Annotated in this window: 51 protein-coding genes and 3 pseudogenes (1 of these 54 cut by a window edge); 27 read left to right on the forward strand and 27 right to left on the reverse strand. The window is 73.2% G+C overall.

The annotated features are described in order from the left end of the window. Window positions 1-439 precede the first annotated feature (439 nt). The 3 genes from ABZ117_RS27075 to ABZ117_RS27085 all read left to right on the forward strand — a co-directional run bounded on the left by ABZ117_RS27075 (window position 440) and on the right by ABZ117_RS27085 (window position 3395). Window positions 440-1225 (forward strand): FAD binding domain-containing protein, encoded by a 786-nt coding sequence (locus tag ABZ117_RS27075; protein ID WP_356824406.1) that lies wholly within the window; start codon window positions 440-442, stop codon window positions 1223-1225. 198 nt (window positions 1226-1423) lie between these two features. Continuing rightward, entirely contained in the window at window positions 1424-2863 is a 1440-nt protein-coding gene (locus tag ABZ117_RS27080; protein ID WP_356824407.1) for an MFS transporter, read from the forward strand. A 67-nt stretch (window positions 2864-2930) separates the two neighbouring features. Continuing rightward, entirely contained in the window at window positions 2931-3395 is a 465-nt protein-coding gene (locus tag ABZ117_RS27085; protein ID WP_356824408.1) for an AAA family ATPase, read from the forward strand. Window positions 3396-3514: 119 nt separating this feature from the next. Here the strand turns inward: ABZ117_RS27085 and ABZ117_RS27090 are convergent, their stop codons facing one another. From ABZ117_RS27090 to ABZ117_RS27100, 3 genes are all read right to left on the reverse strand, one after another. Next, on the reverse strand, window positions 3515-5458 hold the full coding sequence (locus ABZ117_RS27090; RefSeq protein ID WP_356824409.1) for a cellulase family glycosylhydrolase: 1944 nt from the start codon (window positions 5456-5458) through the stop codon (window positions 3515-3517). Window positions 5459-5645: 187 nt separating this feature from the next. Next, window positions 5646-6719, reverse strand: coding sequence for a glycoside hydrolase family 19 protein (locus ABZ117_RS27095; RefSeq protein ID WP_356824513.1), 1074 nt, complete (start codon window positions 6717-6719; stop codon window positions 5646-5648). Window positions 6720-6849: 130 nt separating this feature from the next. After that, a complete protein-coding gene (locus ABZ117_RS27100; RefSeq protein ID WP_356824411.1) occupies window positions 6850-7293 on the reverse strand; it encodes a septal ring lytic transglycosylase RlpA family protein in 444 nt (147 codons plus the stop codon). Window positions 7294-7658: 365 nt separating this feature from the next. On the opposite strand from ABZ117_RS27100, the pseudogene ABZ117_RS27105 reads away from it, so the two are divergent. Continuing rightward, window positions 7659-7986, forward strand: a pseudogene (locus ABZ117_RS27105) (sodium-independent anion transporter); the annotation flags it as partial. Window positions 7987-8058: 72 nt separating this feature from the next. Here the strand turns inward: ABZ117_RS27105 and helR are convergent. Beyond that, window positions 8059-10206, reverse strand: a complete 2148-nt coding sequence (gene helR, locus ABZ117_RS27110) for an RNA polymerase recycling motor ATPase HelR (RefSeq protein ID WP_356824412.1) — start codon at window positions 10204-10206, stop codon at window positions 8059-8061. Between the two features lie 459 nt (window positions 10207-10665). Between helR and ABZ117_RS27115 the strand changes: the two genes are divergently transcribed. The 5 genes from ABZ117_RS27115 to ABZ117_RS27135 all read left to right on the forward strand — a co-directional run bounded on the left by ABZ117_RS27115 (window position 10666) and on the right by ABZ117_RS27135 (window position 14014). Next, entirely contained in the window at window positions 10666-11118 is a 453-nt protein-coding gene (locus ABZ117_RS27115; RefSeq protein ID WP_356824413.1) for an SRPBCC family protein, read from the forward strand. Between the two features lie 155 nt (window positions 11119-11273). Next, window positions 11274-11558, forward strand: coding sequence for a hypothetical protein (locus tag ABZ117_RS27120; RefSeq protein WP_356824414.1), 285 nt, complete (start codon window positions 11274-11276; stop codon window positions 11556-11558). Window positions 11559-11720: 162 nt separating this feature from the next. Beyond that, window positions 11721-12149, forward strand: a complete 429-nt coding sequence (locus ABZ117_RS27125; RefSeq protein WP_356824415.1) for a phage holin family protein — start codon at window positions 11721-11723, stop codon at window positions 12147-12149. Next, window positions 12146-12628: a DUF3618 domain-containing protein gene (locus tag ABZ117_RS27130; RefSeq protein ID WP_356824416.1), complete on the forward strand. Its 483-nt coding sequence runs from the start codon at window positions 12146-12148 to the stop codon at window positions 12626-12628. The genes ABZ117_RS27125 and ABZ117_RS27130 overlap by 4 nt, the downstream gene beginning before the upstream one ends. A 525-nt stretch (window positions 12629-13153) precedes the next feature. Then, entirely contained in the window at window positions 13154-14014 is an 861-nt protein-coding gene (locus ABZ117_RS27135; protein ID WP_356824417.1) for an oxygenase MpaB family protein, read from the forward strand. A 22-nt stretch (window positions 14015-14036) separates the two neighbouring features. On the opposite strand, the gene ABZ117_RS27140 is transcribed toward ABZ117_RS27135, so the two are convergent. The 5 genes from ABZ117_RS27140 to ABZ117_RS27160 form a co-directional block, all read right to left on the reverse strand. Next, window positions 14037-14210 (reverse strand): hypothetical protein, encoded by a 174-nt coding sequence (locus ABZ117_RS27140; protein WP_356824418.1) that lies wholly within the window; start codon window positions 14208-14210, stop codon window positions 14037-14039. A gap of 24 nt (window positions 14211-14234) precedes the next feature. Next, window positions 14235-14591 carry a PRC-barrel domain-containing protein gene (locus ABZ117_RS27145; protein ID WP_356824419.1) on the reverse strand — a complete coding sequence of 119 codons (357 nt, stop codon included), beginning with the start codon at window positions 14589-14591 and terminating at the stop codon, window positions 14235-14237. A gap of 78 nt (window positions 14592-14669) precedes the next feature. Further along, window positions 14670-15890, reverse strand: a complete 1221-nt coding sequence (locus ABZ117_RS27150) for a spore photoproduct lyase family protein (protein ID WP_356824420.1) — start codon at window positions 15888-15890, stop codon at window positions 14670-14672. Window positions 15891-16041: 151 nt separating this feature from the next. Then, on the reverse strand, window positions 16042-16383 hold the full coding sequence (locus ABZ117_RS27155; RefSeq protein ID WP_356824421.1) for a DUF3140 domain-containing protein: 342 nt from the start codon (window positions 16381-16383) through the stop codon (window positions 16042-16044). Window positions 16384-16390: 7 nt separating this feature from the next. Continuing rightward, a complete protein-coding gene (locus ABZ117_RS27160) occupies window positions 16391-16627 on the reverse strand; it encodes a DUF2945 domain-containing protein (protein ID WP_356824422.1) in 237 nt (78 codons plus the stop codon). A 353-nt stretch (window positions 16628-16980) separates the two neighbouring features. Here ABZ117_RS27160 and ABZ117_RS27165 point away from each other — a divergent pair, with 353 nt between their 5' ends. The 3 genes from ABZ117_RS27165 (at window position 16981) to ABZ117_RS27175 (ending at window position 22388) form a co-directional block, all read left to right on the forward strand. Beyond that, window positions 16981-18180 (forward strand): glutamate--cysteine ligase, encoded by a 1200-nt coding sequence (locus ABZ117_RS27165; RefSeq protein WP_356824423.1) that lies wholly within the window; start codon window positions 16981-16983, stop codon window positions 18178-18180. Window positions 18181-18345: 165 nt separating this feature from the next. Beyond that, complete coding sequence (locus ABZ117_RS27170) at window positions 18346-20127, forward strand: N-acetylglutaminylglutamine amidotransferase (protein WP_356824424.1); 1782 nt, start codon at window positions 18346-18348, stop codon at window positions 20125-20127. Then, window positions 20103-22388: a prolyl oligopeptidase family serine peptidase gene (locus tag ABZ117_RS27175; protein WP_356824425.1), complete on the forward strand. Its 2286-nt coding sequence runs from the start codon at window positions 20103-20105 to the stop codon at window positions 22386-22388. Before ABZ117_RS27170 ends, ABZ117_RS27175 begins: the two co-directional genes overlap by 25 nt. 281 nt (window positions 22389-22669) lie before the next feature. Here the strand turns inward: ABZ117_RS27175 and ABZ117_RS27180 are convergent, their stop codons facing one another. After that, window positions 22670-23242, reverse strand: a complete 573-nt coding sequence (locus tag ABZ117_RS27180) for a DNA starvation/stationary phase protection protein (protein ID WP_356824426.1) — start codon at window positions 23240-23242, stop codon at window positions 22670-22672. A 144-nt stretch (window positions 23243-23386) separates the two neighbouring features. On the opposite strand from ABZ117_RS27180, the gene ABZ117_RS27185 reads away from it, so the two are divergent. After that, complete coding sequence (locus ABZ117_RS27185) at window positions 23387-25624, forward strand: FUSC family protein (RefSeq protein WP_356824427.1); 2238 nt, start codon at window positions 23387-23389, stop codon at window positions 25622-25624. Between the two features lie 133 nt (window positions 25625-25757). Further along, window positions 25758-25904, forward strand: coding sequence for a hypothetical protein (locus ABZ117_RS27190; RefSeq protein ID WP_356824428.1), 147 nt, complete (start codon window positions 25758-25760; stop codon window positions 25902-25904). 207 nt (window positions 25905-26111) lie between these two features. On the opposite strand, the gene ABZ117_RS27195 is transcribed toward ABZ117_RS27190, so the two are convergent. Next, window positions 26112-27488: a hypothetical protein gene (locus ABZ117_RS27195; RefSeq protein ID WP_356824429.1), complete on the reverse strand. Its 1377-nt coding sequence runs from the start codon at window positions 27486-27488 to the stop codon at window positions 26112-26114. Between the two features lie 113 nt (window positions 27489-27601). Between ABZ117_RS27195 and ABZ117_RS27200 the strand changes: the two genes are divergently transcribed. After that, the gene (locus ABZ117_RS27200; RefSeq protein WP_356824430.1) at window positions 27602-28831 is read left to right on the forward strand and encodes a molybdopterin-dependent oxidoreductase; all 1230 of its coding nucleotides are present in this window, start codon (window positions 27602-27604) and stop codon (window positions 28829-28831) included. A gap of 310 nt (window positions 28832-29141) precedes the next feature. On the opposite strand, the gene ABZ117_RS27205 is transcribed toward ABZ117_RS27200, so the two are convergent. The 3 genes from ABZ117_RS27205 to ABZ117_RS27215 are packed head-to-tail and all read right to left on the reverse strand — an operon-like array spanning window position 29142 to window position 31242. Beyond that, window positions 29142-29888, reverse strand: a complete 747-nt coding sequence (locus ABZ117_RS27205) for a methyltransferase domain-containing protein (protein ID WP_356824431.1) — start codon at window positions 29886-29888, stop codon at window positions 29142-29144. Next, window positions 29885-30502, reverse strand: coding sequence for a DUF2064 domain-containing protein (locus tag ABZ117_RS27210; RefSeq protein WP_356824432.1), 618 nt, complete (start codon window positions 30500-30502; stop codon window positions 29885-29887). The genes ABZ117_RS27205 and ABZ117_RS27210 overlap by 4 nt, the downstream gene beginning before the upstream one ends. Continuing rightward, window positions 30499-31242: a glycosyltransferase family 2 protein gene (locus tag ABZ117_RS27215; protein ID WP_356824433.1), complete on the reverse strand. Its 744-nt coding sequence runs from the start codon at window positions 31240-31242 to the stop codon at window positions 30499-30501. The genes ABZ117_RS27210 and ABZ117_RS27215 overlap by 4 nt, the downstream gene beginning before the upstream one ends. A gap of 114 nt (window positions 31243-31356) precedes the next feature. Here ABZ117_RS27215 and ABZ117_RS27220 point away from each other — a divergent pair, with 114 nt between their 5' ends. Together ABZ117_RS27220 and ABZ117_RS27225 are read left to right on the forward strand one after the other, a co-directional pair. Next, entirely contained in the window at window positions 31357-32097 is a 741-nt protein-coding gene (locus ABZ117_RS27220) for a response regulator transcription factor (RefSeq protein ID WP_356824434.1), read from the forward strand. A gap of 2 nt (window positions 32098-32099) precedes the next feature. Further along, a complete protein-coding gene (locus tag ABZ117_RS27225; RefSeq protein WP_356824435.1) occupies window positions 32100-33209 on the forward strand; it encodes a HAMP domain-containing sensor histidine kinase in 1110 nt (369 codons plus the stop codon). Window positions 33210-33215: 6 nt separating this feature from the next. Here ABZ117_RS27225 and ABZ117_RS27230 read toward each other — a convergent pair whose 3' ends face one another. From ABZ117_RS27230 to ABZ117_RS27245, 4 genes are all read right to left on the reverse strand, one after another. After that, window positions 33216-34217 (reverse strand): NAD-dependent epimerase/dehydratase family protein, encoded by a 1002-nt coding sequence (locus tag ABZ117_RS27230; protein WP_356824436.1) that lies wholly within the window; start codon window positions 34215-34217, stop codon window positions 33216-33218. Window positions 34218-34316: 99 nt separating this feature from the next. Then, window positions 34317-35480: an oxygenase MpaB family protein gene (locus ABZ117_RS27235; protein ID WP_356824437.1), complete on the reverse strand. Its 1164-nt coding sequence runs from the start codon at window positions 35478-35480 to the stop codon at window positions 34317-34319. Window positions 35481-35517: 37 nt separating this feature from the next. Then, window positions 35518-36573 carry a polyprenyl synthetase family protein gene (locus tag ABZ117_RS27240; protein WP_356824438.1) on the reverse strand — a complete coding sequence of 352 codons (1056 nt, stop codon included), beginning with the start codon at window positions 36571-36573 and terminating at the stop codon, window positions 35518-35520. Further along, window positions 36563-36841 (reverse strand): polyprenyl synthetase, encoded by a 279-nt coding sequence (locus ABZ117_RS27245; protein ID WP_356824439.1) that lies wholly within the window; start codon window positions 36839-36841, stop codon window positions 36563-36565. The genes ABZ117_RS27240 and ABZ117_RS27245 overlap by 11 nt, the downstream gene beginning before the upstream one ends. A 519-nt stretch (window positions 36842-37360) precedes the next feature. Here ABZ117_RS27245 and rpmG point away from each other — a divergent pair. The 3 genes from rpmG to ykgO are packed head-to-tail and all read left to right on the forward strand — an operon-like array spanning window position 37361 to window position 37990. Beyond that, window positions 37361-37525 (forward strand): 50S ribosomal protein L33, encoded by a 165-nt coding sequence (gene rpmG, locus ABZ117_RS27250; RefSeq protein WP_356824440.1) that lies wholly within the window; start codon window positions 37361-37363, stop codon window positions 37523-37525. 47 nt (window positions 37526-37572) lie between these two features. Beyond that, entirely contained in the window at window positions 37573-37833 is a 261-nt protein-coding gene (locus ABZ117_RS27255; protein WP_356824441.1) for a type B 50S ribosomal protein L31, read from the forward strand. Window positions 37834-37867: 34 nt separating this feature from the next. Then, the gene (ykgO, locus tag ABZ117_RS27260; RefSeq protein WP_121785362.1) at window positions 37868-37990 is read left to right on the forward strand and encodes a type B 50S ribosomal protein L36; all 123 of its coding nucleotides are present in this window, start codon (window positions 37868-37870) and stop codon (window positions 37988-37990) included. A gap of 808 nt (window positions 37991-38798) precedes the next feature. Here the strand turns inward: ykgO and ABZ117_RS27265 are convergent. Then, entirely contained in the window at window positions 38799-40007 is a 1209-nt protein-coding gene (locus ABZ117_RS27265; protein WP_356824442.1) for a glutamate--cysteine ligase, read from the reverse strand. 684 nt (window positions 40008-40691) lie between these two features. Here ABZ117_RS27265 and ABZ117_RS27270 point away from each other — a divergent pair. Next, the gene (locus ABZ117_RS27270) at window positions 40692-40997 is read left to right on the forward strand and encodes a hypothetical protein (RefSeq protein ID WP_356824443.1); all 306 of its coding nucleotides are present in this window, start codon (window positions 40692-40694) and stop codon (window positions 40995-40997) included. 350 nt (window positions 40998-41347) lie between these two features. On the opposite strand, the gene ABZ117_RS27275 is transcribed toward ABZ117_RS27270, so the two are convergent. From ABZ117_RS27275 to ABZ117_RS27285, 3 genes are all read right to left on the reverse strand, one after another. Next, window positions 41348-42190: a carbohydrate ABC transporter permease gene (locus tag ABZ117_RS27275; protein WP_356824444.1), complete on the reverse strand. Its 843-nt coding sequence runs from the start codon at window positions 42188-42190 to the stop codon at window positions 41348-41350. Further along, the gene (locus tag ABZ117_RS27280; RefSeq protein WP_356824445.1) at window positions 42187-43143 is read right to left on the reverse strand and encodes a sugar ABC transporter permease; all 957 of its coding nucleotides are present in this window, start codon (window positions 43141-43143) and stop codon (window positions 42187-42189) included. Before ABZ117_RS27280 ends, ABZ117_RS27275 begins: the two co-directional genes overlap by 4 nt. Before the next feature lie 102 nt (window positions 43144-43245). Then, window positions 43246-44565 (reverse strand): ABC transporter substrate-binding protein, encoded by a 1320-nt coding sequence (locus ABZ117_RS27285; protein ID WP_356824446.1) that lies wholly within the window; start codon window positions 44563-44565, stop codon window positions 43246-43248. A gap of 269 nt (window positions 44566-44834) precedes the next feature. Here ABZ117_RS27285 and ABZ117_RS27290 point away from each other — a divergent pair, with 269 nt between their 5' ends. Together ABZ117_RS27290 and ABZ117_RS27295 are read left to right on the forward strand one after the other, a co-directional pair. Beyond that, window positions 44835-47255, forward strand: coding sequence for a glycoside hydrolase family 2 protein (locus tag ABZ117_RS27290; RefSeq protein ID WP_356824447.1), 2421 nt, complete (start codon window positions 44835-44837; stop codon window positions 47253-47255). Next, window positions 47252-48289 (forward strand): LacI family DNA-binding transcriptional regulator, encoded by a 1038-nt coding sequence (locus tag ABZ117_RS27295; RefSeq protein WP_356824448.1) that lies wholly within the window; start codon window positions 47252-47254, stop codon window positions 48287-48289. Before ABZ117_RS27290 ends, ABZ117_RS27295 begins: the two co-directional genes overlap by 4 nt. A 60-nt stretch (window positions 48290-48349) precedes the next feature. Here ABZ117_RS27295 and ABZ117_RS27300 read toward each other — a convergent pair whose 3' ends face one another. Next, window positions 48350-49684 carry a cellulase family glycosylhydrolase gene (locus ABZ117_RS27300; RefSeq protein ID WP_356824449.1) on the reverse strand — a complete coding sequence of 445 codons (1335 nt, stop codon included), beginning with the start codon at window positions 49682-49684 and terminating at the stop codon, window positions 48350-48352. A 570-nt stretch (window positions 49685-50254) separates the two neighbouring features. Here ABZ117_RS27300 and ABZ117_RS27305 point away from each other — a divergent pair. After that, window positions 50255-50761, forward strand: a complete 507-nt coding sequence (locus ABZ117_RS27305; RefSeq protein WP_356824450.1) for an EF-hand domain-containing protein — start codon at window positions 50255-50257, stop codon at window positions 50759-50761. Between the two features lie 351 nt (window positions 50762-51112). Here the strand turns inward: ABZ117_RS27305 and ABZ117_RS27310 are convergent. Both ABZ117_RS27310 and rox read right to left on the reverse strand, forming a co-directional pair. After that, window positions 51113-51336, reverse strand: a pseudogene (locus tag ABZ117_RS27310) (ABC transporter permease subunit); the annotation flags it as partial. A 78-nt stretch (window positions 51337-51414) separates the two neighbouring features. Then, entirely contained in the window at window positions 51415-52851 is a 1437-nt protein-coding gene (rox, locus tag ABZ117_RS27315; protein WP_356824451.1) for a rifampin monooxygenase, read from the reverse strand. 357 nt (window positions 52852-53208) lie between these two features. Here rox and ABZ117_RS27320 point away from each other — a divergent pair, with 357 nt between their 5' ends. From ABZ117_RS27320 to coaD, 3 genes and pseudogenes are all read left to right on the forward strand, one after another. After that, window positions 53209-54150, forward strand: a complete 942-nt coding sequence (locus ABZ117_RS27320) for an SDR family oxidoreductase (RefSeq protein WP_356824452.1) — start codon at window positions 53209-53211, stop codon at window positions 54148-54150. 30 nt (window positions 54151-54180) lie between these two features. Further along, window positions 54181-54318, forward strand: a pseudogene (locus tag ABZ117_RS27325) (GNAT family N-acetyltransferase); the annotation flags it as partial. A gap of 131 nt (window positions 54319-54449) precedes the next feature. Then, window positions 54450-54881, forward strand: a complete 432-nt coding sequence (coaD, locus tag ABZ117_RS27330) for a pantetheine-phosphate adenylyltransferase (RefSeq protein WP_356824453.1) — start codon at window positions 54450-54452, stop codon at window positions 54879-54881. 60 nt (window positions 54882-54941) lie between these two features. Here the strand turns inward: coaD and ABZ117_RS27335 are convergent, their stop codons facing one another. Together ABZ117_RS27335 and ABZ117_RS27340 are read right to left on the reverse strand one after the other, a co-directional pair. Continuing rightward, complete coding sequence (locus ABZ117_RS27335) at window positions 54942-55769, reverse strand: carbohydrate ABC transporter permease (protein ID WP_356824454.1); 828 nt, start codon at window positions 55767-55769, stop codon at window positions 54942-54944. Window positions 55770-55774: 5 nt separating this feature from the next. Further along, window positions 55775-55840 carry the 3' end of a sugar ABC transporter permease gene (locus ABZ117_RS27340; protein ID WP_356824455.1) on the reverse strand. The gene runs 888 nt beyond the window's last position, so the window shows 66 of its 954 coding nt (coding positions 889-954); its start codon lies off the right edge, out of view; its stop codon occupies window positions 55775-55777.

Genomic DNA, 55840 nt, shown 5'->3' on the forward strand with positions numbered 1-55840 from the left:
ATGACGCCAACACCCACCCAAGGCCGGCGGGCCCGCCCGGCCCGGCAGGACTTCTCGCGTTCCACGGGCAAACCGCCGGTGTCCTGCGGTGCGTTGCGGTTCCTTGCGGTTCCCTGCGGCGGTGCCTTGCCTGTGCTCTGCCGTGCCCGGCCCGGCCGACGGACGCGACCGGTACGACACGCGGCGGCTGCGGCCGAGCGTCGCCCGGCCCGCCCGGCGCTGACGCGGACGTCGGCGCCCCGCACCGGGCACGGCCGTGCGCGGTGAGCCCGCGCCGGGGGCCACGCGATCCGTGGCCGTAGGCGGTCGGTGCGCGCCGCACGCTCGTGTGAGCCCTGTACGCGCCCCCGCCCGCGCGACAAGACTGCGCTGTCGGCAGGCAGCCGGCCGTGGTGCCGGCCGCCGGTCGTCCCCGTGACCAGGAAGGCAGGTCGGCGCCGTGCTGTTGTGTCTGCCCACGTCCGTGACTGAAGCCCAGGAGTGCCTCGCCGAGGGGGCCGTGCCCATCGGCGGGGCGACCCTCGTGTGGGCGACGTGGCAACGGGACGGTTTCCCCGGCCTCGCCATGTCCCTGCGTGAGGTGCCGGAGGCCAACGTCCTGGGACGCGAGACCGTCGGCGGTGCCGTGGTCCTGCACCGGATCGGCGCCGAGCAGCCGGACGTGCTGCGGCTGGCCGCCGCCACCATCGGCACCGGCGCCGTGCGGCGGACGGCGACGGTCGGGGGCAACCTCGTCGGCAGCACGCTGCGCTGCCTGCTCCCCGCCGCCCTCGTCCTGGACGCCCGCGCCACGGTCCTGGAGTCCGACGGGATCCGCGAGGCGGACCTGACCGAGGTCGTCGCCAAACGGCCGGTCCTGCTCAGCCTGAGCTGGCGTGCGCCGATCGCCTCCGCCTACCGCAAGCTGCCCGGCGAGGCGGGCGGACCGCCCCCGCTGGTCGTGGCCTCCGCCCTGCGCGCCGGTGACGGCGCGGGCCGGCGCCTGCGCGTCGCCGTACGCGACGGCTACGACGTGCTCAGCGGGGACGCCACCGGTGACACCGACGCCGAAGGGGCCCTCGGCGCACTGCGCGGCACGGCCCTGGGCGACCTGCCGGCCGTCGCCTGGGAAGTGATCCGCCCGCAGGTCACCGGTCTGCTGCGCGCGAACGCCGCGAACGCCGCGAACGCCGGGAACGCCGGGAACGCCGGGGACGGGGAGGGCCCGAGCGCGCCGGATCGGTGACCGCGCCGCCGCGCGCCCCGGGAGCGGGCAGGCTTCCGCACGGCCACGGCGTGGACCGGGCCGTGGTGTACGTCCGCTGGGGCACAGGTCCGCCCCCGGACCGGCCGACCGTTTGCCGTCCCGGCAAAGACACTGGCCGCCGGCCGTCACCCTGACCGAGCCTGACCGGGTACCGCTCCCGTACCCGGAAGGCAGACCGTGACCGCGACGACGCTCGCCCCGAACCCACCGCTCCCGCTGAGCAGCCGCAGACGCTGGACGGTGCTGGCCGTCTGCTGTCTGAGCATGTTCGTGGTCGGCCTGGACACGACCATCGTCAACGTGGGCCTGCCCGCCATCGGCCGCGGCCTGGACGTGGGGACCCGCAGTCTTGAGTGGACCGTGGACGCGTACACCGTCGTCCTGGCCGGTCTGCTGATCTCCTCCGGCGCGCTGGCGGACCGCTTCGGGCGCCGGCGGGTGTTCCAGTGGGGGCTGACGGTGTTCGGCGCGGCCTCGCTGGCCTGCGCGCTGGCCCCGTCGGTGGGCGCGCTGATCGCGGCACGCGCGGTGCAGGGGGTCGGCGCCTCCATGCTCAGTCCCGTGGCACTCGCCATCGTGGTCAACGCGATGCCCGACCCGCGGGAGCGAGCGCGGGCGATCGGAGTGTGGGCGTCCGTGTTCGGGCTCAGCATGGCCGCGGGCCCGGTCACCGGTGGCGCCCTCGTCGCGGGACTCGGCTGGCGGTCGCTGTTCTGGATCAACGCCCCGGTCATCGTGGCGGCTCTCGTGCTCAGCGCGCTGTTCGTACCCGAGTCCCGGGCGGCGAAGCCCCGGCGGCTCGACGTTCCGGGGCAGCTCCTGCTGACCGTGACGATCGGACTCTGGGTCGGCGTCCTCATCGAGGGACCGCGCATCGGCTGGACGTCACCCGCGGCGCTGGCCGCCTACGCCCTGGCCGCCGCGGCGACGGCGGGATTCGTGTGGGCGGAGTCCCGCCGGGCCGAACCGCTGGTGGACCCGGGCCTGTTCCGCGGGCCCGCGTTCAGCGGCGCCGTCCTGGGGGCTGTGGCGGTGTTCGCCGCGCTGAACGTGACGCTGCTGCTCAACACCCTCTACCTCCAGCACGCCCGCGGCTTCACCGCGCTGGCCGCCGGTACGGCGACCCTGCCCATGGCGTTCGGCGCCACCGTCTGCGCACCGTGGTCCGGCCGCCTGGTAGGCCGTACCGGCCCGCGGCTGCCGCTGTGCCTGGCGGGCGGCTTCCTCACCGCCGGCGGACTGTGCCTGACCGGGCTCGACCGGCACACCAGCGTGTACCTGCTGCTGTTCGCCTACCTGCTCATCGGCATCGGCTTCGGCTTCGCCAACGCGCCGATCACCAACACAGCGGTGAGCGGACTGCCGCCCGCCCGGGCCGGGGTGGCGGGCGCCGTCACGTCCACCGCGCGACAGCTGGGCTCCGCCGTCGGCATCGCCGTCGCCGGCGGCCTGGTCGCGGGCACCGGCCCCGCGGACCTGGCCCGCGCCTCCCGCCCGGGCTGGCAGCTGGTCGCCGCCTGCGGACTCCTGCTGTTCCTCGTGGCCCGAGCGTCCCGGCCCTCGCGAGCCCGCCGGGACCCGGGGCCCGGCGTTCCGGCCGCCGCGCGGGCCCGCTGACCGACGCGCCACCGGCCCCTCCGCGAGTGTTTCGTCCGGCCCGCGGTGACGTGTCATCGTGGCCGGTATGGCGACAGAAGCGGACGTGGCCGTGCTGGTCGGCTTGCAGGCCTCGGGGAAGTCGGCCTTCTACGCACGGTGCCTGTCCGACCGGTACGAGCTGGTCAGCAAGGACCTGTTCCCGCGGAGAGCCAGGAACAAGCAGGGCCGGCAGATGCGGCTGCTGGCCGGACACCTGGCGGCCGGGCGGGCGGTGGCCGTGGACAACACCAACCCGTCGCCGCGGGAGTGGGCTCCGCTGGTGGAGCTGGCCCACGCGCACGGCGCGACGGCGACGGCGTACTGGTTCCCCCCGGACGTGACCGGTGCCTTGCGGCGCAACGCCGCGCGCGAGGGCCGCGACCGGGTACCGGACATCGGTGTCCTGGCCACCCTGAAGAAGCTGCGCAGACCGTCGCCCGCGGACGGGTTCGACGCGGTCCACGAGGTACGGTTCGACGGCCGGGGCGGCTTCGAGGTGCGGGCCGCCTGAGCAGTGCGCGCCCGAGCGGGCACGACCGCGCGCTGCCCGGGGGCCGCCGGCCCGGCGCTCCGGTGGTCCCGTCTCCCGTGCTCCGTGTGCGGTGCCCGTGGACGGCCCGGGTCCGCCCGTCAGGGCAGGGTGCGGCACAGCAGGGCCGCGGGGCCGGGGTGGCTGCCCACCCGGGTGGTGAAGGCGATCCCGGCGGCGTACTCGGCCGCCGCGCACTGTCCCTTGGAGCTGCCGTACGCGAAGTCCCCGCCGGCCGCGTCGGCGGGACGGCCGTCGGACCGGTCGAACCACACCGTCCGTCCGGCGCCCGACAGCGCGCTGCGTGCCGGGACGCACAGCGTCGTCGACACACGCTCACCGCGCAGCGCGTAGCCGATGAGGAACTCCCCTTCCGGACACTGGTACTTGGTGTAGCCGGACGCCCAGTCCCCGCCGGCCGGCACATACCGCTCGTCGGTGACCACCGTCCGGCGCGCGTCCGCGGCGCGCAGGTCCGCCGTGCCCGTGTCGGTGCACAGACCGCGCCCACCGGTGTGGCTCAGCCCGAGGAGCCGGGTGCCGTCGGGGCAGGCGGCCTTGTACGCTCCCGGGTCCCAGTCCCCCGCGGCGCGCACCCGCAGCGACGCCACCGCGTCCCCGTGATCGGTGCTGAGCATGCGCCAGACGGGGACCGGGGCCACGGCACCGGCCTTGCCCGGCGTGGTCATCAGGCGCTGCCATGCCGCGCCGCGCCAGTCGCCGGGGTCGAGGATGCCGGAGCGGTGCCCGGTGTCGTCGTAGCGCAGCAGTGCCCAGTCGTCGTGGCCCGCGAAGCCGACCAGGGGCCAGAACGCGAAGTCGGCGTCGTGCTCGGCGAGGTAGCCGGTGAGGTTGCCGAACCAGGCCCGGGCCGCCGGGTTCGTCTCGCCCGAACCGATGCCGAACTCGCTCACCCACACCGGTGCGGTGTAGTGCCGGCCGCTCTCCTCCACGAAGAAGGCCTCGTCGTCGAGGGCCGTGGCCAGCTCGGCGCGTGACAGGTCCTGGTAGCGGGCGTCGTGAGTCTCGCCGACGCCGGTGGCTCCGCTGTGGTGCGGGCCGGTGTAGCCGTAGAAGTGGGCGGAGTAGACGAGTTTGCGGGCGTCCACGAGCGTGTGGGACAGCGTGCGGGCGGGAGTGAGCACCGGCCGGCCGTGCGGGAGTCCGTCCACGGGCACCCCGGTCCAGTTGATCCCCTCGATGACGATGAGGAGGCGCGGGTCGCCCTCGGTGAGGATGCGGTCGGCGGCCAGCTGGGCCGCGGCGTACCAGTCGTGGGCGTCGCCCAGGCCCCAGTTGGGGTCGTCCAGTACATCGCGCCGGACCTCGTTGTACAGATCGGCGCCGACCACGCGTGGGACGGAGGCGTAACGGCGGGCCATGAACACCCAGTCGTCCGCCCACTGTTCTGTGGACTGCCCGCTGTTCCACCGCTCGTTGCCGTCGATGCCGCAGCACCAGCGGGAGGTGTTGGTGTGGTTGTTGAGGACGACCGCGAAGCCGTCCCGGCTGAGCGCGTCCACCACGGCGTCGTACACCTCCAGGGGTGTCCTGCCGCGCAGCTGGGGATTGGCCGCGACGGCGCTGTCCGGGACGGCGGTCGTACGGTGGATCATCTCGTTGGAGAACGGCAGCCGGACGGTGTTGATCCCCGACTGGTGGAAGTCGGCGAGGAGCCGGGCCAGCGGTGCGCGGTCCAGGCCGAGGGGGATGCCGTGGGAGTCCTGCCCGGCGTGATGGTCGGCGGGGTCGGCGGCACTGCCGCCGCCGGTCCAGGAACCCTGTGCGCCGTCCCAGTTGGCGCCCTTCAGCCGGAAGCGGTCGCCGTGGGCGTCGACGATGTACCGGCCCCGCGTCGACAGGGGTGCTTCCCAGGCGGCGGGGTCCGCCGTGCCGGTGGCGGTCCGGGCGGCGGCGGCGGTGGTGTGCGGTGGTACGGCGGCGGAGGCCGGCGTGGCCGGGGTGGGGGTGAGGGCGGTGGTCGGGGTGAGCAGGAGACCGGCGGCGGTGACCGCGAGCCGCAGCACGGCTGGTGGCATCGGCATGGGGGGCTGCCTTGGAGGTCGGAGGCGTGGGGGAGCGGGGTGACGGGCCGGCGGAACGGCCCGTCCGGGGCCGGCACGGCGGGCGACCGAGCACAGCCCGCCCCGGACGGTGCGGGCGACCTTCCGTCCGGGGCGGGTGATCTCCCTGCGGGGACGCCTGCTCGCGCCTCCTCGCAGGGGGGAGATGTCAGCAGTACAGGTTGCCGCCGGGGCTGACGCCGAGGACCTGGGTGAACCTCTGGTAGGCGTCGACGCGGCTCTGCACCTGTGCGGGGTTCTTGCCGTCGCACTCCAGGGAGCCGTTGATGGAGCGGATGGTCTGCCCGAAGCCGGCGCCGTCGACCATCGCGTTGTGCGGGGTCATCGAGCCCGGCCCGGACTGGGTGTTCCAGTACCAAAGGCCCGTCTTCCAAGCCACGGCCGCGTCGTTCTGGACCAGCCAGGGGTTGTTGAGCAGGTCGATGCCGAGTGCGTCCCCGGCGGCCTTGTAGTTGAAGTTCCAGGAGAGCTGGATCGGGCCACGCCCGTAGTAGGCGGCCTGCCCCGCCGGGCACCCGTAGGGCTGGGTCCCGTCGCAGTAGTGCGGGTAGTTGGCGGTGTTCTGTTCCACGACGTGGACGAGCCCGCCGGTCTCGTGGCTGACATTGGCCAGGAACGCCGCGGCCTCCTGTTTCTGCACGGTGTCGCTGCCGGTGTGCGCGAAGGCGGGGTAGGCGCCGAGCGCGGCGGTGAGGCCGCTGTAGGTGTAGAAGGAGTTCCGGTTCGGGAACATCTGGTTGAACTGAGCCTCGGAGAGCACGAATCCGGACGTCGTACTGCCGCCTCCGCCCGCCGGCGCGTTCCACTTCTGGTTCGCCCCGCCGGAGCAGCTCCAGATCTGGAGCCGGGTGGTGTCGGCGGAGTTGTCGTCGCGTACGTCCAGGCACTTGTTCGCGGCCGGGTTGACGATGTCGTGCGCGGCGGTGACCACCCACTGCTGGTTGGAGCCGCCCGAGCAGTCCCACAGCTGTACGGCGGCTCCGTCGGCGGTACCGCGGTCCACGACGTCCAGGCACTTGCCGAGCGCCCGCAGGGTGCCGTCGCCCGGGTTGGACCAGTGCTGCGCGGCGGTGCCGTTGCAGTCGTAGAGCTGTACGGCGGTGCCGTTGGCGCTCGCGGCGCCCGCCACGTCGGCGCACTTGCCGGCGAGGCCGGTGATCTGACCGTCCGCGGCCTGCGCGGGCGTGACGCCGAACAGGACGGCGAAGGACCCGGCGGCCATGACAGCGGCCACGAGTCGCCCGGGACGTACGCGGGGGGAGGGCGACCGCCTGATGTACGGGATAGGCATGGAGAGAACGCTCCAATTCACGGGGCAGCTGTGGTACGGGTCAAGGCACGTGGTTCGAACCTCAGTTGAGGATTTGCTGCGTGACCACGATGTGTCCGGCGTCGGGGTTCAGGCTTCCGCCCAGCCGGCCGAACGCCCCGTCGGTGAGGTCGAGGCACTTGGGTTCCTGCGGTGTCTGCGCGAACGTGCCCCGGTCGTTGATCCGGACCACCAGTGACCTGCCGTTGGCGACGTTCGTCACCTGCACCCGGGTCCCGAACGGCAGTTGGGGCTGACGGGTGAGCGAAGTGGCGGCCGTGTCGGCGTTGTTGTCGAAGACCTCGCCGCTGGCGGTCAGCGCGCCGGGCGGCTGGGGGCCGTAGTGCGTCGCCCAGCACTGGTCGGCGGCGGCTTGGGCGGCGGCGGCCTGGGCGGAGGAGGTGGCGAGCAGGCCGGCCGGCACGGCGAGGGCGGCGGCGAGTGCGGCCTGTAACAGGGCGGAACGCGTGGGGGGTTGTGCGGCCACGGAGGAGATCACAGCCTTTCGCGGTCGGCGGATGGCGGGGGCGGGCCGTACCGAGCCGCGTGCCGCGGAAGAAGGCCCGCCCGGCATCGGAACGTAAAAGGTCTGAACCACAACCGTCAAGGGGTGAACAGGCCCTCAGAGAAAAGCAGTTGAGGTTCCCGGAACGCGAAGGCAACGTCCGGGCGGCGACAAGGCGGTCGTTCGGATGGTGAACGCCCGCGGCCCGCCGGTCACCTGACGACACGGCCCAGGCGAGGCTCCCCGCCCCCACGGCCGCTCACGCGCCCCTCGCCCGCGAGGTCCGGGAACGGCGCTCTGCCGGCCTGGCCGCGAACTCCTCCGCCCGGGCCGGCTGGGCGCGCACGGTCGTCCTCGCCCGGCGCGTCGCCCATCTCGCCGCGGCCACTCCCGTCACCGGCCCCGACGGCACGTCGGCCGTCTGCCGGGTCACCGGTGCGCTGTTCCTCGCCTCATCCAACGACCCGCCTTGCCCGGTTGCGCTACGCCACCCATCCGGGCAAGGCGGGCATCGACCTGTCGGCCGCGCACATCCGGGACGCCTCCTCCGCGGCCGCGCCGGGCCCCATCGGGACGAAGCACGCCCGGCGCGGCAAGACCGCCGAGATCACCGGCCTGAACGAGGCCGGCGCCCGCATGCGGGGGACGCTCAGCGGCGAGCTGACCGGCAGCCACCGAGCCGGGGGGACCGGCCGGAGCACGCGCGCGTGCTCCGGCCGTCCGTCGCGGGGTTCCCGGCCGGCGGCGTCAGCCGCTCGTGAGGACGACGAGGTGCCGGGTCGCCCGGGTCATCGCCACGTAGCGGTCCACCGCTCCCTCGACGCCCTCGCCGAAGTTCTCCGGATCGACGAGGACGACCAGGTCGAACTCGAGTCCCTTCGACAGTTCCGGGGTCAGGGACCGGACGCGGGGCGTGGCCCGGAACGTGGGGTCGCCGATGACGCAGGCGATCCCGTCGGCATGCGTGGCGAGCCAGTCGTCGAGGACCGGGCGCAGGTCGGCGGTCGATCCGTGGACGACGGGCGTGCCGCCGCCGCGGATGGACACCGGCACGTTGGCATCCGGGAGGACGGCCCGGATGACGGGCTCGGCCTCCGCCATGATCTCCTCCGGCGTCCGGTAGTTGATGCTCAGGGGAGCCACGGTGACCCGGCCGAGCCCGACCCGTGCCAGCCGCTCCTGCCACGACTCCGTGAACCCGTGCCGGGCCTGGGCGCGGTCCCCGACGACGGTGAAGCTCCGGGACGGGCACCGCAGCAGCAGCATCTGCCACTCGGCGTCGGTCAGTTCCTGCGCCTCGTCCACGACGATGTGCGCGAAGGGACCGGCCAGCGAGTCCGGGTCGGCGGTGGGCAGGCCGCTCTCGTCGACGAGGCTGTCTTGCAGGTCCTTGCCGTGCAGCATCGTCACCGCGCCCTCACCGTCGTCGTCCGCCCTGAGCAGGCCCTCGATGACGGCGGACATGCGCTCGCGTTCGGCGGCCACCGCCGCCTCGTGCCGGCGCCTGCGCCGCGACGCCTCCGGGTCACCGAGCCGCTGCCGTGCCGCGTCCAGGAGCGGCAGGTCGGACACCGTCCACGCCCGGGCGTCCGCGCGCTGGAGCCGCCGTACGTCGTCCCGGTCGAGCCAGGGAGCGCACATCCGCAGGTAGGCGGGCACCGACCACAGGTCGCCGACGAGGTCGGCCGCCTCCAGCAGAGGCCACGCGCGGCCGAACGTCGTGAGCAGCTCCCTGTTCTGCCGCAGCGCCCTGCGCAGCAGCGTCTCCGAGACGTCACCGGGGTGCTTGTCCACCAGCATCGTCAGCAGCTCCTCCCAGACCTGGTGACGGGCGTCGTTGTGCGGCGTACCGGGCTCCGCCGCGTCGAACGCCACCGCCCAGTCCTCGGCGGTCAGCCGGATCTCCGCCCAGGGGGTGATGACCTTCAACCCCTCGGTGGGCGGTTCCTCGTAGAACCGGACGGCCTTCTCGATCGCCTTGACCATGGCCGCGGACGACTTCAGCCGGGCCACGTCCGGGTCCGCCTCGACCGTCGCCGACGCTCCCTCGGCGACGAGGTCCCGCAGGATGCAGGTCTGCACGCCCTCCTCCCCGAGGCTGGGCAGGACATCGGCGACGTAGTCCAGGTACGGCCGGTGCGGGCCGACGAACAGCACGCCGCCCCGGCGGTGCCCCAGGCGGGGGTCGGAGTACAGGAGGTAGGCGGAGCGGTGCAGGGCGACGACGGTCTTCCCCGTACCGGGACCGCCGTCCACGACGAGGGCGCCGCGGGACCCCGCGCGGATGATGGCGTCCTGGTCGGCCTGGATGGTGGCGAGCACGTCCCGCATCCGGGCCGACCGGTTGCCGTCGAGGCTGGCGATGAAGGCCGACTGGTCGTCGAGCGCGGCGTGGCCCTCCAGCCCGTCGGCGGCGAACACCTCGTCCCAGTAGTCGCTGATCCGGCCGTTGGTCCAGCGGTAGCGGCGGCGGCTCGTCAGTCCCATCGGGTTGGCGTGGGTGGCCCCGAAGAACGGCTCCGCCGCGGGCGAACGCCAGTCGACCAGCAGCCGGCGTCCCGAGCTGTCGGTGAGGCCGAGCCGTCCGACGTACACGGGCTCGGGGTGGTCGGCGCTCACCATGCGCCCGAGGCACAGGTCCAGGCCGAACCGGCGCAGGGTGCGCAGGCGGGCCGTCAGCCGGTGGATCTCCGCGTCCCGGTCCATCGCCTGCCGGCCCTTGCCGCCGGGCGCCTTCCGCTCGGCCTCCAGACGGCCGGACAGTTCGGCGACCGACTGCTCGAGGCACTGCGCGATGGCGGCGAAGTGCTCCTCGTCGCCGCCGATCAGCGCCGGGTCGGCCTTGGAGGACAGGCGGTCGGGAAGGTCGAACGCGCCGAGGGCCAGGGGGTTCACGCATCAGCTCCGATATGAGATCTCTTGCGGCCATGACGGCACCCGGTGCCGTGAGAAGCCGGTTCAGGCCGGACATTCTGCGGCACGGCCGGGGCCTTGCCGCAAGGCCCCCGATCGGCTATATCTTGAGAGTGGCAAGGAGTGGGTGACCTCCTTGCCTTTTCTTTTTGCCGCCGCATCCGTCCGGAGTCCGGAACGTGGTGCCTCAGGCAGGGTACCGAGTGCTCCTGAGAACGATCTTGGTGTAGGGGTCCGGCTTCGGGATACCCGCGTCACACACCCCCGCCCGCCGCGGCCCCGTCACGCGAGCCGGGCCGGCCGGCCGGTGGGTGGGAAGCGCCGTACGCATACGGGTGGACCGGGTGTCCGCCCGGCCTTCCGACGCGAGCGGAACCCGAGAGGAAATCCGAGCGGAACCCGAGAAGGACCCGAGAAGGGCCCGAGAGAAGGAGCACACGCATGTCGCAGGTGGAAGAGTCCATCGAGGTCGACGTCCCGGTCAGCACCGCCTACAACCAGTGGACCCAGTTCGAGACCTTCCCCCAGTTCATGGACGGCGTCGAGCGCATCGAGCAGCGCACGCCGACCCTCACACACTGGGTGACCAGCATCGACGGTGCCACCCGCGAGTTCGACGCCGAGATCACCGAGCAGATCCCCGACGAGCGCGTCGCCTGGACCACCGTGAGCGGCGAGGCCGAGCAGGCGGGGGTCGTCACCTTCCACCGTCTGGACGAGACCCGCACCAAGGTCATGCTGCAGCTGGACTACGAACCCCACGGCCTGGCCGAAACGGTCGGCGACAAGCTCGGCGTCGTCAAGCGGCAGGTCACCGGCGATCTGGCGCGGTTCAAGAAGTTCATCGAGGCCCGCGGCGGCGACGAGACCGGCGCCTGGCGCGGCCAGGTCTGAACCCCGCACATGACGGCCGGTGCCCCGCACGCCGCCGCACGGCGGGCGTGGGGACCGGCCGTCACGTCCGGCCGGCGCACGGGCATAACCCCGGCCGGCCGGGCAACACGCGGTGGCAACGGCGGGTAACCGCGCGACGAGGAGGGGACAGGGCCATGGCGGTCAGGCGGCACGAGGCGTGGGCGATCAGCTGTGCGGCGATGGCAGGAGCGGGGACGGCCGTCGCGGCCGTCCGCTGGTGGAACCGCCGCCGGCCGCAGCCCTGCCCCGACCGGCCGGGCGAGGACCGGGTGGAGGAACTGCATCTGGCCTTCCAGGACCCGTCGGTCCCGCCCTCCGACGCACCGGAGGAGGCACTGCACCGGTACTGGAGCCGGTTGCAGCCGCTGGACCTGACAGCCGAGAGGGCGGAGGCGCTGCCCGCGCTGCCGCCCGAATGAGAACACCGGGAGCGCCGAGGCACCGCTTCGGCACCGTCGGCCGGATGAAGCCGGGCCGGCTGCCCTGAACCGCTGCGTACGGGGTACTCGCACGCTCTCCGGGGGCCGGGCGCCGACGGGCGCCCTCGGCCCGGACACAACGAATGACGGGAGGTGATCGTCATGTCGGACACACAGTTCCACCATGAAACAGGCCGGCAGGCGCCGGGTTCGGAGCCGGTGGGCGAACTGGTGCAGCGCGCGTCGCAGCAGCTGACGGAGTTGGTGCGGGGCGAACTGCGCCTGGCGCAGGCAGAGATGAAGGACAAGGGCAAGCGGTACGGCAAGGGGGGCGGACTGTTCGGCGGCGCCGGACTGGTCGGGTTCCTCATGCTCCAGGCCCTCGTCGCGACCGCGATCGCCGCGCTGGCGATACCCCTGCCGGTGTGGGCCGCGGCCCTCATCGTCACCGCGGTCCTCGGCGTGATCGCCGCGGTGATGGCGCTCAAGGGGAAGAAGGAAGTCGCCCAGGCCGCGCCGCCCGCGCCCCAGCAGACGATCGAGAACGTGAAGGCCGATGTGGCCGAGATCAAGGAGAGTGCGCACCGATGACCCAGCCGCCGCACGACGAACCGACCGCTTCCAGCCAGGAGGAGCTGCGGGAGCAGGTCGAGCACACCCGTCAGGAGTTGGGGGAGACCGTGGAGGCGCTCGCGGCCAAGGCCGATGTCAAGGCGCGCGCCCAGGAGAAGACCGCGGAGGTCAAGGAGCAGGCCGTCGCGAAGGCCGGTGAGCTGAAGGAGCAGGCCGCGGTCAAGGCCGGGGAGGTCAAGGCCCGGGCCGCCGAGGCGGCGGCCCGAGTGCAGGACAAGCTCCCCGAGCCGGTCAGGGAGAAGGCCTCGTCGGCCGCCGGGCAGGCCCGCGCGAAGGCCGCCGAGGCGGGCCGGCTGTGGGAGGAGAAGGCGCCGGAGCCGGTGCGGGAGAAGGCCGCCCAGGGCGCCCGGATGGCACGGGAGAACCGTGCCTTGCTGGTGGCAGCCGTCGGGGCGGTCGTCGTGCTGGGGCTGATCTGCCGCCGCCGCAAGGACTGAACCCGTGACGGCGACGACGGCATGCCGGCCCGCCGCGGGCCGCCACGCCATCGCCGTCACCCGCAGCCCGGCCGGACACCGGCCGGGCTGCTCCGCCGCGCGAGGCGGCACCGCGGGCTGCTGCGCCCCGCGAGGGCTCACCGGCGACATCACGAGAACCGGCGCCCCGGCGCCCGCGATCACGGGAACCGGCGCCGCTGTGTTCCCGATCATGAGAACCGGCGCCCCGGCGCCCGCGATCACGGGAACCGGCGCCGCTGTGTTCCCGATCATGAGAACCGGCGTCCCGGCGTTCCCGACCGTCAAAGCCGGGGCCCCGGCGCTCCGAGCCTGTCCGGGGCCCCGCGCTGCCCGCATTCCCGGCGCCCCTCGGTCTTGCCGGCGTCCCGCGGAAGAGACCGACGAGCCGGCGACGGCACCGGCGGGCTCCCGGTCCGCCCATGACGGGGAACTCGTACCCGGCGACCGACCGGCACGGTTGTGCGCTGTCGTGCCGGACACTGAAGAGGACACGGGAGGTGGCGGATGCTGGCGGACGCGCGTGCGCAGCTGGGCCGGGCCCTGTTCCATCGGGTCGCGGGTCCCGACGGGTCGGTCTCCCGCGCCCGGATCCACCAGACGCCGGGCCCGCGCTGGTTCGGCCCCGACCGTCCGATCCGGACCGTGCACGGCGACGCCTCGATGTTCATCGGCGGGATCAGCGCCCTGCTGCTCCAGTCGCTGCACCCGCGCGCCATGGCGGCCGTCGCCGCCCACTCCGGTTACCGCGGCGACCCCTGGGGCCGGCTGCAACGTACGAGCACCTTCCTGGCCGTGACGACGTACGGCACCGCCGGGGACGCCCAGGACGCGGTCGACCATGTCCGCGCCATCCACGAACGGATCCGCGGCACGACGTCCGACGGCCTCGCCTATCACGCCGCCGACCCGCACCTGCTCGGCTGGGTGCACGCGGCCGAGACGTACAGCTTCCTGCGCGCCCACGCACGCTACGGGGCGCACCCGCTCGACGCCGCCGGATACGACGCCTACGTCGCCGACACCGCCCGCGTCGCCGAGGCACTGGGCGTGACCGACCCGCCCCGTGACCGCCGTGCCCTGTCCGAGCGCCTCGCCGCCTACCGGCCCGAACTGCGGGCCGCCTCCGAGGCCCGCGCCGCCGCCCGCTTCCTGCTGCTGCGGCCCCCGCTGCCCCTGGCGGCCCGGCCGTTCTACGCGGGACTGGCCGCGAACGGCGTCGCGCTGCTCCCGCCATGGGCCCGGAACATGCTGTGGCTGCCCAGGCTGCCCGTCGTGGAGGACATCGCCGTACGCCCCACCGGCCACGCGCTGACCCGGACCATCCGGTGGGCCATGATGCCGCCGCCGCGCTCCCGCACGGACTGACCCCGCGCCGGCCCGGCCCGCCTCAGCGGGGGATGCGGTGCTTCCTGCCGCCCCGGCGGAAACGGATCGCGGCATAGACGAGATCGACGACGAGCACGACGGCGCCGATGATCAGGAGATAGAACAGGCCGTGCGCCGCGACTCCGATGATGCCCAGCACGACGGCCACGAGGATCAGGAACAGGAACACAGTCATCGGGTCTCCCGGCGGCTCGGTGCGTCAGCGGCGGCCCAGGCGCCGCTCGCCGCCGGCGCCCGGTGCGTAGGGCAGTTCGTAGTGGGCGAAGACAGCCGGTTCCTCGGTGGCGGACAGTTCACCGTCGGTGTCGATCGACGGGGCCTTCCTGACGGTGTCCTTGCTGTGGGCGACCTTCAGGTATCCCGGGCCGACCGTCGCACCGGTGAGGGGGACGAACGCCAGCCGGCGCCGGGTGGGCAGGCCCACGGTCACGGTGGCGAAGAAGGGCTGGTCGGTGCCGGTGTCCACGTAGACGGACTCCAGTGTGCCGATCTTGTGGCCGCCCGGGTCGACCACGTCGTGGCCGCGCCATTCACGGATATCGGATGCCTCGAACATCGGAAACCTCCTCTGCGGGGGTACCCACGATGCCGCCGGTGATGTGCGGGCCGCCATCGGCCGCCGCCATTGCGGTGATCAGAAGGCGTACCGGATGCGGAGCCAGGGCGCGTGGGCGGCCACCAGTGCGCGCAGGGTATGCACGGCCTCCGCTTTGACGCGGTTGGTGTAGCGGACGTTCGACGCACCGTTCTCGGAGCGTTTGCCCTGTTGCAGGGCGGGCTGCCAGAGCAGTTCCTCGGCGCGGGGATGCCAGCCGAGGTTGACCTCGTGCAGGTCCCGGTTGTGCGTCAGCATGATCACTTCCGCGGCCGCCTGCCGCTTCACCCGGTCCGGCAGGACGTCGTCCAGCTGCTGGAGCACCTCGGTCCAGGCCTCCTGCCAGCCGGGGCGCAGGACCACCGGGGAGAGGTTGAAGTGGACCTCGTAGCCCGCGTCCAGGAAGTCCGCCGCGGCGGCGATCCGGTCCGCCACCGGTGAGGTCCGCAGGTCCAGCAGCCGCGAGTCCGCCGCGGGCATCAGCGAGAAACGGATCCGGGTCCGGCCCCGCGGGTCCAGCGCCAGCAGGTCGGGGTTGACGAACTTGGTGGCGAACGACGCCTTGGCCGTGGGCCACTGCCGGAAGGACCGCACGAGATCCGCGGTGTTGTCGCAGATCAGGGCGTCCACCGAACAGTCGCCGTTCTCCCCGATGTCGTAGACCCACGCCGACTCGTCGCACTGGTTGGGTTCCGGTTTGCGGCCCTGGCGAGCGATGTGCCGGGCCAGGTGGGTGATGATGCCGTCGATGTTGGTGAAGACGGTGATGGGGTTGGCGTACCCCTTGCGGCGCGGCACGTAGCAGTACGCGCAGGCCAGCGCGCACCCGTTGGAGGGGCCGGGGGCGATCCAGTCGGCCGACCGGCCGTTGGGCCGCGTGGTCAGCGTCTTCCTCTCGCCCAGGACCAGCGTCTCGCCCTTCACCCGCACCCAGCGCTCGACGTTGCCCTCGTTGCCGTGCAGGCCCGGGATCCGCCAGTGGGACGGCACCTCGATCACTTCTGCGGCCGGGAAGCGGGCGAGGATCTGACGGCCGCGCGGGGAGGCGGCGGCGGCCGGCTCCGCGTAGACGGCCCGCACGGGCAGGAGGCGGCGGGCCGCGGGGGAGTCGCGGAACAGGGGGCCGTCCTGCGGCCCGGCACCGGGAGCCGCACCGCCGTACCCGGCGGTAGCGGCCCCGCCCGGCGTCGCCGGGGCGTCCAGCGCGTCGAGACCGAACAGGGTGTCAGAGCCGTCGTCCGGCGCGGAGGGGTGGTTCATGTGCGCTCCGCTCGGGATGTCGGGGTGGCGGCCTCATTCCACTGTAGGCACCCGCCGGACGGTACGGCTCAGGCCCGGCCGCGTACCGCGTGCCCCCGGCGCCGGCGCCGCTGGCTCCGGCCCGCCCGTACACGGCCACGGCCGGCCGGTCTCAGCCGTCGTCGAGGGGATCGTGGCCCCAGTTCATCAGCGAGTGGCGCCAGCGCGTGTCCCGCACGTCACCGGAGGGGCGCTGTGCGAGGTGACGGCGGATGTAGCCGGTCACCTTGCGCATGTGCGCGTAGTCCGCGTCCGAGAGCTCGTTCTTCTTCTTGCGGAGGATGTCCACGATGGCGCGGCCGGAGGCGTGCCCGGTGGACTCGCCCCCGTCCGTGTGCTGCCCGGCCGCCTGGGAGTCCTCGGTCGCCAGCCACTTCTCCAGCGCGGAGGGTGACATGTTCACCAGCTCGCGGAAGGAGTCCCGGGTCTCGCGGTGCTCGTCCTCGCCCGCCATACCGGAGCTACTTCTTCTTCTTGAGCGCCGACGGCTTGTGCACGGCCGTACGGCCGGACTTGTCGCTGCGCACCTCGTACTGCGGGTCGTCCGGTGAGGCGTCCACGGTGCGGCCGGCCGCCTCGGTCCGCTCCGTGATCTTCTTCTCCACGGTGCCCGAGGTCTCACTGCCGTGACTGCGCCAGGCGACCTTGTCGCCCTTGGACGGCTCGTTCTTCCCGGAGGGGTCCTTCGCCTTGGCCATGGTCGTACTCCCGCCGTGATGGGTCCGTTCTCTCGCAGTACCACCTTGCGGGCGGGCGCCGCGTCCCGCACGCGCAGGCGGCCGGCGGCCCGGGACCGCTGCTCTCCACCGGCCCGGGGCCGCTGCCCCCACCGGCCCGGGACCGCTGCCCCCACCGGCCCGGGGCCCGCCGCTCATCACCGCGACCGGGCCGCTCATCTGCGTCGCAGCCGTCTCCGCGGAGCATTCGGTTGCTTATTGCTGAGCCAGCTGGGAAGTCGGAGGTGCACAGCCCGCCGCCCGCACAGTCGGCCAGGCGGGGTCGGTTTCGGGGCGAGGCGGCCAAGCGCCCGCCCGTCACCTCAAGGAGTACCGTGACCGTTCGCATCGGAGTGGAAGAGGAGTTCCACATCGTCGAGGTGGAGACGGGCCTGCTCGTGCCACGGGCCGACACGGTGCTGGAAGACCTTCCCGGACAGATCTTCACGACCGAGTTGCAGCAGGCGACCGTGGAGTCGAACAGCGGCGTGCACACCTCCCTGGACGACCTGTACGGCGATGTCATCAGCACCCGGCGCCGGCTCGACACCGCCGCGACCGCCCATGGACTGGCCGTCGTGGCCGCGGGCACCGTGCCGCTGGCCCGCACCGCGGACATCCACCCCACCGCCGGCTACCGCTACCGCCACATGGTCGACGAGTACCGGATGGTCGCCGACGAACAGCTGATCTGCGGAGCCCACGTCCACGTCGACGCCCCCGACGACCGCGACCTGACCGTACGCCTCATGTGCGAGGTCGCGCCGTGGCTGCACGTCCTGCTGGCACTGTCCGCCAGCTCCCCCTTCTGGCTGGGCGCCGACACCGGCTACGCCAGCTGGCGGACGATGCTGTGGCAGCGCTGGCCCACCGCGGGACCGGCCGGCTGCTACGCGAACGCCGCCGAGTACGACACGGCCGTGCAGGACCTCATCGGCTCCGGCGTCATCAGCGACGCGAAGATGATCTACCACGACATCCGGCCCTCCGCGCACCAGCAGACCATCGAGCTGCGCATCTGCGACGCCTGCCCGCGCGCCGAGACGGTCGTGCTGATCGCCGGCCTGTTCCGGGCGCTTGTGACCGAGGCCCGTGAGCGGCTGGAGCGGACCGGTGTCCCGCCCTGCCAGGGCCGCCACGAGTGGCTGCGCGCCGCCGCATGGCGGGCCGCGCGCTCCGGCCTCGAAGGCGTCCTCGTCGACCCCGGCACCCGGCAGGAGGCGCCCGCGGCCGAGGTCGTCCGCAGCCTGCTGCGCCGGGTCCGCCCGGCCCTCGAGACCGCGGGCGACCGGCAGACGGTCCGGGAACTCGCGGAACGGGCGCTCGCGGACGGCAGCGCCGCGCACCGCCTGCGCCGCACGGCCGCGGACCAGGACCTGCTGGCCTGCACCGACCTGGCGATCGCCGAGACCCGCGGCGCCGCCGGCCTGCGCCGCCGCCCCGCCACCGGCCCGGCCCGGCCCGTTACCCGCATCGGCCTGCCCGCCGAGGACGACGTTCCCGGTCCCCACCCCGCGCCGCTCGCCGGCGGCTGACACGGACGCAGCCCGCCGTCGCCACAGCCGGCCGCACCGTACGCACCCCCGTTCCCGAAGGAGATGCACCACCATGTCAACCAGCCCCGACCAGATACCGACGGGCGGGTCCGCGCACACCCCACCACCGCGTGACCCGGACGCGCACCAGGGAGGTGGCGCCTGATGTGCGGTCTGAGCGGAGAGATGCGCTTCGACGGCGGACGGCCCGACGTAGCGGCCGTACAGCGCATGAGCGACCGGCTCGCCGCCCGCGGTCCCGACGGCCACGGGATCTGGTCACGGGGCGCCGTGGCGCTGGGACACCGGCGGCTGAAGATCATCGACCTGTCGGATCTCGGGGCCCAGCCGATGACCGACGCCCAGCAGGAGATCACCGGCGTCTTCAACGGCTGCATCTACAACTACGAGGAGCTGCGCACGCAGCTCATGGACCTCGGCCACCGGTTCCGGTCGACCTCCGACACCGAGGTCACCCTGAAGGCGTACCAGCAGTGGGGCACCGCCTGCGTCGACCGCTTCCACGGCATGTTCGCCTTCGCCCTCGTCGAGCACCGCACCGGCCGCCTGATCCTGGGACGTGACCGGCTCGGCATCAAGCCCCTGTACCTGGCGCAGACCGCCGGACGGCTGCGCTTCGCCTCGTCGCTCCCGGCGCTCCTCGCGGGCGGCGACATCGACACCTCGCTGGACCCGGCCGCCGTCCACCAGTACCTCAGCTGGCACGCCACCGTGGCCGCGCCCCGCACCATACTGAACGGGGTGCGCAAGCTGCCCCCGGCCACCGTGCGGGTCGTCGAGCCGGACGGCACCCACCGCGACCACCGCTACTGGCAGCCGTCGTACACGCGCCGCCCCGAGCACGCGGGCATGAGCGCGAGCGAGTGGCGGGACGCCGTCCTCGACGCCCTGCGCACCGCCGTACGCCGGCGGATGGTCGCGGACGTACCCGTCGGCGTCCTGCTCTCCGGCGGCCTGGACTCCAGCCTGATCGTGGCCCTGCTGGCCGACGAGGGACAGCGCGACCTGGCCACGTTCAGCGTGGGCTTCGAGTCGGAGGGCGGCGACGAGGGGGACGAGTTCGCGTACTCCGACCTCATCGCCCGCGAGTTCGCCACCGACCACCACCAGCTGGTGGTCCCCTCGGAGCGCGTGTCGACAGCCCTGGACGGGGCCATCGCCGCGATGAGCGAGCCGATGATGAGCCACGACGTGGTCGCCTTCCACCTGCTCTCCGAGCAGGTCGCCAAGGAGGTGAAGGTCGTCCAGAGCGGGCAGGGCGCGGACGAGGTCTTCGCCGGCTACCACTGGTACCCGGACCTGGCCTCCGTGGCCCGCGAACAGGAACCGGACAGGTACGCCGAGACGTACTTCGACCGCACGCACGCCGACCTCGCCGCGATGCTCCAGCCGCACATGCTGCCCCGGGAGGACGTCTCCGGCCGGTTCGTGCACGAGCACATGGCCGCGCCGGGCGCCGAGACCGCGCTCGACGCCGCGCTGCGCCTCGACACGCATGTCATGCTCGTGGACGACCCGGTCAAGCGGGTCGACAACATGACCATGGACTGGGGCCTGGAGGCCCGCGTGCCCTTCCTGGACCACGAACTGGTGGAGCTGGCCGCCGCCTGCCCGCCGGAGCTGAAGCTGGCCGACGGCGGCAAGGGCGTCCTGAAGGAGGCCGGCCGCAAGCTGCTGCCCCACGAGGTGGTCGACCGGCCCAAGGGCTACTTCCCGGTCCCGGCGATCACCCACATGGCCGGGCCCGTCCTGGAGCGGGTCCGCGAGGCGCTCAACGCCCCCGAGGCCAAGCGGCGCGGCCTCTTCAAGGACGACTACCTCGCCGGACTCCTGGCGGCCCCCGACCGACACCGCACCAAGCGCGGAGCGAACGCGCTGTGGCAAGTGGCTTTGCTGGAGATATGGCTTCAGACGCACGGAATCTGACCGAGCGGCGCGCCGCGGACCCTACGGCCGGCACGGTCTCCGCCGCAGCCGGGCAGCCCACCGTCGCCCACCGGGCACGGGACGCGAGCCCGGCTCCGCCGGCCCCCGACGGCCGTGCCCGCGACGGCCGTACGTCCGACGGCCCTACCGCCGCCTTCGCCGCCCCCGCCCGTGTCCCGCTGCCGGACGCCTCCGGACCGCGCGACGCCACGACCCGGCTCGTCGCGCACGGCTGCTGGTACCCTTCGGCCGACCCCGCCGGCACCCAGGTGGCCTTCATCTGCGACCGCGGCGGCGTGCCCCAGCTGTGGGCCGGGTCCGTCGACGGCGACGACGTGCGGCTGCTGGACTCCGATCCGGACCCCGTCCGTGAGGTGTCCTGGTCGCCCGACGGCCGCTGGATCGCCTACACCACGGCCCCCGGCGGCGGTGAGCACTCACGGGTGCTGTGCGTACGCCCGGACGGCACCGACCGCCACATCCTGGCCGGAGCCGAGCCGGGCAGCTCCGCCTACCTGGGCTGCTGGGCGCACGACGGATCGGCCGTCGCGGTCACCGTCGCCGTCCCCACCGGCCCGCCCGCGCCCCAGGACACCGCGGCGGAGTCCGCAGCGACCGGCTTCGGACCGCCGGCCGGCCACTCGCCGGCCGGCTGGCCGGGCCGGGACGGCGATGCCGTGCTCCTCGGCGCGCCGCCCCATGCCGGGACGGTACGCGGACTGCTGCTGCCCGGCCTGACCGGCGCCGCCATGGCCGCCGGGGCGCCGTACGACCGGCACGCCGCTCCCGCGGCGGGCTTCGGCGACGGGCTGTCGGCCTATCTGATCGACCCCGACGGCGTGACCGCCCCTGTCCTGCTCGCCGGCGAGAAGGACGCGGCGACGCTCCGCGTGTGCGACCTCAGCCGCGACGGCGCCCTGGCGCTGCTGCGCCGGGGACCCCGCGGACGGCGCGAGGCGGTCGTGCTGCGCACCACCGACCTCGCGACGACCTGCGTGGTGCCGGTGGCCGACGGCGACCCGTGGATCGGCAGGTTCTCGCCCCGCGCCGACACCCTCTGGCTGCGCAGCAACGCCCACCGGGAGTTCGCGGTGCTGCTCGCCGCCGACCTCGGTCCGCGAGGTGAGCCCCGTGGCTGGTCCGTCGCCGCCGCGCGCGAGGACACCGACCTGGAACTGCTCCAGATCGCCCATGACGGCGCCACCGCCGTGCTGGCCTGGAACGTCCGGGGCGCGAGCGACGTGGAGATCCTCGACCTCTACCCCTCCGGTACCGCCGGGGCCGCCACTGGCCCGCCCCGGTCCGTGCCGCTGCCCCACGAAGTGGTCACCCGGGTCGTGGGCGCCGGCACGCGGCGGCTGGTGCTGGCCCTGTCCGGGTCCCAGCGCCGGCCCGGCGTGTGGTGGCTCCCGGAGGGCGTGGCCCTGGTCCGCACCCCCTGGTCGTCCCGGGACGAGGACGCCGTCCCCCCGGGCCGCCCGCCCGTACGGCCGGTCCAGCTGCGGCTGACCGCGCGGGACGGACTGCCGCTGAACGGCTGGTACTACCGTGCGCCGGGGCGTGGCTCGGCGGAACCGGCACCCTGCGTGATCCATCTCCACGGCGGCCCGGAGGAACAGGAACGCCCCGTCCTCAACCCGCTCTACCACGAGATCCTGGGGCGGGGACTGGACATCTTCGCGCCCGACGTGCGCGGGTCCTCCGGGTACGGCCGGTCGTTCGTCGACGCCGACCTGGGCAGGGGCCGGTTCGCCGCGCTGGACGACGTGGCCGACTGCGCCGCCCACGCGGTACTGGCCGGCCCGGCCGATCCCTCCCGGCTGGCCGTCATGGGCCGCTCGTACGGCGGCTACCTCACGTTCGCGTCGCTGGTCTGGCACCCGGACCTCTTCCGTACCGGGGTGGCGGTGTGCGGCATGTCGGACTTCGCGACGTTCTTCGAAGGCACGGAACCCTGGATCGCCCAGTCGGCGGCCCACAAGTACGGCCATCCCGAACACGACCGCGAGCTGCTGCACGCCCTGTCACCGATGAGCCGTATCGACGCGCTGCGCGCGCCGGTGCTCGCCGTGCACGGGGAACACGACACCAACGTGCCGCCGGGGGAGTCGGACCAGTTCGTACGGGCCGCACGTGAACGCGGTCTCACCGCCGAGCTGCTCACGCTGCGCGACGAGGGACACGACTTCCTGCGCGCCGACAACCGGCGGCTCTTCCGCCGCTCCGCCGCCGACTGGCTCGAACGCCATCTGACCGGATGACCGGGCCGAGCATCCGGCTGGAGCAGCGGGCGTAGCGGGGTCAGCCGGGCTGACCGGCCGGTTCCGCTTCGTCCGGGCCGCACGGGACCGGGGCCCGGCAGGACCGGGGCCCGCGCAGGACCGGAGTTCGCGCAGGGCCGGAGCCCGTTCCCCGGCGCGCTCGTCAGCCGGCGGGCTCGTCGGGCCGGGTGTGCGGACGCGCCGGAACCGGCCGCGCGCCGCCGTCCTCGGGGACGGCGGCGCGCCGGTGCCGGTGGAGCGGGCTCGCCGCCCCGGCGGGTTCAGCTGAGCTCGGCCCCCTTGGCCGCCGCCTCCTCCTCGGAGTGCGCGTCGCCGGTGGCGAGGGTGCCGCGCGAGCTCTCCAGGTGCGCCCGCACGAACCACTGGAACTGCTCCAGGTCGCGCAGCTGGCCGATCAGGAGGTCCTCGGTGGCGGGGTCGATCTCGCCCGCCTCCTTGACCGCGGCCCGGACACCCTCGATCACGCCGGTGTAGACGACGTCGAGCGCGCCGAGGTGCGCGATGGCGTCGGCCCGCCCGATGGAATAGTCGTCCCAGGTGCGCTCCTTGACCAGCGCGCCCGGTGTGCCCTGGGCGATCCCGCCCAGCGCGGCGATGCGCTCCGCGACGTCGTCGGCCATCTCGCGCACCTGGTCGACCTGCGGGTCGATCATCTCGTGCACGGCGATGAAGTGCGGCCCGACCACGTTCCAGTGCACGTGCTTCAGCGTCAGGTGAAGGTCGTTGAGCGCGTGCAGGCGCAGCCGCAGCAGACCGATCAGCCGGCCGGCCGCCTCCCGCTCGATGCCCGGAACGGTGTACTTGGGGGTCAGGTCGTTGGGCCGAGTGGTCATTGCTCACCTCTGTGTCGATGGGGGTGAAGTTCCTGCGTCAGCACAGGTGCCCCCGTCCGACGCTGTCAGACCCGTGGGCCTCCCGCACCTCGTGAGGGGCGGGGCGCGATGCGGCGGCTCGCGCGAGGTGCCGGGTCCGGGGGCGTGGGTGATCCTGTAACGGTGTGGGGTGCCCTGGTCGGTCGTCTGCCGGCGGCCTACGCCGTCTCCGCCCGCCATGCGCTGACCGTGACGCTGGCTGCCGCGGCCGGCTTCTACCTCTTCCGCTACGGCCTGGGCCGCCCCGTGGCGGCCACCTACGCGCTGTTCGCCGCCGTGGCACTGGGCGGACTGTCCAGGATCCCCGGCACCGGACGCGGTCGCTCCGTGACGGTCCTGCGCCTGCTCCCGGTGTGCTGGGTGCTCGTGACCACCGGCACCTGCCTGTCGGTGCGGACGTGGAGCGCGGTGGCCGGCATGCTCGTGGTCGGCTTCGCGCTGGCCTTCGCCGCCGTGGGCGGCCCGCGTCCGGCGGGCGCCGCGCCGGGACTCCAGCTCCTCTACATCCTGCCGTCCTTCCCGCCGTACGATCTCGCTTCGCTCGGCGACCGGCTGACCGGAACGACCACCGGCGTGGTCGTCCTGGCCGCCGCCGACGCGCTCCTGTGCACCGGACCCGGCCCGACGACGTACCGGGAACTGGCGGCCCGGGGCGCCCTGGCCGCCCGGCGCTGCGCGACACTGCTCGCCGCGCCCCCCTACGCCCTGACCGGTACGGACATCGAGGCCGCCCAGCGGGCCGGGCAGGCCCTGCGGGCCGTCACCGTGCCGGAGGCGGAGCGTCCGGCGGGCCCGGGCGTGCGGGACCGCGCACTCACCCACACCGGTCTGGCCACCCGAGCGCTGCTCAGCAGGCTGGCCCAGCTGCCGTCCGCACCCGGCCGGGACCCGGGCCCGGACATGGCCGCCGTACTGCGCGCGGTGGCCCGGCTGGCCACGGCGACCGCGGGCTGCCTGCGGTCGGGTCCGCCGCCCACGGCACAGGTGAAGCAGTTGATCACCGCACGCGCCCGTCTGTCCGCCCTGTCCGCGGGCCCTCCTCCCGGCACGGCCGGTGTCTTCGACCCGCCCGACGGGGCCGCGCCCGCCTTCCCGCCCGCCGTACTGCGCCGGCACGCCGCCCTGCTGGAGATCGCCGACGCGGCGCTGGCGATGGGCACGGCGGCCGACCTCGCGGTGCGCGGCCGGCACGCCGCGGTGGAGGTGCCGCTCGGGCGTTTCTGGTACGCCTCCCGGCGGACCCCGGCGCTGTGGTGGCACCGGCTGCGCGGCCACGCCGGACGCCGGTCGGTGTTCTTCCAGAACGCGGTGCGTATCGCCCTGGCGCTGACGGCGGTCCGGCTCGTGGCCGGGCTGGACACACTGCCGCACGGATTCTGGGCCATGCTGGCGACGCTCACCATCACCCGTACCACCGTGAACCAGACCTGGAGCACCGTCCGCCTGGCGCTGGCGGGCACCCTGGCCGGGGCCCTGCTGACCGCGGGGATACTGCTGGCGGTGGGCTCCGACACCGCCGTCTACGCCGCCGTGCTGCCGGTGTGGATGCTGTTCGGCTTCACGGTCGGCCCGGTCAAGGGGGTCGGGTGGGCGCAGGCCCTGTTCACCGTCCTCGTGGCCCTGGTCTTCGCCCAGCTGGCGCCGCCGACGTGGCGGCTGGCGGAGGTCCGGCTGCTGGACGTGCTGGTCGGCAGCGCCATCGGTGCCGTCTTCGGCGTGCTGGCCTGGCCCCGCGGCGCCCACGACGAGCTGCGGTACGCGGCGGCCGAACTGCTGCGCAGGGCGGCGGAGATCGTGGTGGCGACCAGCGCCTCGGTGGCCGGACCCGACGGCACGGCGGCGGCCGTGCGGACGGGCGTGCCCGGTCACCGGTCACTGCAACGTGCCGTCATCCTCGCGGAGTCGGCCTACGCGCAGTTCCTGAGCGAGCCGACGCCGTTCCAGCTCAGCAGGCGCAGGTCGGACCTTCCCGACCTGGACTGGCAGGCCACGCTGATGGCCGGCCATCACACCCTGTGGGGCTCGGACCGGCTGCTGGAGCCACCGCTCACCGCGCTGAACCCGGCGGCGGCCACGTCGGCCGGCGCGCTGGGGGAGCGGGTGGCGGGGCGGATGCTGCTGGTCTCCGCGGCACTGGACCCGGGGGACGACACCCCGGCATCCGTACCGGTGGTCTCTCCCGGCGCGGCGGCGTTGGCGGCCTTCCGGGCCGAGCCCCCCGGCGCTCCCCGGCGGTACTACGCGACCGCGTCCTGGCTGGCCTCCCTCATGACCGACCTGGCACGGATCGTGCACACCGGCCCCGTGCCCGCGGCCGGCAAGGAGACCACCGGCCCCCGCTGAACGCCTCCTCCGCGGCATCGCCTGCTGAGGAGGCGTCAGGACGGAGGGGCTGGATCGCCGGTCACCGGGTAGGCGGAACGGCACAGGACCTGAAGACAGCGGGGTACCCCGGTACCCCGGCGGAAGGAGAGTCGTGTCCTCAGTCGTCGAACGGATCAAGCAGTTCGCCCGCAGCCCGCAGGGCCGGCGCACGATCGAACAGGCACGCCGCACCGCTTCCGACCCACGCCGCCGCGCCCAGGCCCAGCGGCTCTTCGAAAAACTGCGCACCCGCCGGTGACAAGCGGGTACGGCCCCCTCCCGACGGACGACGGGACAGCGGGCCGTACCCCCGTCATCCGCCGGGCGTCACACCCGCGCGAGTGACGAGACGGAAGGGATGCCCGACCGGTTCTCCGTACACGCGGTACCCGGCCGGCTTGTCGGACCCCCCAGCAGCGTGGCCCGGGCGGCCGGCGCCGGCGCGGGCGCGGGTCGGACGCGCGGCTCACCACCCGGTGCGCAGCAGGTGGTTGAGGAGCAGGGCCAGGACCGCCTGGGCCGTGAGCCAGGCGCGGGGGTGGGTGAGGAACGCGCCGGAGGGCAGGAGCCACAGCGCGAAGGGCAGCCAGATGCGTTCCGTCTCCGCCTTGCTCATGCCGGACAGGTCCGCGCACAGCAGGCCGAGCAGGGCGGCGGACACCAGGAGCGCGAGCCGGGCCCCGGCCCCGGGACGGCCGGGGAGGGACAGGACGTCGCGGCGGCTGCGGACGAGCAGCGCACCGGTCCGGCGCAGGCCCGCCGCCGTCGCCACACCGGTGATCAGGACCGTGCAGGCCAGGTTGGCCCACACCCAGTAGGCGTACGGCCTGGTGCCGCCGACGCCCTGGTGGTAGCGGGTGACCAGCAACCGGTACGCCTCCCACCAGTCGAACCCGGCGAGCGTGAACAGCACGGGGACGACGGCCGCCCCGGCGACCGGCAGCACCAGGACCGCCGGGCGTTCGCGGACCCGGTGCCGCCCCGGCACCAGCACCGCCGCCCCGATCAGCACGAACAGCGTCAGGCCGTACGACAGATAGCAGGTCAGGCCGAACAGCAGCCCCGACAGGGCCGCCCACCCCACGGACCGGCCGGTGACCGCGAGCGCCAGCAGGGCGACGGACCACGCGGCGACCGCCATGAAGTAGCCGTCGGCGGAGGCGCCCACCCAGACGGCGGCCGGGGCCAGCACCAGGAAGGGCGCCGCCCGCCGGGCCAGCCGCTCGTCGGCCAGCGCCCGGATCGCCACCAGAGCGGCCACGCAGGCCGTCGCACCCACGGTGACGCACCAGGCGCCCGCCCAGCCGCCGCCCCGCAGGCCGGCCCGGTCGAGCAGGACGAAGGTGAGCGTGGCGGCCGGGGGATGCCCGGCGATGTGGGCCGGCCAGGCGCCGGGCGGCCCCGCGACGATGTGCTGGGTGAAGTCCCGCAGGGCGGCCGGGATGTCGTGGAAGCGGCCGATGACCGTCAGGTACTCGTTGCGGGTGGTGAGCCGCCCGGCCACCCCCCGCTGCCACCCGTCGACCAGGGCCAGCGACCACGTCCAGGCCAGGGCCGCGGCCCAGGACGCGGCCAGCAGCCCGCGCCAGGGCAGCCGCAGGGCCACCGCCGGTCCGTACAGCACCGCGGCGAGCGCCACCAGCACGGCGGCCGGCGTCCCCGGCCCCGTATGCGGATCCCAGTCGGCGAACAGCGGCGGCCAGTGGACGAAGAGGGAGTGGTGGGCGTCCTGGACACGGCGGCCGACCAGCACGGCCGTCAGCACGAGCAGAACGGCGGCCAGGGCGGCGGCCAGGTCCGCGAACAGGTCGGCGGGGCGGCCACGAGGGCGGAAGCGGATCACACCGGAACGCTAGGCCGCGCGGCCGGTTCCGTACCGCCGTCCGGTCCTGACGTCAGCGTTTCGTCATCAGCGGCACGCCCCGCACCGCGGGCCCGCGGGCCTACCGTCGGGGCATGCGGCTCCCTCTCTCACCCAGCTCACCCGCCTTCTGGCGCAGCCCGCTGCGCGGCACCCGGCTCACCTCGGTGCTCGGCGTCGTCCTCCTCGTCGGCATCACCGTGCTGTTCGTGACGGGCCTGGCGTCGTACGCCGCCTACAACCCCGACCTGTCGCCCGTGAACGACCAGACACCGGGCAAGGGCGTCCTGGGCTTCTACCTCTTCTCCTGGCCGACCGATCCGCACTGGCTGTACCGCCTCGACCAGGGCGTCCACGTCACCCTCGGCATCACCCTGATCCCGATCCTGCTCGCCAAGCTGTGGTCGGTGGTGCCCCGGCTGTTCACACTGCCGCCGGCCCGCTCGCTCACCCACGCGCTGGAGCGGATCTCCCTGCTGCTCCTCGTCGGCGGCGCGCTGTTCGAGTTCGTGACCGGTGTGCTCAACGTCCAGCTCGACTACGTCTTCCCCGGCTCCTTCTACCCGCTGCACTTCTACGGCGCGTGGGTGTTCTTCGCCGCCTTCCTTGCCCACACCGTCCTCAAGACGCCGGCGGCCGTCCGCGCGCTGCGCCGACGGGGGGAGCAGGACGGCGAGTTGGCCTCCCCGCTGCCGGATCCGCCGACCGTCTCCCGGCGCGGCGCCCTCCAATTCGCCGGCGGCGGCTCGCTGCTGCTGTTCGCCACGACCGTGGGACAGGACTTCGACGGGCTGCGGCGCACCGCCCTGCTCGCGCCGCACGGCGGCGCCGACCCCGGCACCGGCCCGAACGGCTTCCAGATCAACAAGACGGCGGCCTACGCCGGGATCCGGACGGCGGACACGCACGAGGACGCGTGGCGGCTCGTCGTCACGGGCCGGGCCGGGACCGTCCGCCTGGGCCGGGCCGACCTGCTGCGGCTCCCCCTGCACAGCGCCGCCCTGCCCATCGCCTGCGTGGAGGGCTGGTCCACCTCGGACCAGTGGTGGCGCGGCGTGCGGCTGCGTGACCTGGCGGAACTGGCCGGGTACGGCGGCGATCCGCCGGACGTGTTCGTCGAGTCCCTCCAGCGGCACGGGGCCTTCCGGAAGGCGGCCCTGCGCGCCAACCAGGTGGCCGACCCACGCTCGCTGCTCGCGCTGTACGTCAACGGCGAGGAGCTGTCCCCCGACCACGGCCACCCGGCGCGCGTGATCGTCCCCGCCGCGCCCGGCGTGCTGAACACCAAGTGGGTGGCCCGGCTGACGTTCGGAGACCTGCGATGAGGCGTCCGCTGCCGCTGGGCAGCCCCTTCCACCTGCTCGTGCTGGCCTGCTCGTTCGCGCTGGCCGCCTACGCGGGGGTGCGGCTGTTCGCGGGCGACGGGTTCGGCGTGGCGCTGTGGTGGGTGGGCCTGGCCCTCCTGCACGACCTGGTCCTGCTGCCTCTGTACGCGGTCGCGGACCGGGCTGTCGTGCGGGGGCTCGGCGCGGCCGGCCGCCGGGAGCGGACGATGTACGTACGCGTCCCGGCAGCCCTGTCCGGGCTGCTCCTCCTCGTCTGGTTCCCGCTCATCAGCGGCATGGTGGACGGGCGTTACCGGCTCGCCACCGGGCTGTCCCCGGACGGCTTCCTTGCCCGCTGGCTGCTGATCACCGCCGTACTCTTCGGCGGCTCCGCGCTGCTGCTGGCGCTGCGGCTGCGCAGGGCGGCGAAGGACCGGCCCCCGGCCGACCACCGGCCGGCCCGCTCCCAGCCCCGCGCGTGACGCAGCAGCGCCGGCGTCCCCACCCGCGCCCAGGGGAAGGGGGCGCCGGCCGCGCGGGTGCCCGGGGCGTCCACGACCCGTACGTAAGCGCGTTCGTCCACGTCCACCGGGGCGGTCTCGGCGATCAGCAGGCCGCCGGGACGGAGCAGTCCGGCCACCCGGTCCAGGAGGATGCGCGGGTCGCCGCCGATGCCCACGTTGCCGTCCATGAGCAGGACGGTGCCCCAGCGGCCCTCGCCGGGCAGCGGCTCGAACACCGAGCGCCGCAGGGCCTGGCCGCCGAGCCGTAGGGCGTGTCCGACGGCGGCCTCGCTGACGTCGATGCCGAGGGCGGCCCGGCCCCGCGCGGCGAGTTCCGCCACCAGCCGTCCCGGGCCGCACCCCACGTCCAGCACGCTGCCCTCGCACCGGTCCAGGACGTCCAGGTCGGCCGCGTCGGGCCGGGCGCACCAGCGTTCCACCTCCAGCGGCAGCAGCCAGCCGTCCTCCCGGCGCAGGAACAGCGGCCCGCGTCCGGAGCGCAGGGCCGCCGTGTAGGAGTCCGCGGTGGCCCACGCGGGCACGGCGGTGCTCATCGGCCCGCCCTCGTCGCGTACCGGGCCAGCCGCGCGGCGAACCGGCCGTGCGGGACCAGGGCGGCGACGGCACGCGCATCGGCCGCCGTGTCGACGTCCCGCAGCACGGGCAGGTCACGCACCCGCAGCCCGGCCGCCACGAGCCGCTCGCGCTGCGTCTCTCCGGTCACCGGCGTCGACATCGGTACGCCGCGCAGCAGATCCGGGTCGGGCTCCGCCAGGCCCAGGGCCCAGAAGCCGCCGTCGGCCGACGGCCCGAAGTACGCGTCGCAGCCGGCGAAGTCCACGGTCAGCAGTGCGGGTGTCACCTGCGGGGTGTCCATGCCGATCAGGAGTGCCGGCCCCGGACAGCCGGCGAAGGCGTCCGCCAGCCGCGCGTCGAGACCGCCCGCGCACTGCGGTACGACGTCGAAGCCGGGCGGCAGCCAGGGCCCGGGAGCGCCGTCCAGGACCAGGACGCGGCGGGCGGCCGGGGTGGCCGCCACCACGTCGAGGGTGTCCGCGAGGCACGCCTCGGCCAGCGCGGCCGCTTCCCGGGGCGTGAACTGCGGGGTGAGGCGGGTCTTGACCCGTCCCGGCCGCGGTTCCTTGGCGATGACGAGAAGCGTGGTCACCGTACGGCCCTCCGTCCGCCGCGAGTCCCGCCCGGCGTCCCGGCCGGGGCACCGGCCGGCCGCTCGGCCAGGACCCGGCTCATGTCCCGGACCGCCTGCCAGGTCCCGCGCCACGTCCCGGTCACCTTGGACGCGCCCGTACGGGGCCGGTACGGCACGTCGTGCTCGGTGACGCGCCAGCCGGCGTCGGCGGCCCGCACGACCATCTGGAGCGGATAGCCGCTGCGCCGGTCGGTCAGCTCGAGGGAGAGCAGCGCCTCACGGCGGGCGGCGCGCAGCGGGCCCAGGTCGTGCAGGCGCAGACCGGTGCGCCGGCGCAGCATCCGCGTCACCGCGACATTCCCGGCGCGGGCGTGCGCGGGCCAGGCGCCGCGGCCCTGCGGACGGCGCCGGCCCAGCACCAGGTCGGCGACGCCCGTCTGTACGTCGCGTACGAACGGCTCCAGCAGCGACGGGTCCAGTGAGGCGTCGCAGTCGCAGAAGCAGACGGTGCCGGCGGTGGCGGCGCTCAGACCGGTGTGGCAGGCGGCACCGAAACCCCGGCGCGGCTCGTGCACCACGGTGGCGCCGAGCGCCCGGGCGACCTCGGCGGAACCGTCGGACGACCCGTTGTCCACGACGACGGCACGCCAGCCGGCCGGGATGCGGGCGAGCACCCAGGGCAGGGCCTCGGCCTCGTTCAGACAGGGCAGGACGACATCGACATCGTGTGGTGGCGGTGAGATGGTCACGGCGTTCACCCTACGGACGCGAACTGCGCATTTCGGATCCCCGCTCCTTACGGAACGAGGACGTGAGAGGCCGCGCGGCGGTCGGGGGCGACGCCGGGCGGGAGGCGGTGCCACGCTGGGGTCATGCAACAACAGTACGAGCCCGTCGAGGCCCGAACCTCCGGCCGGCCCGCCCGGATCCTGGTCGTGGACGACGATCCGACCGTCGCGGAGGTCGTCGCCGGCTACCTGGACCGCGCCGGCCACCTCGTCGACCGCGCCGACGACGGCCCCACGGCCCTCACCCGCGCCGACGCGCACCGGCCCGACCTGGTGGTGCTCGACCTGATGCTGCCCGGCATGGACGGCCTGGAGGTGTGCCGCCGGCTGCGCGCCCGCGGCCCGGTCCCGGTCGTCATGCTCACGGCCCGCGGCGACGAGGAGGACCGGATCCTCGGCCTGGAGGTCGGCGCCGACGACTATGTCACCAAGCCCTTCAGCCCCCGCGAACTGGTCCTGCGCGTGGAGTCGGTGCTGCGCCGCACCCGCCCGCAGGCCGCCTCGCCGGCCCGCCCGATCGGCGCGGCCGGACTGACGCTCGACCCAGCCGCCCGGCGGGCCGCCAAACACGGCGCCGAACTCGCTCTCACGCTGCGCGAGTTCGACCTGCTCTGCTTCTTCCTGCGCCATCCCGGACGGGCGTTCAGCCGCGAGGACCTGATGCGCGAGGTGTGGGGCTGGGACTTCGGTGACCTGTCCACCGTGACCGTCCACGTCCGCCGGCTGCGCGGCAAGATCGAGGACGACCCGGGCCGGCCGCGCCTGATCCAGACCGTGTGGGGCGTGGGCTACCGCTTCGGGACCGACGCCGGGGAGACGAGCTGACCATGCGCGACACCCTCCTCATCGCCCTGTACGCCTTCGCCGGCGCCGCGGCGGCCGGCCTCGCCGGAGCGGGTGCGCTGCGGCTCATCCGGCGCCGGTCGCTCACCGCCTCGCTCGCCGTGGTGGCGGCGGTCGGCGTGCTGGCCATGCTCGCGGGCACCCTCGCCGTCGCCTGGGCGATGTTCCTGTCCCCGCACGACCTGACCGTCGTCACGACCGTCGTCGCCATGGCGGCCGTGGTCTCCCTGGCCACCGCGCTGCTGCTGGGCCGCTGGGTGGTGGCCCGCAGCCACGAACTCGCCGTTGCCGCCCGCTCGTTCGGCGACGCCGGTGCCTTCCGTGCCCCCACCGCACCCGCCACCGCCGAACTGGACGCGCTGAGCAGGGAACTGGCGGCCACCAGCGCCCGCCTGGCCGAGTCCCGGCAACGCGAGAGAGCGTCGGAGACCTCCCGGCGGGAACTCGTCGCCTGGATCTCCCACGACCTGCGCACGCCGCTCGCCGGGCTGCGGGCCATGGCCGAGGCCCTGGAGGACGGGGTCGCCGCCGACCCGGACCGCTACCTGAAGCAGATCCGCACCGAGGTCGAGCGCCTCGACGCCATGGTCGGCGACCTCTTCGAACTCTCCCGGATCCACGCCGGCACACTCTCGCTGTCCCTCTCCAGGATGTCCCTGTACGACCTGGTCGGCGACGCCCTCGCGGGCGCCGACCCCCTCGCCCGCGAGCACGGGGTGCGGCTGGTCGGCGCCCATGTCGAGCCCGTACCGGTGGAGATCGACGGCCGGGAGATGAGCAGGGTCCTGGGCAACCTGCTGGTCAACGCCATCCGCCGGACACCCGCCGACGGCACGGTGGCCGTCGCCGCCGAGCGCGGGCCCGACGGCGTGGTCGTGTCGGTGTCGGACGGCTGCGGCGGCATCCCCGAGGAGGACCTGCCCCGCGTCTTCGACACCGGCTGGCGCGGCACCGACGCCCGCACGCCCCCGGGCGGCGCGGGCCTGGGCCTGGCCATCGTCCGGGGGATCGTCGAGGCGCACCGGGGGCGGACCGCCGTACGCAACATCCCCGGCGGCTGCCGCTTCGAGGTGACGCTGCCGCTGCCGTCGTAGCGGCGATCACCGCCCGCCGGGAGTCGCCCGCGCGAACTCCCGCACGCCGTCCGCGAATCCCACCGTGGGCCGCCACCCCAGTTCGTCGCGCAGCCGTGCGGAGTCCGCGGTGATGTGCCGGACGTCGCCGAGGCGGTACTCGCCGGTGACCACGGGCTCGGGCCCGCCGTGCGCCGCGGCCAGCGCCCGCGCCATCTCGCCGACCGAGTGCGGATCACCGCTGCCGGCGTTGTACGCCCGCAGCACCCCCGTGGCGGCGTCCGCCTCCAGCGCGACCGCGTTGGCCGCCGCCACGTCCCGGACGTGCACGAAGTCCCGTCGCTGCCGCCCGTCCTCGAAGACCCGCGGGGCCTCGCCCCGGGCGAGCGCCGAACGGAAGAAGGAGGCGACGCCCGCGTACGGGGTGTCGCGGGGCATCCGCGGGCCGTACACGTTGTGGTAGCGCAGCGACACCGCCGACCCGCCCGTCACCCGGGCCCAGGCGGCGGCGAGATGCTCCTGCGCCAGCTTGGTCGTGGCGTACACGTTGCGCGGATCGGCCGGCGCGTCCTCGCCGACCAGCCCGGGGAAGAGGTCCTGCCCGCACACCGGGCAGAGCGGCTCGAACCGGCCCGCCTCCAGGTCGGCGACGGCTCGCGGCCCCGGCCGCACCACCCCGTGCGCCCGGCACTCGTACCGGCCCTCCCCGTACACCACCATCGAGCCGGCCAGCACCAGCCGCCGTACGCCTGCCTCGGCCATCGCGGCCAGCAGGACCGCGGTGCCCAGATCGTTCCGCGAGACGTACTCCGCCGCGTCGGCGAACCCGCTGCCGAGGCCCACCATCGCCGCCTGATGGCACACGGCGTCGACACCGGCCAGCGCGCGGGCCACCGCCACCGGGTCGCGTACGTCGGCGGCGGGATCGTCCCGGACGTCGTACACCACCGGCTCGTGCCCGCGCTCCCGCAGCGCCTCGACGACATGGGACCCGATGAACCCGGCACCGCCGGTGACCAGTACACGCATACGGCCACGCTAGGTGCGCGACTGTGCCGGGACGGTCGACCGGCCCGGCACGTCACCGCTCCGTAAGACCTCGCCGGGCCCGCGGGCCCGCCGGACCGGTCACGGGGAGACGGTGGCGCCGGGCGGGACCCATCGGTGGGTGCGGGGCACCATGCCGTCGACGCCGTAGTCCTTCCGCAGGTGTTCGGGGATGGCGTAGTGCATGACGCGTCCGCGGGTGAGGGAGGACAGTTCGAGGATCGTGGTCAGGTGGCCGAGGCGGTCCAGGGCCCAGGCACCGAGCGGCGAGCGGTCCTCGATGGTCTCCAGCACGCCCAGCAGATGCGGAACGGCCTTGACCAGGACGTCCCAGCGGGTGCGGGGCACCCGCAGCCAGTCGGCGCAGGTGTCACCGACGAGATGGCGGACGAGCGCGGAGACGATCGGGTCGAAGAAGGTGCCGGGCACGACCTCCTCGTACAGGTCGATGAGCTGCCGGGTCAGCTGCGCGCCCTCCTCCGAGGGGCCCATGTGCCGGATCATGTACAGGTCGAGGAACGCCCGCGCGTCCTCCAGGGTCTTCGGCACGGCGTCCTGGTCGACGCCGAGCATCGCGCCGACCACCCGCCACGCGTAGTAGTAGGCCTCCGCGCCCTCGGTGGTCATGTGGACCCCGAGGCGGTGCAGGCTGTCCAGGACCAGCAGGGAGAAGAACAACTGCCCGCCGATCAGGTCCTCCTGGCAGATCGGCGTCCCCCACAACTGGGTGTCCCAGCGGTTCTCGCGCTCCAGGTGATGGCGGATGGAGGCGTGCAGCAGCCGGACCTTCTGGGCGGCCGGGACGAACCGGCTGCCGGCCTCGAAGGCGTCGGGCTGCATCAGGTAGACGGTGAACTGGCCCGTCTCGGCCATCCGCTTGGAGGGGTACTGCAAGGAGTGGGTCGCCGACAGCAGCCGCGCCACGTTGGGGACGACGTAGCAGGCGGGCATGGAGGCGAAGGACAGGGCCGTGGAGATGTGCACGTTGTTGTCGATGAAGAACAGCCGCGCCCGCTCCATCTCCCCCCAGTCCACCCAGGCCGGCGGGACGCTCGTGGCCGCGAGGTACTCCCGGGCGACGTCGGGCAGCCCGTCCGGCAGCGGGGCGCCGGCGGTGGAGACGTAGCGCATCAGCGTGTTGAACTTGCCGACCTCCCCGCGTGCGAAGAGCGTGGCCACAGTGGCGTCGGCGAGTTCGTCGCCGGTCCGGCGCAGAGCGTCCAGCGACGCCTCGGTGTAGGTCATGACAGGGCTCCTTGGGTGCCGGCCGCGGGGCGGCCGGTCAGTACGGGCGGACCGTGGCCGAGTGCGCCAGGGCGCGCAGGGTGTCGTCCGCGGGCGTGGGCAGGCGCAGTCCGTCCAGCGCGGCGAGGGCCTCGTCGACGCGTTCGGTGATCATGGCCTCGATGCGGTCCGGGGCCTTGAGCCGGCCCATCAGCTCCCGTACCTCGCGCAGGCCGTCCCCGTCCGGATCCGGGCGTCCCAGCAGCGCGCGCAACCGCTCCCGCTCGACCGGACCGGCCAGCCGCCAGGCCTCCGCGAGCAGCGCGGTCGGGCGGTGGCCGCGCACGTCGTCCGCGCCGGCCTTGCCGGTGACCCGCTCGTCCCCGAACAGCCCGAGCAGATCGTCCCGCAGCTGGAAGGCCTCACCCAGGGGCACCCCGTAGGAGGAGTAGCCCCCGCACAGCCTGGCCCCGGCCCCGGCCAGGACCCCACCGATCAGCAGGGGCTGCTCGACGGTGTACTTGGCCGTCTTGTAGCGGATCACCTTCAGCGAGGCCGGCAGGTCCGGGACACCCGCGGTCTGCAAGATCTCCAGGCACTCGCCCGCGATCAGCTCCCGGGCCAGCGTCCCCCACAGCGGGCGGGCCCGGGCCAAGTAGGCGGCAGGCAGACCACTGGTCGCGAACAGCTGCCCCGCCAGTGACATCAGCAGGTCCCCCACCAGCATCCCCAGCGCCTGCGCCGCCTGCGCGGCCCCGGGCCGGTGGGCCACGGCGGACCGCAGCGCGAGATGGACGGTGGGCCGGCCGTGGCGCAACGGGCTGTCGTCGATCAGATCGTCATGGACGACCGCCGCGGCGTGCACCAGCTCCATGGAGGCCGCGGCCCGCACCATGGCGGCACTGTCCGGCTGTCCCGCCGCCCGCCAGCCCCAGTAGCAGAACGCGGCCCGCAGCCGCTTGCCCCGCGCCACCGCGGCCTCCAGCTGCCCGGCGACCGGATCCAGCGCGGGGTCGATGGCCGCCAGCTGGTCGGCCTCCGCGCCCACGAAGCCGCGCAGCACCTCGTCGACGCGGGCTCTGAACGCGGGCGCGTCCCAGCGGTCAGCCGCCATCGCCGGCCCGCCGGGCCACCACGTGCCGGGCGAGGACCTCCAGATGCGCCGGCGGCACCACCGCGTACCGGTCCAGGGCCAGCCGTCCGCGCGCCCTCAGGTCCTGCTCGGCCTGCGCCGCGAGGTGCGCCGTGTCCGACCGGCGCAGCAGCCCGCGCACCGCTCCCGCGGCCGACATCACGGTGCTCACCGCCAGATCCGCGAGCCCCGCCGCCAGCAGCACCGCCTGTTCGTCCAGCCCCCCTCGGTGCCCGGCATCCCCAGCCACGTCTTCTCCCCTCGCCGACCACGGGACGCCGCCGGTCGCGCGCCACCAGGGTCGTGTCGTCGAACTCCCGCCGTTCGCCCGGAGGGCGGGCTCTGCGGCGTCAGGTGCGTGCTCTCGGCGTGCCGGGTCCTGACTCTCGTACTGGACGTACTTGGGTCGGGGCCCGGTGCGGCGAGAGTGCGTGCATGGCGTCGTGGAGCAGGCGGGAGTTCGACGACACGGCCTAGGGCCAGCGTCGTCCACGCGGCCGGCGGGAGGCCCGCGGAACTCACCAACGAGTGATCACTTCGCACACCCGTGCGCGCCGGCCCGCCTCCCGGTCGAGCGGGAAGGGGGCCGTAGCGGCCGGACGGAGAGCGACACCCTCGTCCGGAAGATCGCCCGGCGGCCCCGCACGGTGACTGTGCCGGACGGGAATGTCCGGGCGGCCGGCTCCGTTGACACCCATGTGACTGACATGCACGGACCAAGAACGTATCCGGTCGGCAACGTGATGTCGGTCCGCGAAAGGAGGACCTCATGGCACGCAGCACCGTGCGTCCCGTCGTCCGGCTGACCTCGGAGGCCGGAACGGGCGTCACCTATGTGACGCGCAAGAACCGACTCAACGACCCCGACCGGCTGGTCCTGCGCAAGTACGACCCGGTGGCCGGGCGGCACGCCCTCTTCCGTGAGGCGCGCTGACCCGGGCCCGCGTCGGCCCCAGGACCGCTGAGAGGAAGGACAACCCCATGAGGCCCGGAATCCATCCCGTATCCCGCCCGGTCGTCTTCCGCGACCGTGCCGCGGACGTGACGTTCCTGACCCGCTCCACCGCCGGTTCGGACCGGACGGTCGAGTGGGAGGACGGCGTCACCTACCCGGTGATCGACGTCGAGATCTCCTCGGCGAGCCACCCGTTCCACACCGGCACGTCCCGAGTGCTGGACACCGAGGGCCGCGTCGAGCGCTTCCAGCGCCGCTACGGCCGTACCGCGCCGGCCCACAGCTGAAGAGCCGGCACCGTGACGAAGGGAGAGGACGCGGATGAAGGTGCGTAAGTCCCTGCGCGCGCTGAAGTCCCGGCCCGGCGCCCAGGTGGTGCGCCGGCGGGGAGTGACCTACGTGCTCAACAAGAAGGAACCGCGCTTCAAGGCCCGCCAGGGCTGAGCGGACAACCGCACACGCCGACGGGCCCGGTCCCCGGGGGGACCGGGCCCGCCCGTGTCCCGGCGCACCGTCGGACACACCTCACCGCATCCCGGGCAGACGCCGCAGCTCACTGATCACATGAGGCGGGCGAGAACGGGACAGGCCACGCTCAGCGTCAGCGTTCCCGCGGCGAGGGCGCCGGCGGTGGGCCAGGTGCCGGTTCCGGCGAGGGCGGCGCGGCCGCGTGCGGCGGCCCAGCCGAGACGCCGGCGACAGCCGCGGCGCCCCCATCCAGGTGCAGGTGCAGGTGCAGGTGCAGGTGCGGCGCAGGGCGCCGTCGCCGAGACGGCCGCCCGCCCGCTTGCGCAGCCGCCGTGCGGTGAGGACGAGACCGGCCGGATACGACAGGGCAGGCCCCGGCCATGCCGGTCACGGCCCGGCGCGCGGGCAGCAGCGGACGGCAGACGGTGGCCGAGGCGATGTTCACCGCCGGTCAGGAGCGTGTGCGGGCCGGCCGGCCCAGTGTCGGCCACGTTGCAGGTGCCGGCCGGCAGCCACGTGCCCAGCGCGGTGGCCTGAAGTACCTGCCGGACGAGCCCCGTCGCCCGGGAGAGGACCGTGCCCACCGCCATCGACAGCGAGGAACGGGCCAGGCCTCCCGCCGCCGCCCGTTCCGCCGAGCGGCATGCCGCCCCGTACGCACTCATCCGGTGACGCGGCCCGCGCCGTGGTCTCCTCACCCTGCGTCATGATGACAACCTACGTGCTCACGATCTTCCGGCTCCGACCGCCCGACCCCGCCCGGCCGTCGCCCCGCGCGCCGAAATCAGGCCGGGCCGGGCGGCGGGGAAGGCGTCTCGTGGCCGGCGGTGGTCTGCCGGATCAGGTGGTCGACCACGTCGGAGAGGCTGTGCCGGCGGCGGTAGGCCCTGCGCTGGCGGTCGGCACCGTTGCCCACGGTGCCGAGGCGTTCCCGCGCCGCACGGACCATGCGGCGCTCCGCCGGAGCGAGGGCCGGCAGGGCGGTGCGCCAGAGCCGGTCGAGGTGCACGGCCGCGGGTTCCAGCCGGCCGGTCCGCTGGTCGACGGCCCGGCCCCGGATGCCGTCGCGGGCGGCGCGCCAGTACGCGGCCCGCAGCAACTCGGGCTGCGGGCGCGGGGCAGGCCGTCCGTCCCGTACGGCCGACAGGGCGGCACCGGCCAGGCCCTTGACGGCTGCGGCGAGGAGCAGCGTGTCCTCGACCGTGGGCGCGGCGTCGGCGACCCGGATCTCCAGGGTGGGCACGTGGTGGGAGGGACGGATGTCCCAGTACAGTCCTCCGCGGTCGAGGAGCGTCCCGCCGGCCATGAGCCGGCCGACGAGGTCCTCGAAGTGGGAGACGGACTCGAAGTACGGCGGGGCGCCGGCCACCGGCCACCGGCCCCAGGTGAGCGTGCGCCAGCTGTCGTAGCCGGTGTCCTGGGCCTCCCAGTACGGCGAGTTGGCGCTCAGCGCGATCAACACCGGCAGCCAGGGCCGCAGATGGTTGCCGACCTCGAGCGCGGTGGCCAGGTCGGGGATGCCGACGTGGACGTGGCATGCGCAGACGGTCTGCTCGTGGTCCAGGGCGCGGAAGGTCGCCAGGCTCTGGGCGTAGCGGGCCCCGGCGGTCAGCGGCGGGGGACCGTGCCGGCCCAGGACCGGCGTGCCGCTGGAGATGATGCGCAGCCCGAGGCGGGCGGCGGCGTCCGCCACGGCCCGGCGGGTCTCGCTCAACTCCACGCCCAGGCCGGCCAGACCGCCGTGCGGATCGGTGCGCACTTCGACCTGGAACCGGGTGAGTTCGGTGGTGACCCGGTCGCCGAGCCGCTCCGCGGCGTGCGCCACGACCTTGTCCGCCCGCGTGCTCAGCTCCCGGGAGACCGGATCCACCAGCAGATACTCCTCCTCCACACCGACCGTGAGCGCGGGCGCGCTGCCGAACCTCTGTGACGTGCTGCTGCCGCTCGCCGGCGAGGGCCGCGCGCCGGTGGATGTCCACGTCTCGCTCTCCATGGGCCTCAGTGTGACCCCCGCGGCCGCGATGCCGGGGCGCACATGTCGGCCAAGCGGCCGGCGTCCGGGGGGTTGACCGAAGAACGCGAACGATCCGTCCGGCGTGCCTCAAGTGGCAGGAGAGCGGTTCACCGTCCGGGGTGGCGCGCGCGGCAGGTGTTTCGGTCATCGGGACAGCGACGGCTGGGACAGGTGTGCATCCGACCCGTCATCGGCGCGGCGCGGCCCGAGCGATGTGCCGGGCGCTGCCCGCGATCACGCGAGGCAGTGGGCCTTCGACGTCACGAGCCCGGGGCGGTTTCCTGGAGACCGACCGGACCGCTTCCGCCACCGGCACCCACTACGACGTGAACGCCCACGCGTACCCCGACCGTGGCGACGCCGAGCCGCTCCGAATGCGGTCGCGGACGGTGACACGGTCCGGCACACTCCGAGTGTGGACCGTCTGACGGAGATCGCCGGCCGGCCGGCGGAGGTCAGGGGTGTCGCCGTGGTGGCCGTCGGCGGCAGCCGGGCGGCGGGGCAGCCCACCGCGACTCCGACCACGGCCTCACCCTGTACTACCCGGCCGCCCCTGGACGCCGGTGCCCTGCGGCTCCTCGCGGCCGAACTGACCGGCACGTCGGTCGACGTGACCGAGCCCGGCGGCTGCGGACGTGGGCGGACGGCGGGGCCTGGCTGACCGTGGACGGCCACCGCGTCGACCGGCTCTGCCGTGACCTCGACCGGGTACGCCGGGGCTGGGCGGACTGCCAGGAGGGACGCTTCGAGGTCGGAACCCGGCCCGCCCGCCCGCTGGGCGTCTACTCGCACACGTACGTCGGCGAGGCGGCCGTCGGGCGCGTCCTCGCCGACACCGGCGGCGAGCTTCGCATCCTGCGCGAGCGGACACGCCGTCACCCGGAACCGCCGCGAAGCACTCACCGCCGCCGCGCGGCCGGAGGCCCCGTGCATCCTGGCGGCCGCCCGCAGGGGAGCGGCACGCGGTGACAGCTTCTCCGTCGCCGGCTGTCTCTTCCGCGCGGTGGGCCTCCTCGTGCACGCGCTGTCCGCCCACGTGCGCTCCCGGGTGCTGAACGAGAAGCGCGCGGTCCGGGCCACGGGAGGCATCCCTGCCCGCCGTTCCCGGCTTCGCCGCGCGGGCGCACGGGCTGTTCGGCGCACCCGGCACGACCACGGACGCCCTCCGCACCGCACTGGACGGGGCGGCGGACGCATTGGCCGCCGAGGTCGGCGGACGGCTCACCTCCTGACGGCGGTCCCGCCAGGGTCCGCCGGGGCCCCGGCCGGCGTGCCGGGGCTCCCGGCCGGCGAGGACGTCCGCCGCGCGGGCGCGGAGGTCACTTGGTCGCGCCCTGGGCGAAGCCGTTGTAGATGTACCGCTGGAGGAAGAGGAAGACGAGGAGGGTCGGCAGGATCACCAGGATCGTGCCGGCGGAGATGTCCTCCCAGTGCGCGCCGAACGGCCCCTTGAAGCGGAACAGCGCGGTGGAGATGGTGCCCAGGTCCTCGGACGGCATGTAGAGGAACGGTATGTAGAAGTCGTTGTAGACGGTGATGCCCTTGATGATGACGACCGTGGCGACCGCCGGTTTCAGCAGCGGCAGAATGATCTTCCAGTAGATGGTGAAGGTGTTCGCCCCGTCCAGGCGCGCGGCCTCGTCGAGGGAGACCGGGATGCCCCGGATGAACTGGAGGAAGATGTAGATCGAGACGATGTCCGTCCCCATGTACAGCAGGATCGGCGCCCAGATGCTGTTGAACAGCCCGAAGCTGTTGACCACCTGGAAGGTCGCGACCTGTGTGGTGACGCCGGGTACCAGGGTGGCGACCAGGAACAGTCCCATGATCGGCTTCTTCGCCCGGAAGTCGAAGCGGTCGATGGCGTACGCGGTCATCGAGCCGATGATCACCGTGCCGGTGATCGAGAACAGCAGGATGAACGTCGTGTTGGCGAAGGCGGACAGCATCTTGCCGTCGTTGAACGCCGTCGCGTAGTTGCCGAGGTTCAGCCAGTTGCCCGGCAGCGACAGCGCACCGCCGTCCGAGACCTCCTTGGAGGTCTTGAGGGAGGTGAGGAACACGACGACGAGCGGTATCAGTACGACCAGGGAGGCGAGGACCAGCGACAGGTAGGTCAGTGCGGGTGCGATCCGGCGGCGGGCGGGCAGGGGCGTGGTCATACGAGGTCCACCTTCTCGTCGGGCACGAGGCGGCGCTGGATCCAGGTGATCACCAGGATGATCAAAAGCAGGACGACGGCGGCCGCCGAGGCCAGGCCGGTCTTGTTGAACTGGAAGGCGAGTTTGACCGTCTGGATGACGAAGGTCGTCGTGCCGGTCGCGCCGCCGGTCATGATGTATGGGATCTCGAACACGGACAGGGATCCGGAGACCGCCAGGATGACGCTCAGGCTGACCACCGGCCGGATGCCCGGGGCGATGATGTGCCGGAACTGCTGCCAGCGCGTGGCCCCGTCCAGTTGGGCCGCCTCGTACAGCTCGCCGGGGATCGACTGGATCGCGCCGAGGAACAGGACGAAGTTCAGCCCGGTGAAGCGCCAGACGGACACTCCTGCCAGGGAGGTGTTCGCCGAGGAGGGGTCACCGAGCCAGGCGTGCCCGGAGCCGGCGCCGAACCAGGACAGCACCGAGTCGAGCGTGCCACCGTCCTGGAAGAAGTACAGGAAGACGAAGCCGATGGCCACGCCGTTGATCAGGTAGGGGAAGAACAGGATCCCCTTGAACAGGTTGCGGAACCGCAGATCGAAGCTGAGCACGGTCGCGAAATACAGGGCGATCACGATCTGCACGGCCGACGCGGCCAGGTAGTAGAAGCTGACGAAGAACACCCGGAACAGCTCGGGACGGGTGAAGATCTGCTCGTAGTTGTCGACACCGGTGAAACGGCGGTCGGGGCTGACGCCGTCCCAGTCGGTGAGGCTGTAGTAGATCATGTTGCCCACGGGCACGTAGGTGAACGTGACCAGCAGGACGAGAGGGACGGCCAGGAAGAGCCACGGGGTGAGCCGGCGCAGGACGCGCCCGCCCCGGCGTCCCCCGCCGGCGGGTGTCCCGCGGGGCGGCGGGGCGGTGCCCGGCACCTTCGCGGGCGCCGTGCGGGTCGTCTCGGTCATGTCGGGCCTTTCGTCTTGGCGGATGGGCGACGGGCGGTGGCCCCGTCCGGTGCGGACGGGGCCCGTACCGGCGTCCGGCCGGGCCGGGAGCACCGGCGCCGATCAGGAACCGGCGGTCCCGGCCGCCTCGTTCCACCGCTTGTCGAGGTCCGCGAGGTAGCCGTCGAGACTGCCGTGCTGCGCGCCGCGGGCGAGGTCGACCAGCTTCTGGCGGTAGTCCGGCTTGTTCAGGCCGATCTCGGCCGCGTTGTCGATCTTGTTGACCTCGCCGGTCTTCGCCTCGGAACGCTCCAGGAAGGTGACATCGTTGTCAACGAAGTCCTTCAGGGTGCTGGGCATGGGAGCGGACTTCAGGACCGGCACGGCGCCCTCCTTCGCCGAGTAGCCCGACTTCTCGGTGAACCAGTCGATCCAGGCCCGGGCGGCGGCCTTGTGCGAGGAGTGGATGTTCACCGCCTGCTGGTAGTCGCTGGCGAGGACGGCGCAGTACTTGCCGCCCTTCTGTACGGGGAATGGCATGAAGCCGATGTCGCCGGGGTCGGTGCCGGCCTTCTTCGCCGCGTCCCGCATCTGCGTGATGGCCCACGAGCCGAGCTGCATGGTGGCGACCTTGCCCTGGGCGATCAGCCCCTTGGACGCCTCCCAGTTGGTCGTGCTGGGGTCCTTCTCGGACAGGCCGCCCTTGACGATGTCGTACAGCAGGGAGTCGATCGTGTTCAGTTCGCCGCCCCGCTTCCACGGGGAGACGGCGCCGGCGAGCTTGTCGCCGGCCCGGGCGTCGCAGGTGACGGAGCCGACGTTGTTGGTCCAGGCGGTCAGCGGCCAGCCGTCCTTGAAGTTCGTGTAGTACGGCAGGGCGTCCGTCTTCGTTCTGACGGCCTTCAGGTCGGTGAGGAACTCCTGCGGCGTGGCCGGCCACCTGGTGATGCCGGCCTTCTTCCAGACGGCCTTGTTGTAGAGGAAGCCGTTGGCCGTGCCGAACTGGGCGATGCCGTAGACCTTGCCGCCGACATCGGTCTTGTCGCTGAACCGGTACTTGGCGCTCAGGTCGGCCGTGGTGCCCAGCGGGGCGAAGAATTTCGGGTAGTCGTCCTTGGCCACGGCGGCCGGGATCATGAGGACGTCGCCGTAGTCCTCGGTGTTCATCCGGATCTTGACCTCGCCCTCGTAGTCGGTGAGGGCCTCGAACTTCACCTTGACCTTGGGATAGGTCTTGTTGAACTCGTCGGCGTACCTGGCCATCGTCCCGTTCTGGACGAGGTCGGTACGGGCCGTCAGCACCTTGATCGTGCCCGACGCGTCGGCCGGGTCGGCAGGCGCCTCGGCGGTCTCGGTGGAGGCCGTGCCCCCGCCGCCGCAGCCCGCGACGGTCAGTATCGCGGTCGCCAGAAGCGCCCCGGTGAGTGCCTTCTTGTTCCCCATGTGCCCAGCTCCTTCAGGTTTGCGGCTCAGCTCTGCGAGTGGGATGTCGGCACTATGTCAGCCCCCGGTTAACCGGTAAAGCTAGAGTTTCGGGCACGATGCGCAATTGTTACCGTCCGGTGGACCATGCCACCTGTGAGCTGCCGCTCTCGCATGCGAATCCCCTCAGGGAAGCAGCTAGACCGGTTTATGGACAGTGCGAGATCAGCGCGTTAGGTTGTCCGCCGTTGTCCCGCGAACGGCCTGAGTCAGGCGATTGGAGCCGCACCATGAAGGACGTCACCCCGCTCACCGGGGGCTGGAGCCTGCGCCACGGTGAGGACCTGCTGGAGGCCCGGGTGCCCGGCTGCGTCCACACCGACCTGCTGGCGGCCCGGGCCATCCCGGATCCCTTCCTCGACCGCAACGAGGCCGACGTCGCCTGGGTCGGGCGGCGCGCCTGGACCTATGTCCGCCACCTCGGCCATGACAGCGTCCACGAGCGCACCGATCTCGTCTTCGAGGGTCTCGACACGGCCGCCTGCATCACCCTGGGCGGCCGCCCCGTCGGCACGACGCGCAACATGCACCGCGGTTACCGGTTCGACGTGACCGGACGCGCCGGTGAGCTGGAGGTCCGCTTCGCCTCCGCGTACGACGAGGCCGCGGCCGTCCGCGCGGTCACGGGGGAGCGGCCCAACGTGTATCCCGAGCCCTCGCAGTACATCCGGAAGATGGCGTGCAACTTCGGCTGGGACTGGGGACCGACCCTGGTGACCGCGGGCATCTGGCGGCCGGTCCGGCTGGAGCACTGGTCCACCGCGCGCATCGCCCGGGTGCGCCCCCTGGTCACCGTCGACGACGGCACCGGCCGGGTCGAGGTGCGGCTGGAACTCGAGCGCACCCCGCAGGGGCGGGGACGCGCACTGCGCGCCGAGGCCCGGGTGGCCGGTGTCCGCGCCGAGACCACCGTCACCGGCGACACGGCCGTGCTGCGCCTCGACGTCCCCGGCCCGCGCCTGTGGTGGCCCCGCGGCTACGGCGAACAGCCCCTGTACGACCTCGACATCACCCTCGGCGACGAGGCCGGCCCGCTCGACACCTGGCACCGCCGGATCGGCTTCCGCACCGTCGAGGTCGACCGCTCGGCCGACGAGCACGGCACCGGCTTCACCCTGGTCGTCAACGGTGTACGGATCTTCGCCCGCGGCGTCAACTGGATCCCCGACGACGCCTTCCCCTCCCGGATCACCCCCGAGCGCTACCGCACCCGCCTCACCCAGGCCGCCGACGCCAACATCGACCTGGTGCGCGTATGGGGCGGCGGCATCTACGAGGACGACGCCTTCTACGACACCTGCGACGAACTGGGCCTCATGGTCTGGCAGGACTTCCTCTTCGCCTGCTCCGCCTACCCGGAGGAGCAGCCGCTGCGCGGGGAGATCGAGGCCGAGGCCCGCGACAACGTTGTCCGGCTCATGCCACACCCCTCGCTGGTGCTGTGGAACGGCAACAACGAGAACCTCTGGGGCTTCCGCGACTGGGACTGGGAGGAACCGCTCGCCGGCGACTCGTGGGGCGAGGGCTACTACCTGGGCCTGCTGCCGCGCATCGTCGCCGAACTCGACCCGACCCGCCCCTACACCGCCGGCAGCCCCTGGTCCGGCTCCTGGGACCACCACCCCAACGACCCGGCCCACGGCACGCACCACTCGTGGGAGGTGTGGAACCGCCAGGACTACGCCGAGTACCGGGCGAACGTACCCCGCTTCGTCGCGGAGTTCGGCTGGCAGGCGCCGCCCGCGCTGACCACCCTGCGCCGTGCCCTGCCCGGTGAGGAACTCGCCCCCGACTCCCCGGGCATGCTCCACCACCAGAAGGCCGAGGACGGCAACGGCAAGCTGAACCGTGGCGTCGCCCGCCACTTCCCGCTGCCCGAGGGCGACTTCGACCGGTGGCACTACCTGACCCAGCTCGTGCAGGCCCGTGCGGTCGCCGCGGGGATCGAGCACTGGCGCGCCCACTGGCCGGTGTGCGCGGGAACGATCGTCTGGCAGCTCAACGACTGCTGGCCGGTCTCGTCCTGGGCCGCCATCGACGGCGACGGACGCCTCAAGCCGCTCTACCACGAGCTGCGCCGCGTCTACGCCGACCGGCTCCTCACCCTCCAGCCGGACCCCGGCGGCCTCGTGCTCGCCGCGGTAAACCAGTCCGACGGACCCTGGCGTACGACGGTGACGCTGCGGCGGGTGGAGGCGGACGGCATTGTGGTCGCCGAGACCCTCCTCGACCTCACCGTGGACCCCCGTTCCGTCGCCCGGACCGCGGTGCCCGCGGCCCTCGTACCGGACGAGCGGTCCACCAAGGAGTTCCTGGTCGCCGACGCGGGGGACGAGGCTGCGAGCGGGGAAGGACTGCGCGCCCTGCACTTCCCCGTCCCCGACAAGGACTTCGCCTACCCCCGGCCGCGCTACGACGTCACGCTGGAGCCCGTGCCCGGCCAGGGAGATAGAGTCGACGTCGTGGTGAGCGCCCGTACTCTCGTCAGAGACCTCCTGCTCCAGCCCGACCGGCTCGGCCCGGCCGCCGTCTGCGACCGCGGCCGGCAGACCCTGCTGCCCGGCGAGCGGACGCGCATCCGGGTCCAGGGCTGCGGCCCCGTCACCGCCGACGCCGTCAGGGCCGCCCTGTTCTGCGTGGACGTCGTGTGAGCGCCTCCCCCCAGCGCGTCACCATCAAGGACGTCGCGGCCCGGGCCGGGGTGTCCAAAGGGGCGGTGTCGCTCGCGTTCAACCACAAGCCCGGCGTCTCCCGGGCCACCCGCGAGCGGATCTTCGCGGCGGCCCAGGAACTGGGCTGGGCGCCCAGCGCCACCGCCCGCAGCCTGTCCAGCCGACGGGTCGACATCGTCGGGCTGGCCCTGTGCCGGCCCGCCCGGCTGCTCGGCCTGGAACCGTTCTACATGGACTTCATCTCGGGCATCGAGAGCGTCCTGGCGGAACGGTCGTGCTCGCTGCTGCTGCGCCTGGTGCGTGACCTCGACGAGGAGATCGCGGTCTACCGGGAATGGTGGCGCGGCCGGATGATCGCCGGCGCGATCCTGGTGGACTTCCGCGAGGACGACCCCCGGGTGCCCGCCCTCCAGGGCCTCGGCCTGCCCGCGGTCGCGGTGGGCCACCCCTCCCTCACGGGCTCCTTCCCCGCGGTGTGGACGGACGACGCGTCCGCGGTCGCCGAGGCCGTCCGCTACCTGGCGGCCCTGGGCCACCGACGCATCGCCCGCGTCGGCGGCCCGGCCGACCTCGGGCACAGCGCCATCCGGGCCCGCGCCTTCGCCGCCACGCTCCGGGAACTGGGCCTGGAGGAGGGCCGGCAGATCGCCACCGGTTTCGACGAGAAGGAGGGCGCCCGCGCCACCCGCACCCTGCTGCTCGCCGCCGGCCGGCCCACCGCGATCGTCTACGACAACGACATCATGGCGGTCGCGGGGGCGGGCGTCGCGGCGGAGATGGGGTTCACCGTCCCCGACGATCTGTCGCTGCTGGCGTGGGACGACTCCCAGCTGTGCCGGATCACCCACCCGACGATGACGGCCATGAGCCACGACGTGCACCAGTTCGGTGCCGAGGTGGCGCGCGTGCTCTTCGACGTGGTCAACGGCACGCACACCGGCGGCCACCAGGTGCCGACGCCGTCCCTGACCCCACGCGGCTCCACCGCGCCGGCGCCGGGAACGGACGCGTAGTGATGCCGGAGGGCCGCGTCCGGTGCGGACGCGGCCCTCCGGCACACCGGGGGAGCGGTGTCAGCTCTTGGTGCAGGTGCCGCCGTTGAGGGTGAAGACGGCCGGGACGCCGTTGGCGCCGGTGGAGGAGCCGTTGAACCCGAAACTCACCGTGGAGCCGGCCGGGATCGTCTCCGTCCAGGACTCGTTGCTCGCCCGGACCTCGCCGCCCTGCTGGACGGCCCTGGCGTTCCACACCGAGTTCAGTTTCTGGGCGCCCGGGAAGGCGAAGGCGAGCTGCCAGCCCTTGACGGCCGTCGTACCGGTGTTGCGGATGGTGACGTCCGCGTTGAACCGGTTGCCCCAGTCGCTGAGGCTGTAGCTGACCGCGCAGCTTCCGGTGGCCGGACCGCCGTCGGTGAAGACGCCGGCTTCCTTGGCGGTCTGCTTGATGCCGTCGGCGCCGGAGAAGACGCGCTGTCCCCAGGCGGTGAGCTGGGAGGCGTCGAAGCCGGTGGCCATGTCCAGGTACTCGACGCCACCGCCGTTGCCGCTCCAGGACCAGCCGAGGTAGCCCAGACCGAGCTGCTGCGCGGTGGACATGATGGCGTCCTCGTCGGGGTCACCGTCGGAGTGCATGTTGCCGAACTCGCCTACGACTATGGGCAGATGCTGGGAGGTGAACCGCTCCAGGTAGCTCTTGACCTTGTCGGCGGTGTTGAACACGCCGTACATGTGGATCGAGAACACCGTGTTGCGGTCGGGGTCCGCCGCGAACACCTCCGCGGCGTGGTCGCGCATCGTGAACGACCAGTCCTGGCCCCAGTTGGGGGCGTCGACCATGAGCGTGTGACGGAACCCGGCGGCGCGCATGCGGGCCACGGCGTTCTCGGTGTCGGACGTCCACGACGCGTACCCGGTGTTGCCGTAGGGCTCGTTCCCGATGTTCAGGACGACGTACTTCTCCTGGCCCTGCACCGCGGCCTTGACGCTGGTCCAGTAGTCGACGGCGCGGGAGAGCGACACGGCTCCGTCCTGTTCGCCGTAGCCGGTGGTGTCGTGCGCCTCCAGGACGCAGACGAGCCGGTTCGCCTTGCACTGCGCGACGACGGACGCGACGTCGGCGGTGTCGTTCTTCGTCCAGCGGTCACCGGTGGCGAGCACCACGCGCACCGAGTTGGCGCCCAGCGCCTTGACGTCCTTCAGGGCCTGCGCGGTCCTGGTGGGGTACCAGGCGTGGGCGTGGTTCACACCCCGCAGGACGAAGTCCTTGCCGGTCGCGTCCAGCAGCCGCCCGTCGGCGACGTGGAAGCCCGGCGCGGCCTGTGTGTCCGCCTGCGCGGGGGCCGGCGCGGCCAGTACCGAGGCGGCGAGGGCCAGCAACGCTCCCGCCGCGGTGGCCAGTGACTTTCTCATGACTGCTCCCAGGATGGTGGCGCGTGCGGCCGGAGGACGAGAACGCCTCCGGCGCGCACGGCACTGCCGTTCACTGCATGGCTGTGCGTCCGGCTCGTCCGTCCGGTCCGGCGGGGCGCCGGCGGTCCGGGAACGCGAGGAGCGAGCCGGTCGGCATCCCGCTGCCCGGGCGTTGGTCGCGGCTCACACCGGGCAGCGGGACGGCAGGCCGCCGAAGAGGGACACCCACGAGACCTCGCCAGGAAATGGGTGGCCTCAAATCCCCTTCGTCGACGGCTGGGAGAGAGGCTAGAACGAGACTGTCGTCGAGACAATCATCCGAACCAAACCGGTTAAGTTTAGTTGTGGTTCAGTTGATTCCCGCCATCGCGACTTGTATTCGAGCTACGCTACGAAACCGGTTTAGTGAACGACACTCGCCCGCCGGGCCGCCACGACGGGGAGTGGTCGCCGTTATCTTCGCCGCCCGCACCTCCAGGCCGCCGCAGACCGTCATCACACTCCGCGTTCACTTGCATGCCTATAGTGACTGTCCGGATCGTCTCCGTAGTCTGTGAGAAGGGGAGCCGTATGGACGTCATGGCCGCGAGGGACCGCGTCTTCCGCACGCTGGATGCGGACGGCGACGGGGTGATCACCCGCGACGAGTACCTGACCCGCCCGGACCGGGCGGCGGCGCGGCTGGGGCGTGGTGTCAACGACCCCCTCGTCGCCGTCGCCCGCAGCCGGCACGAACGCGTCTACGACTCCATGGACGCGGACGGAGACGGCAGGGTGACCTTCCAGGAGTACGCGGCCTGGGCCGGCGCCCACACCTTCGACGAAGTCTGCCGGCAGGCGCTGGGGTCCCTGTTCGACCTGGCCGACACCGACGGTGACGGCATGCTGGACCGCGAGGAGTTCACCCGGCTGCGGGAGGTCCTGGGCAACAGCGCCGGCAACGCGGGCGAGGCCTTCGACGCCCTGGACGCCGACGGCGACGGGCGCGTCGACCGCGACGAGTACCTCTCCGCCATCCGCGCCTTCGTCAGCGAGGGCGCGTCGCCCATGTACGACGCCCTGGTGGCCGTGCGCTGAACCGGGCCGGCGGAGGCCGGACGGAAGATGCGTACGACCTGGCTCGGTCCTCGTGAGTCAAGATCACCGGCGGCCACTCGGCCGCCCCCACCGGGGTGAGCGGCACGCCACGTGACGACGCGACCGACGTCACCTTCCTTCGGCAGGCCCGACGCCGACGCGCCCGTCACCAGCATCGAGCTCAGGGTCGGCTGACCGCCTGGCCGTCGCGACAAGGTGACCGCGCGCCCCTTCAGCCGCCGAGGTCTGCGTCAGGCCTCTCATCAAGCTTCCGCGGTTCCCGGTTCTGCCGGGGACCGGCCGGTTCGAGGCCCCGCCACCGCCTCCCCGCCCGGGCGCCCGCGTCCGCCGGTCCTTCACCGCTCCGCCCGTCCCGGAGACCAGGCGCCGTTGGACGAGTACGAAGAACACCAGCACCGGCACGGTCATCACCGTGGACGCCGCCATGACGCCGCCCCCAGCGGAAGCAGGAACTGCCACAGGAATCGCGCGCGGCTCGCCCCGTCGAGGTACGCGGCCTCCTCCAGCGACCCCGCCACGGCCTTCACGAAGCCCCGCAGCATCCAGATCGCGAACGCAGCTGGCCGGTCTCGACGGCTCCGCGGTCCAGGACCTCACCGCCACCTGGATCGCCTGACTGCCGCGCGGGGGGTTCAGCAGACGGGAGCGCCGAACCACCTGGGCAGCCGGTCGAGCAGGTCCTGCTGGTCCTTACCGGCCCACGCGACGTGTCCGTCCGGCCGCAGCAGCACCCCGGGCACGTCCAGCTCCTCGCCGACGTCAACGACGTGGTCGACCCGGTCCGCCCAGCCCGCCACCGACAGACGGCCGGTCCGGTCGAGCAGGAGGCCGCGCCCGTCGTGCATCAGCTCGTACAGGCGCCCCCGCTTCAGCCGCACATCACGCAACCGCCGGCCCAGCAGCTCGTGACCCTCCCCGAAGTCGTAACGGACATCGACCGCGGTGATCATCCCGGTCACGTACCGGTTCACCTCCTCGAAGTCCATCAGCTTCGCGAACAGTTCCCGCAGCGCCGTCGGCCCCGGATCGCTCCCCAGCAGTGTCATCTGCGCGCGCGTGCCGGCCAGGACGCGGGCGCCCACCGGATGCCGTTCGGTGTGGTAGCTGTCCAGCAGCCCCTCCGGCGCCCAGCCGTTGACCGTGGCGGCCAGCTTCCAGCCGAGGTTGAACGCGTCCTGGACGCCGAGGTTCAGCCCCTGCCCGCCGGCCGGCGGGTGGATGTGCGCGGCGTCGCCGGCCAGCAGCACCCGGCCGACCCGGTAGCGCTCGGCCTGCCGGGTGGCGTCGCCGAACCGGGAGAGCCAGCGCGGCGAGTGCACGCCGAAGTCGGTGCCGGCGTAGGCCCGCAGCTGCTTCCTGAAGTCGTCGAGCGTCGGCGCGGCCGTACGGTCCTCGGCCACCCCCTCGGCGGGTACGCAGATGCGGTACACCCCCTTGTTGCCGTCCACGTCGGGGATGGCGCCGAACCGCAGCTGGGTTCTGCGCACCCGGGTGACGACGGCGGCGACCGTCGCCGGATCCTCGGACACCTCCATGTCCCCGAGCAGCGTCTCGACCGTGGCCGGCTCGCCGGGAAAGCCGACACCGAGTCGCTTGCGCACCACACTGCGGCCTCCGTCGCACCCGACGAGGTAGCGCGAACGCAGACGGGTGCCGTCGGCCAGCTCGACGGTCACGCCGTCCTCGTCCTGGCTCAGCCCGGTCACCTCACGGCCGCGCCGGATCTCGGCACCGAGTTCGCGGGCGCGCTCCTCGAGCAGCTGCTCGGTGGCGCGCTGCGGGATGGCGAGGCCGTACGGGTGAGCCGTGTCCAGCTGGTCCGGCCATGGTGTGATGATGCCGCCGAAGAGCCCGCCGACCTCGAACTTCTCACCGACCGCGAGGAACCGTTCCAGCAGGCCGCGCTGGTCCGTCAGCTCGACGCTGCGGGTGTGCAGGCCTCGGCCGCGGGACTGCCTGGTCGGCTCGGTCAGCTTCTCCAGCACGACCACGTGCACACCGTGCAGCCGCAGTTCGCAGGCCAGCATCAGGCCGGTCGGTCCGCCACCGACCACGATCACGTCCGTCATATGAGCACCCGTTCGAGGAGAGGGGATTGCGTCGGCCGGTCCCTCACCGAGGTCGGGACATGCCACCGCCCCTTGGCGAGCGGTGTCCCGTTTCCGCAGGTCCTGGCCCTGGCCGGCCATTCTGCGGGACCGTCGGGGCCTTGCCGCAAGCCCCTGGGTGCGCTATAAGTTGAGAGTGGCAAGGAGTGGCTTTCCTCCTTGCCTTCGCCGTTTTCCGGCCCCCGGTGACGCCCGCCCCCGGCCGATGTCACCCGCCGGACCTCCCGGTCACTCCGCATGGCGGACAGCCGGACCTGTCCATTGCGGGTAGTGCGGTAGAGAACGCCACCGCCGGTGGCCGACGAACACGAGGATCGGATGCGCGACAACGCGGGCACCGGCGGGCAGGCACCCGGCCACGGCACACCTTTGCGGGGACGCGTCGCCGTCGTCACCGGAGCGGCCCGCGGAGTCGGCGAAGCGCTCGCCCGACGCCTGTCCGGCGCCGGAATGAAGGTGGCGCTGCTGGGCCGCGAAGCGGAAACCCTGCGGCAGGCCGCCGCGACCCTGCCCTCGCCGAGCATCTGCGTCGAAGCGGACGTCACCGACCGTGCCGCGCTCGACCGTGCCGCCAGGCAGGTCGCCGAACAGCTCGGCCCGGCCAGCGTGCTCGTGGCCAACGCGGGCATCGCCGTCGGCGGCCCGTTCAGCCGCACGGAAGCCGACCTGTGGCAACGGGTCATCGACGTCAACCTGGTCGGCGCCGCCAACACCGCCAGAGCCTTCCTGCCCCAACTGACCAGCACCCGAGGCTACTTCCTCCAGATCGCCTCGACCGCGGCCTTCGGTTCCGCACCCATGATGAGCGCGTACTGCGCCTCCAAGGCGGGCGTGGAATCCTTCGCCCAGGCTCTGCGCGGTGAAGTCGAACCCGACGGCGTCTCCGTCGGCATCGCCTACCTCCACTGGACCGGCACCGACATGATCAGCGGTATCGACGACCATCCCGTCCTGCGAGCCCTGCGCCAGAACCAGCCCTGGTTCGCACGCCGCGTCCACACCCCGGCACAGGTGGCCGACTGGCTCACCACCGGCGTCCTGCACCGCGCCCACCACGTCTACGCCCCGCCCTGGCTGCGCTGGTGCCAGCCCCTGAGGCCGCTCTTCCCCGCCCTCGTCGCCCGGCTCGCCCGGCGTGAACTGCGGGCGCTCTCCGGCACGGAGCTCACGGACGACGTGGGAGTCCTGGGCGCCGGAGGTCGAGCCGACTGGGACGCGTTCTCCTCCACCGCCCACCCGCGCCCCGGCCGACAGCAGTAGCGGACGGCGATTCCACCAGCCGTGGGACCGATGGGGGCTCGTACGGAAGCGGTCGAATCGATGGAGCAACTCGCCCTGGTACGGCGGGTTTTCGTGCTCGACCGCGACGCGGGCGCCGATGTGCGGGACCCTCCGGGCGTCGCCGTCCGCTGGGCCGACTGCCGGTTCCCGTTGGTCTACGGGAGGCGTTGTGTCGTCCCGTCCCGCTGGACGTTCTCCCCGTCCCGCTTGTTCTTGGTGGGGTTCGGTCGCCTGAACACTTCATCGCCGGGGGCGGCCGCTTGTTACTCTTCCCGATCATGCGAGCCCTCTTCCCAGGATCCTTCGACCCGGTCACTCAAGGGCACCAGGACGTACTCCGGCGCGCTGCCCTCCTGTTCGACGAGGTCGTCGTGTGCGTCATGTTCAATCCGAGCAAAACCGGCCGCTTCCCCGTCCCGGAACGGCTGGACCGGCTCCGCGCGGCAGCAGCTGACTTCAGCAACGTCACGGTCGACTCCCACACCGGCGGCCTGCTGGTCGACTACTGCCGCCGAGTCGGCATCGACGTCGTCATCCGCGGAGTCCGCGGCGCTACCGACCTGGACTACGAAATGCCGATGGCCCGCATGAACCACGAGCTGGCGGGAGTCGAGACGTTCTTCATCGCTGCCGACCCCGCCCTGGCCCACATCTCCTCCACCCTCGTCACCGCGATGAGTCAACAGGGCCGTGTCCCGGACGATGCGTGAGCGAGCTTCTTCCAGCAGGGGCCGGCAGCGAGGCCGAGGAAGGCCGGGTAATTGAGGGGGTCACTTGACGGAACCGCCCGTGATGCCCGCGGCGATGTACTTCTGGGCGAGGACGAGGAGGACCGCCGCCGGCACCGCGGACAGGACGGACGCGGCCATCACCGAGCCCCAGTCGCCGACGTGCGCGCCGATGTACTGGTAGATGCCCAGCGTCACCGGCTTGACGTCGTCGGTGGTGTTCAGGGTCAGGGCGAACATGAAGTCGCTCCAGGAGAACAGGAACGCGAACAGGCCCGAGGTGATGAGCGCGTTGCGGCTCATCGGCAGCACCACCCGCACGAACGTCCGCACCGGCCCGGCACCGTCCATCTGCGCCGCCTCGATCACCTCGCCCGGGATCGACAGCATGAAGGACCGCATCAGCACGATGGAGAACGGGATGCCGAGCGAGGAGTCCGCCAGCATCAGCCCGAAGTAGGAGTTGACCAGGCCCAGCTCGACGTACGAGTCGTACAGCGCGTTGGCGATCACGATGCCCGGCACCATCTGCGTGATCAGGGTGCCGAACACGATCGTCCGTGTGCCGCGCAGGCCGAACCGGGCCAGCCCGTACGCCGCCGGCGCGGAGACCGCCAGGCAGAGGACGACCGCGCCGAGTGAGACCGCCAGTGAGGTCAGCAGGTGTCCGCCCTGGTCACCGAGGGCCTTGGAGAAGCCGGACAGGTCCAGGCGGCTCGGCACCGGATCGACCTGGAGCAGTCCCGAGGCGGGCTGGAGGGCGGTGTCGAGCATCCAGTACAGCGGGAAGAGCATCACGCACAGGATGAGCACTCCGGCGAGGGTGGAACCCCAGCGGCGCCTGGATGGCGTGGACGTACAGGTGGCCATGGACGTCACTTCCCCTCGCTGCGGCCGGCCCGCAGGTAGATCACCGCGAACACCGCGGAGACGAGAACGAG

Source organism: Streptomyces sp. NPDC006309 (genome assembly GCF_040613095.1).
Taxonomy (GTDB): Bacteria; Actinomycetota; Actinomycetes; order Streptomycetales; family Streptomycetaceae; genus Streptomyces.

Bases quoted from the DNA above. Each gene is read 5' to 3' on its own strand.
- ABZ117_RS27085 (WP_356824408.1), top strand. From the start codon at position 2,931: ATGGCGACAGAAGCGGACGTGGCCGTGCTGGTCGGCTTGCAGGCCTCG.
- ABZ117_RS27090 (WP_356824409.1), bottom strand. From the start codon at position 5,458: ATGCCGATGCCACCAGCCGTGCTGCGGCTCGCGGTCACCGCCGCCGGT.
- ABZ117_RS27095 (WP_356824513.1), bottom strand. From the start codon at position 6,719: ATGGCCGCCGGGTCCTTCGCCGTCCTGTTCGGCGTCACGCCCGCGCAG.
- ABZ117_RS27115 (WP_356824413.1), top strand. From the start codon at position 10,666: ATGTCGCAGGTGGAAGAGTCCATCGAGGTCGACGTCCCGGTCAGCACC.
- ABZ117_RS27120 (WP_356824414.1), top strand. From the start codon at position 11,274: ATGGCGGTCAGGCGGCACGAGGCGTGGGCGATCAGCTGTGCGGCGATG.
- ABZ117_RS27125 (WP_356824415.1), top strand. From the start codon at position 11,721: ATGTCGGACACACAGTTCCACCATGAAACAGGCCGGCAGGCGCCGGGT.
- ABZ117_RS27130 (WP_356824416.1), top strand. From the start codon at position 12,146: ATGACCCAGCCGCCGCACGACGAACCGACCGCTTCCAGCCAGGAGGAG.
- ABZ117_RS27135 (WP_356824417.1), top strand. From the start codon at position 13,154: ATGCTGGCGGACGCGCGTGCGCAGCTGGGCCGGGCCCTGTTCCATCGG.
- ABZ117_RS27140 (WP_356824418.1), bottom strand. From the start codon at position 14,210: ATGACTGTGTTCCTGTTCCTGATCCTCGTGGCCGTCGTGCTGGGCATC.
- ABZ117_RS27145 (WP_356824419.1), bottom strand. From the start codon at position 14,591: ATGTTCGAGGCATCCGATATCCGTGAATGGCGCGGCCACGACGTGGTC.
- ABZ117_RS27150 (WP_356824420.1), bottom strand. From the start codon at position 15,890: ATGAACCACCCCTCCGCGCCGGACGACGGCTCTGACACCCTGTTCGGT.
- ABZ117_RS27155 (WP_356824421.1), bottom strand. From the start codon at position 16,383: ATGGCGGGCGAGGACGAGCACCGCGAGACCCGGGACTCCTTCCGCGAG.
- ABZ117_RS27160 (WP_356824422.1), bottom strand. From the start codon at position 16,627: ATGGCCAAGGCGAAGGACCCCTCCGGGAAGAACGAGCCGTCCAAGGGC.
- ABZ117_RS27170 (WP_356824424.1), top strand. From the start codon at position 18,346: ATGTGCGGTCTGAGCGGAGAGATGCGCTTCGACGGCGGACGGCCCGAC.
- ABZ117_RS27175 (WP_356824425.1), top strand. From the start codon at position 20,103: ATGGCTTCAGACGCACGGAATCTGACCGAGCGGCGCGCCGCGGACCCT.
- ABZ117_RS27180 (WP_356824426.1), bottom strand. From the start codon at position 23,242: ATGACCACTCGGCCCAACGACCTGACCCCCAAGTACACCGTTCCGGGC.
- ABZ117_RS27200 (WP_356824430.1), top strand. From the start codon at position 27,602: ATGCGGCTCCCTCTCTCACCCAGCTCACCCGCCTTCTGGCGCAGCCCG.
- ABZ117_RS27205 (WP_356824431.1), bottom strand. From the start codon at position 29,888: ATGAGCACCGCCGTGCCCGCGTGGGCCACCGCGGACTCCTACACGGCG.
- ABZ117_RS27220 (WP_356824434.1), top strand. From the start codon at position 31,357: ATGCAACAACAGTACGAGCCCGTCGAGGCCCGAACCTCCGGCCGGCCC.
- ABZ117_RS27225 (WP_356824435.1), top strand. From the start codon at position 32,100: ATGCGCGACACCCTCCTCATCGCCCTGTACGCCTTCGCCGGCGCCGCG.
- ABZ117_RS27230 (WP_356824436.1), bottom strand. From the start codon at position 34,217: ATGCGTGTACTGGTCACCGGCGGTGCCGGGTTCATCGGGTCCCATGTC.
- ABZ117_RS27235 (WP_356824437.1), bottom strand. From the start codon at position 35,480: ATGACCTACACCGAGGCGTCGCTGGACGCTCTGCGCCGGACCGGCGAC.
- ABZ117_RS27240 (WP_356824438.1), bottom strand. From the start codon at position 36,573: ATGGCGGCTGACCGCTGGGACGCGCCCGCGTTCAGAGCCCGCGTCGAC.
- rpmG (WP_356824440.1), top strand. From the start codon at position 37,361: ATGGCACGCAGCACCGTGCGTCCCGTCGTCCGGCTGACCTCGGAGGCC.
- ABZ117_RS27255 (WP_356824441.1), top strand. From the start codon at position 37,573: ATGAGGCCCGGAATCCATCCCGTATCCCGCCCGGTCGTCTTCCGCGAC.
- ykgO (WP_121785362.1), top strand. From the start codon at position 37,868: ATGAAGGTGCGTAAGTCCCTGCGCGCGCTGAAGTCCCGGCCCGGCGCC.
- ABZ117_RS27265 (WP_356824442.1), bottom strand. From the start codon at position 40,007: ATGGAGAGCGAGACGTGGACATCCACCGGCGCGCGGCCCTCGCCGGCG.
- ABZ117_RS27275 (WP_356824444.1), bottom strand. From the start codon at position 42,190: ATGACCACGCCCCTGCCCGCCCGCCGCCGGATCGCACCCGCACTGACC.
- ABZ117_RS27280 (WP_356824445.1), bottom strand. From the start codon at position 43,143: ATGACCGAGACGACCCGCACGGCGCCCGCGAAGGTGCCGGGCACCGCC.
- ABZ117_RS27285 (WP_356824446.1), bottom strand. From the start codon at position 44,565: ATGGGGAACAAGAAGGCACTCACCGGGGCGCTTCTGGCGACCGCGATA.
- ABZ117_RS27290 (WP_356824447.1), top strand. From the start codon at position 44,835: ATGAAGGACGTCACCCCGCTCACCGGGGGCTGGAGCCTGCGCCACGGT.
- ABZ117_RS27300 (WP_356824449.1), bottom strand. From the start codon at position 49,684: ATGAGAAAGTCACTGGCCACCGCGGCGGGAGCGTTGCTGGCCCTCGCC.
- ABZ117_RS27305 (WP_356824450.1), top strand. From the start codon at position 50,255: ATGGACGTCATGGCCGCGAGGGACCGCGTCTTCCGCACGCTGGATGCG.
- rox (WP_356824451.1), bottom strand. From the start codon at position 52,851: ATGACGGACGTGATCGTGGTCGGTGGCGGACCGACCGGCCTGATGCTG.
- ABZ117_RS27320 (WP_356824452.1), top strand. From the start codon at position 53,209: ATGCGCGACAACGCGGGCACCGGCGGGCAGGCACCCGGCCACGGCACA.
- coaD (WP_356824453.1), top strand. From the start codon at position 54,450: ATGCGAGCCCTCTTCCCAGGATCCTTCGACCCGGTCACTCAAGGGCAC.
- ABZ117_RS27335 (WP_356824454.1), bottom strand. From the start codon at position 55,769: ATGGCCACCTGTACGTCCACGCCATCCAGGCGCCGCTGGGGTTCCACC.